The 57,671-nt window shown below is 41.4% G+C and carries 56 protein-coding genes, 1 rRNA gene and 1 pseudogene (1 of these 58 running past the window's edge); 27 read left to right on the top strand and 31 right to left on the bottom strand.

All coding sequences use genetic code 11. The features are described from left to right. Positions 1-1,037 carry the end of a hypothetical protein gene (locus CDG79_RS11630; RefSeq protein WP_094342277.1) on the top strand. The gene continues 2,707 nt to the left of window position 1, outside the view, so 1,037 of the gene's 3,744 nt are visible here — the last part of the coding sequence; its start codon lies off the left edge, out of view; the stop codon is at positions 1,035-1,037. A gap of 308 nt (positions 1,038-1,345) precedes the next feature. Here the strand turns inward: CDG79_RS11630 and miaB are convergent, their stop codons facing one another. Continuing rightward, entirely contained in the window at positions 1,346-2,710 is a 1,365-nt protein-coding gene (gene miaB, locus CDG79_RS11625; protein ID WP_094342276.1) for a tRNA (N6-isopentenyl adenosine(37)-C2)-methylthiotransferase MiaB, read from the bottom strand. Positions 2,711-3,102: 392 nt separating this feature from the next. Here miaB and CDG79_RS11620 point away from each other — a divergent pair, with 392 nt between their 5' ends. Then, a complete protein-coding gene (locus CDG79_RS11620) occupies positions 3,103-3,756 on the top strand; it encodes an RNA ligase family protein (protein WP_094342275.1) in 654 nt (217 codons plus the stop codon). A gap of 156 nt (positions 3,757-3,912) precedes the next feature. Here CDG79_RS11620 and CDG79_RS11615 read toward each other — a convergent pair whose 3' ends face one another. From CDG79_RS11615 to CDG79_RS11600, 4 genes are all read right to left on the bottom strand, one after another. Further along, on the bottom strand, positions 3,913-4,191 hold the full coding sequence (locus CDG79_RS11615; protein ID WP_094342274.1) for a hypothetical protein: 279 nt from the start codon (positions 4,189-4,191) through the stop codon (positions 3,913-3,915). A gap of 76 nt (positions 4,192-4,267) precedes the next feature. Beyond that, positions 4,268-4,555 (bottom strand): TRADD-N-associated membrane domain-containing protein, encoded by a 288-nt coding sequence (locus CDG79_RS11610; protein WP_094342273.1) that lies wholly within the window; start codon positions 4,553-4,555, stop codon positions 4,268-4,270. Positions 4,556-4,914: 359 nt separating this feature from the next. Next, positions 4,915-5,157 carry a hypothetical protein gene (locus tag CDG79_RS11605; RefSeq protein WP_094342272.1) on the bottom strand — a complete coding sequence of 81 codons (243 nt, stop codon included), beginning with the start codon at positions 5,155-5,157 and terminating at the stop codon, positions 4,915-4,917. Between the two features lie 216 nt (positions 5,158-5,373). Continuing rightward, entirely contained in the window at positions 5,374-5,664 is a 291-nt protein-coding gene (locus tag CDG79_RS11600; RefSeq protein ID WP_223278104.1) for a hypothetical protein, read from the bottom strand. Between the two features lie 483 nt (positions 5,665-6,147). Here CDG79_RS11600 and CDG79_RS11595 point away from each other — a divergent pair, with 483 nt between their 5' ends. Then, the gene (locus tag CDG79_RS11595; protein ID WP_094342288.1) at positions 6,148-9,666 is read left to right on the top strand and encodes an eIF2A-related protein; all 3,519 of its coding nucleotides are present in this window, start codon (positions 6,148-6,150) and stop codon (positions 9,664-9,666) included. After that, on the top strand, positions 9,659-10,402 hold the full coding sequence (locus CDG79_RS11590; RefSeq protein WP_094342271.1) for a gamma-glutamyl-gamma-aminobutyrate hydrolase family protein: 744 nt from the start codon (positions 9,659-9,661) through the stop codon (positions 10,400-10,402). The genes CDG79_RS11595 and CDG79_RS11590 overlap by 8 nt, the downstream gene beginning before the upstream one ends. A 230-nt stretch (positions 10,403-10,632) precedes the next feature. On the opposite strand, the gene CDG79_RS11585 is transcribed toward CDG79_RS11590, so the two are convergent. The 4 genes from CDG79_RS11585 to CDG79_RS11570 form a co-directional block, all read right to left on the bottom strand. Then, entirely contained in the window at positions 10,633-11,376 is a 744-nt protein-coding gene (locus CDG79_RS11585) for a hypothetical protein (RefSeq protein ID WP_094342270.1), read from the bottom strand. Between the two features lie 205 nt (positions 11,377-11,581). Next, on the bottom strand, positions 11,582-12,217 hold the full coding sequence (locus CDG79_RS11580; protein WP_094342269.1) for an acetoacetate decarboxylase family protein: 636 nt from the start codon (positions 12,215-12,217) through the stop codon (positions 11,582-11,584). 564 nt (positions 12,218-12,781) lie between these two features. Beyond that, positions 12,782-14,686: a molecular chaperone DnaK gene (gene dnaK, locus CDG79_RS11575; RefSeq protein WP_094342268.1), complete on the bottom strand. Its 1,905-nt coding sequence runs from the start codon at positions 14,684-14,686 to the stop codon at positions 12,782-12,784. Positions 14,687-15,109: 423 nt separating this feature from the next. Further along, entirely contained in the window at positions 15,110-15,931 is an 822-nt protein-coding gene (locus tag CDG79_RS11570) for an SDR family oxidoreductase (RefSeq protein WP_094342267.1), read from the bottom strand. 253 nt (positions 15,932-16,184) lie between these two features. Between CDG79_RS11570 and CDG79_RS11565 the strand changes: the two genes are divergently transcribed. Together CDG79_RS11565 and CDG79_RS11560 are read left to right on the top strand one after the other, a co-directional pair. Further along, positions 16,185-17,894 (top strand): sensor histidine kinase, encoded by a 1,710-nt coding sequence (locus CDG79_RS11565; protein WP_094342266.1) that lies wholly within the window; start codon positions 16,185-16,187, stop codon positions 17,892-17,894. A gap of 200 nt (positions 17,895-18,094) precedes the next feature. Continuing rightward, positions 18,095-19,576, top strand: a complete 1,482-nt coding sequence (locus tag CDG79_RS11560) for a sensor histidine kinase (RefSeq protein ID WP_094342265.1) — start codon at positions 18,095-18,097, stop codon at positions 19,574-19,576. Between the two features lie 432 nt (positions 19,577-20,008). On the opposite strand, the gene CDG79_RS11555 is transcribed toward CDG79_RS11560, so the two are convergent. The 3 genes from CDG79_RS11555 to CDG79_RS11545 all read right to left on the bottom strand — a co-directional run bounded on the left by CDG79_RS11555 (position 20,009) and on the right by CDG79_RS11545 (position 23,621). Continuing rightward, positions 20,009-21,472: a DICT sensory domain-containing protein gene (locus CDG79_RS11555; RefSeq protein ID WP_094342264.1), complete on the bottom strand. Its 1,464-nt coding sequence runs from the start codon at positions 21,470-21,472 to the stop codon at positions 20,009-20,011. Between the two features lie 257 nt (positions 21,473-21,729). Beyond that, positions 21,730-23,232 carry a UDP-N-acetylmuramoyl-L-alanyl-D-glutamate--2,6-diaminopimelate ligase gene (locus tag CDG79_RS11550; RefSeq protein WP_094342263.1) on the bottom strand — a complete coding sequence of 501 codons (1,503 nt, stop codon included), beginning with the start codon at positions 23,230-23,232 and terminating at the stop codon, positions 21,730-21,732. A 53-nt stretch (positions 23,233-23,285) separates the two neighbouring features. Then, positions 23,286-23,621 (bottom strand): glutaredoxin family protein, encoded by a 336-nt coding sequence (locus CDG79_RS11545; protein WP_094342262.1) that lies wholly within the window; start codon positions 23,619-23,621, stop codon positions 23,286-23,288. A 66-nt stretch (positions 23,622-23,687) separates the two neighbouring features. On the opposite strand from CDG79_RS11545, the gene CDG79_RS11540 reads away from it, so the two are divergent. The 5 genes from CDG79_RS11540 to CDG79_RS11520 all read left to right on the top strand — a co-directional run bounded on the left by CDG79_RS11540 (position 23,688) and on the right by CDG79_RS11520 (position 29,115). Continuing rightward, positions 23,688-23,873 (top strand): DUF4089 domain-containing protein, encoded by a 186-nt coding sequence (locus tag CDG79_RS11540; RefSeq protein WP_094342261.1) that lies wholly within the window; start codon positions 23,688-23,690, stop codon positions 23,871-23,873. 327 nt (positions 23,874-24,200) lie between these two features. After that, positions 24,201-24,959: an LmeA family phospholipid-binding protein gene (locus CDG79_RS11535; RefSeq protein ID WP_094342260.1), complete on the top strand. Its 759-nt coding sequence runs from the start codon at positions 24,201-24,203 to the stop codon at positions 24,957-24,959. A gap of 105 nt (positions 24,960-25,064) precedes the next feature. After that, the gene (crtO, locus tag CDG79_RS11530; protein ID WP_094342259.1) at positions 25,065-26,759 is read left to right on the top strand and encodes a beta-carotene ketolase CrtO; all 1,695 of its coding nucleotides are present in this window, start codon (positions 25,065-25,067) and stop codon (positions 26,757-26,759) included. Between the two features lie 661 nt (positions 26,760-27,420). Further along, positions 27,421-28,164, top strand: a complete 744-nt coding sequence (locus tag CDG79_RS11525) for a tetratricopeptide repeat protein (protein ID WP_094342258.1) — start codon at positions 27,421-27,423, stop codon at positions 28,162-28,164. Between the two features lie 78 nt (positions 28,165-28,242). Beyond that, complete coding sequence (locus tag CDG79_RS11520; protein ID WP_094342257.1) at positions 28,243-29,115, top strand: SDR family oxidoreductase; 873 nt, start codon at positions 28,243-28,245, stop codon at positions 29,113-29,115. A gap of 341 nt (positions 29,116-29,456) precedes the next feature. Here the strand turns inward: CDG79_RS11520 and CDG79_RS11515 are convergent, their stop codons facing one another. Continuing rightward, positions 29,457-30,206, bottom strand: coding sequence for an SDR family NAD(P)-dependent oxidoreductase (locus tag CDG79_RS11515; protein ID WP_094342256.1), 750 nt, complete (start codon positions 30,204-30,206; stop codon positions 29,457-29,459). A 57-nt stretch (positions 30,207-30,263) separates the two neighbouring features. Then, positions 30,264-30,878 carry an MFS transporter gene (locus tag CDG79_RS11510; RefSeq protein WP_223278103.1) on the bottom strand — a complete coding sequence of 205 codons (615 nt, stop codon included), beginning with the start codon at positions 30,876-30,878 and terminating at the stop codon, positions 30,264-30,266. A gap of 49 nt (positions 30,879-30,927) precedes the next feature. Here CDG79_RS11510 and CDG79_RS11505 point away from each other — a divergent pair, with 49 nt between their 5' ends. Continuing rightward, positions 30,928-31,293: a hypothetical protein gene (locus CDG79_RS11505; protein WP_094342255.1), complete on the top strand. Its 366-nt coding sequence runs from the start codon at positions 30,928-30,930 to the stop codon at positions 31,291-31,293. A gap of 68 nt (positions 31,294-31,361) precedes the next feature. Here the strand turns inward: CDG79_RS11505 and CDG79_RS11500 are convergent, their stop codons facing one another. The 5 genes from CDG79_RS11500 to CDG79_RS11480 all read right to left on the bottom strand — a co-directional run bounded on the left by CDG79_RS11500 (position 31,362) and on the right by CDG79_RS11480 (position 35,005). After that, positions 31,362-32,078: a glycoside hydrolase family 108 protein gene (locus CDG79_RS11500; RefSeq protein WP_189524964.1), complete on the bottom strand. Its 717-nt coding sequence runs from the start codon at positions 32,076-32,078 to the stop codon at positions 31,362-31,364. A gap of 83 nt (positions 32,079-32,161) precedes the next feature. Further along, entirely contained in the window at positions 32,162-32,647 is a 486-nt protein-coding gene (locus CDG79_RS11495) for a hypothetical protein (RefSeq protein WP_094342253.1), read from the bottom strand. A 75-nt stretch (positions 32,648-32,722) separates the two neighbouring features. Continuing rightward, the gene (locus CDG79_RS11490) at positions 32,723-33,130 is read right to left on the bottom strand and encodes a hypothetical protein (RefSeq protein ID WP_094342252.1); all 408 of its coding nucleotides are present in this window, start codon (positions 33,128-33,130) and stop codon (positions 32,723-32,725) included. A 61-nt stretch (positions 33,131-33,191) separates the two neighbouring features. Further along, positions 33,192-33,521: a hypothetical protein gene (locus CDG79_RS11485; RefSeq protein WP_094342251.1), complete on the bottom strand. Its 330-nt coding sequence runs from the start codon at positions 33,519-33,521 to the stop codon at positions 33,192-33,194. Positions 33,522-33,838: 317 nt separating this feature from the next. Next, the gene (locus CDG79_RS11480; RefSeq protein ID WP_094342250.1) at positions 33,839-35,005 is read right to left on the bottom strand and encodes a hypothetical protein; all 1,167 of its coding nucleotides are present in this window, start codon (positions 35,003-35,005) and stop codon (positions 33,839-33,841) included. Positions 35,006-35,229: 224 nt separating this feature from the next. Here CDG79_RS11480 and CDG79_RS11475 point away from each other — a divergent pair, with 224 nt between their 5' ends. The 3 genes from CDG79_RS11475 (at position 35,230) to CDG79_RS42270 (ending at position 36,362) form a co-directional block, all read left to right on the top strand. Then, positions 35,230-35,811, top strand: a complete 582-nt coding sequence (locus CDG79_RS11475; protein WP_094342249.1) for a tyrosine-type recombinase/integrase — start codon at positions 35,230-35,232, stop codon at positions 35,809-35,811. Beyond that, positions 35,808-36,107 carry a hypothetical protein gene (locus CDG79_RS11470; RefSeq protein WP_094342248.1) on the top strand — a complete coding sequence of 100 codons (300 nt, stop codon included), beginning with the start codon at positions 35,808-35,810 and terminating at the stop codon, positions 36,105-36,107. The genes CDG79_RS11475 and CDG79_RS11470 overlap by 4 nt, the downstream gene beginning before the upstream one ends. 84 nt (positions 36,108-36,191) lie before the next feature. After that, complete coding sequence (locus CDG79_RS42270; protein ID WP_189524963.1) at positions 36,192-36,362, top strand: hypothetical protein; 171 nt, start codon at positions 36,192-36,194, stop codon at positions 36,360-36,362. Between the two features lie 101 nt (positions 36,363-36,463). Here the strand turns inward: CDG79_RS42270 and CDG79_RS42265 are convergent, their stop codons facing one another. The 4 genes from CDG79_RS42265 to CDG79_RS11445 all read right to left on the bottom strand — a co-directional run bounded on the left by CDG79_RS42265 (position 36,464) and on the right by CDG79_RS11445 (position 38,615). Continuing rightward, positions 36,464-37,063, bottom strand: a complete 600-nt coding sequence (locus CDG79_RS42265) for a DUF4102 domain-containing protein (RefSeq protein WP_189524962.1) — start codon at positions 37,061-37,063, stop codon at positions 36,464-36,466. Between the two features lie 61 nt (positions 37,064-37,124). After that, complete coding sequence (locus CDG79_RS11455) at positions 37,125-37,820, bottom strand: hypothetical protein (protein ID WP_094342247.1); 696 nt, start codon at positions 37,818-37,820, stop codon at positions 37,125-37,127. A gap of 69 nt (positions 37,821-37,889) precedes the next feature. Then, positions 37,890-38,201, bottom strand: coding sequence for a hypothetical protein (locus tag CDG79_RS11450; protein ID WP_143855462.1), 312 nt, complete (start codon positions 38,199-38,201; stop codon positions 37,890-37,892). Between the two features lie 36 nt (positions 38,202-38,237). Continuing rightward, entirely contained in the window at positions 38,238-38,615 is a 378-nt protein-coding gene (locus CDG79_RS11445; protein WP_094342245.1) for a hypothetical protein, read from the bottom strand. A gap of 457 nt (positions 38,616-39,072) precedes the next feature. On the opposite strand from CDG79_RS11445, the gene CDG79_RS11440 reads away from it, so the two are divergent. From CDG79_RS11440 to CDG79_RS11415, 5 genes are all read left to right on the top strand, one after another. Beyond that, on the top strand, positions 39,073-39,363 hold the full coding sequence (locus tag CDG79_RS11440; protein ID WP_094342244.1) for a hypothetical protein: 291 nt from the start codon (positions 39,073-39,075) through the stop codon (positions 39,361-39,363). Positions 39,364-39,546: 183 nt separating this feature from the next. Continuing rightward, on the top strand, positions 39,547-39,858 hold the full coding sequence (locus tag CDG79_RS42260; RefSeq protein ID WP_094342243.1) for a hypothetical protein: 312 nt from the start codon (positions 39,547-39,549) through the stop codon (positions 39,856-39,858). Continuing rightward, positions 39,848-40,180 (top strand): hypothetical protein, encoded by a 333-nt coding sequence (locus CDG79_RS11430; protein WP_094342242.1) that lies wholly within the window; start codon positions 39,848-39,850, stop codon positions 40,178-40,180. Before CDG79_RS42260 ends, CDG79_RS11430 begins: the two co-directional genes overlap by 11 nt. A 34-nt stretch (positions 40,181-40,214) precedes the next feature. Continuing rightward, positions 40,215-40,496, top strand: coding sequence for a hypothetical protein (locus CDG79_RS11425; RefSeq protein ID WP_223278102.1), 282 nt, complete (start codon positions 40,215-40,217; stop codon positions 40,494-40,496). Positions 40,497-41,030: 534 nt separating this feature from the next. Beyond that, entirely contained in the window at positions 41,031-42,422 is a 1,392-nt protein-coding gene (locus CDG79_RS11415; protein ID WP_094342240.1) for an IS110 family transposase, read from the top strand. A gap of 38 nt (positions 42,423-42,460) precedes the next feature. On the opposite strand, the gene CDG79_RS11410 is transcribed toward CDG79_RS11415, so the two are convergent. Continuing rightward, a complete protein-coding gene (locus CDG79_RS11410) occupies positions 42,461-43,363 on the bottom strand; it encodes an MFS transporter (RefSeq protein WP_223278101.1) in 903 nt (300 codons plus the stop codon). A gap of 587 nt (positions 43,364-43,950) precedes the next feature. On the opposite strand from CDG79_RS11410, the gene CDG79_RS11405 reads away from it, so the two are divergent. Both CDG79_RS11405 and CDG79_RS11400 read left to right on the top strand, forming a co-directional pair. Continuing rightward, positions 43,951-44,964: an Npun_R2821/Npun_R2822 family protein gene (locus CDG79_RS11405; protein WP_094342239.1), complete on the top strand. Its 1,014-nt coding sequence runs from the start codon at positions 43,951-43,953 to the stop codon at positions 44,962-44,964. A gap of 76 nt (positions 44,965-45,040) precedes the next feature. Further along, positions 45,041-45,988: a glycosyltransferase family 2 protein gene (locus tag CDG79_RS11400; protein ID WP_094342238.1), complete on the top strand. Its 948-nt coding sequence runs from the start codon at positions 45,041-45,043 to the stop codon at positions 45,986-45,988. A 330-nt stretch (positions 45,989-46,318) separates the two neighbouring features. Here the strand turns inward: CDG79_RS11400 and CDG79_RS11395 are convergent, their stop codons facing one another. Then, positions 46,319-47,035 (bottom strand): ParB N-terminal domain-containing protein, encoded by a 717-nt coding sequence (locus CDG79_RS11395; RefSeq protein WP_094342237.1) that lies wholly within the window; start codon positions 47,033-47,035, stop codon positions 46,319-46,321. After that, positions 47,032-48,414 (bottom strand): AAA family ATPase, encoded by a 1,383-nt coding sequence (locus tag CDG79_RS11390; protein ID WP_094342236.1) that lies wholly within the window; start codon positions 48,412-48,414, stop codon positions 47,032-47,034. Before CDG79_RS11390 ends, CDG79_RS11395 begins: the two co-directional genes overlap by 4 nt. A 257-nt stretch (positions 48,415-48,671) precedes the next feature. Here CDG79_RS11390 and CDG79_RS11385 point away from each other — a divergent pair, with 257 nt between their 5' ends. Next, positions 48,672-49,043 (top strand): zinc ribbon domain-containing protein, encoded by a 372-nt coding sequence (locus CDG79_RS11385; RefSeq protein ID WP_094342235.1) that lies wholly within the window; start codon positions 48,672-48,674, stop codon positions 49,041-49,043. Between the two features lie 174 nt (positions 49,044-49,217). Here the strand turns inward: CDG79_RS11385 and nblS are convergent, their stop codons facing one another. The 4 genes from nblS to purD all read right to left on the bottom strand — a co-directional run bounded on the left by nblS (position 49,218) and on the right by purD (position 53,218). Further along, positions 49,218-51,164, bottom strand: coding sequence for a two-component system sensor histidine kinase NblS (gene nblS, locus CDG79_RS11380; RefSeq protein ID WP_094342234.1), 1,947 nt, complete (start codon positions 51,162-51,164; stop codon positions 49,218-49,220). 118 nt (positions 51,165-51,282) lie between these two features. Further along, positions 51,283-51,627 carry a XisI protein gene (locus tag CDG79_RS11375; protein WP_094342233.1) on the bottom strand — a complete coding sequence of 115 codons (345 nt, stop codon included), beginning with the start codon at positions 51,625-51,627 and terminating at the stop codon, positions 51,283-51,285. A 96-nt stretch (positions 51,628-51,723) separates the two neighbouring features. Next, positions 51,724-51,945 carry a XisH family protein gene (locus tag CDG79_RS43605; protein ID WP_223278100.1) on the bottom strand — a complete coding sequence of 74 codons (222 nt, stop codon included), beginning with the start codon at positions 51,943-51,945 and terminating at the stop codon, positions 51,724-51,726. Then, positions 51,917-53,218: a phosphoribosylamine--glycine ligase gene (purD, locus tag CDG79_RS11365; protein WP_094342232.1), complete on the bottom strand. Its 1,302-nt coding sequence runs from the start codon at positions 53,216-53,218 to the stop codon at positions 51,917-51,919. Before purD ends, CDG79_RS43605 begins: the two co-directional genes overlap by 29 nt. 415 nt (positions 53,219-53,633) lie before the next feature. Between purD and CDG79_RS11360 the strand changes: the two genes are divergently transcribed. Both CDG79_RS11360 and CDG79_RS11355 read left to right on the top strand, forming a co-directional pair. After that, on the top strand, positions 53,634-54,581 hold the full coding sequence (locus tag CDG79_RS11360; RefSeq protein WP_094342231.1) for an NAD-dependent epimerase/dehydratase family protein: 948 nt from the start codon (positions 53,634-53,636) through the stop codon (positions 54,579-54,581). A gap of 373 nt (positions 54,582-54,954) precedes the next feature. After that, a complete protein-coding gene (locus CDG79_RS11355) occupies positions 54,955-55,341 on the top strand; it encodes a hypothetical protein (RefSeq protein WP_094342230.1) in 387 nt (128 codons plus the stop codon). A gap of 44 nt (positions 55,342-55,385) precedes the next feature. Here the strand turns inward: CDG79_RS11355 and CDG79_RS11350 are convergent, their stop codons facing one another. Then, the gene (locus tag CDG79_RS11350) at positions 55,386-56,663 is read right to left on the bottom strand and encodes a lipid-A-disaccharide synthase (RefSeq protein WP_094342229.1); all 1,278 of its coding nucleotides are present in this window, start codon (positions 56,661-56,663) and stop codon (positions 55,386-55,388) included. Between the two features lie 170 nt (positions 56,664-56,833). Here CDG79_RS11350 and CDG79_RS11345 point away from each other — a divergent pair. After that, a pseudogene (locus CDG79_RS11345) lies at positions 56,834-57,217 on the top strand (transposase); the annotation flags it as partial. 328 nt (positions 57,218-57,545) lie between these two features. After that, positions 57,546-57,671: ribosomal RNA gene (locus CDG79_RS11340) — 16S ribosomal RNA — on the top strand; the annotation flags it as partial.

Here is a 57,671-nt window from a genome sequence, read left to right as displayed (position 1 = left end):
ACAAAATTGGAACCGATACTACCTTGACTGGTCGTTACTCAATTTTAGGTGGTGCTAATGAACTGACTACCCAAGGAGCAATAGGTTTAAATAACCGCTGGACTATTGCTTCGGGATTGCGGCTGAATTTAGCTTACGAACACATATTTGGCAACTTCTTCGGCCGAACTGCGGCGGGTCAACAATATGCCCAACCCTATGCCTTTGGTCAATCAGCATCTGCGATCGGATTTGAAGGTGGAGATAGTTATAGCGTTGGGCTAGAATACTCTGATAATCCCCAGTTTCAAGCCAGCGCTCGGTATGAACATCGCACTTCTTCTGGTGGTAGCAATACAGTAATTACCGCAGGTGCTACAGGTAAAATTTCTCCGGCTCTCACAGCTTTGGTACGCTATCAACAGGCAAACTCTTCCAATCAAAAGCTGTCAGGATTGGGAGATACCGCTAACCTGAAGTTGGGTTTAGCTTACCGCGACCCCAATAGCGATAAATTTAATGCTTTATTGCGTTATGAATATCGCCAAAATCCGGCGATTATCCCTGACACTATCCTGTTAGGCAGTGGTACAGGTTCCCAAGACCATACCTTTGCCTTAGAAGCTATTTACGCTCCTAACTGGCAATGGGAATTTTATGGTAAGTATGCTTTGCGTAACAGTACTTCTTATTTGGCTAACGATTTAGCTGGTACAAGTACGGTTAATCTGGGGCAATTACGAGCTACCTATCGTTTGGGATATAGCTGGGATTTAGTTGGTGAGGCTCGTTGGATTGGCCAATCTAACTACAGTGAGACAGGTTTTGTGGTAGAAACAGGCTATTACCTCACTCCTAATTTGCGCCTTTCTGCTGGATATGTTTTTGGGAAAGTTGATGACCGGGATTTTTCCGGGACACGTTCCGCAGGTGGGGCATATTTGGGTTTCACGGTTAAACTGGATGAATTGTTTGAGGGCTTTGGACAACAAAAGCCGGTGCCACGTCAGCAACCAGAATCCACGGTGCAAAGCCTGATAAAGAAATTACGACAGTGAAATTTTGCTTCTCTTGGCAAATTACAAGAAAGGCAGAGGGCAGGAGGCAGAAGGCAGAAGGAAAGGAGTATTAATAAAAACTTTAGTTCTGGGTCTAAAGCCCAGTTTAAAAAAAGAATTGTATCGATAGCGCAGCGTTAGCGAGTCATCGAGCGTCGACGCGTAGCGCGAGATACAAAGCGTCATTGCTTCAATCCCACGTTTTTAAACGTGGGTTCCCTTCAGCATAGCTGCCTTCGTACTTCTGCCTTCTGAATGTCTTTTGATTTTTCTTTTTCCAGAGTGATAAAAGAGCGGTAGTCTCAGGATTAAACTGGCATGACTTCTCGCACTTCAACTGGTTCACCTGTCAAGCTAAAAGGGCGAACTTCGGTAATTTTTACTTTTACTAACTGCCCTTTCAATTCTTTAATGTCACCACTGAAAAATGCCAACCGATTACCATCAGTGCGTCCCATAACCTGGGTTTGATCTTTGGGGTTTTGGTCTTCTACTAAAACGGATTCGATGCGTCCAAAGTAACGTTGCGATCGCTCTGCTACTTTCAAGTTTCCCAAATGATTGAGGCGTTGGAGGCGATCGCTTTTTATTTCTTCACTTAGTTGATTGTTCCACAAAGCGGCTGGTGTCCCTGGACGCGGCGAATATGCTGCTGTATTCAACATATCAAAACCAATATCTTCCACCAGTTTCAGGGTATTTTCAAACTGTGCTTCTGTCTCCCCAGGAAAACCAACAATCGCATCAGCACTAATTGAGGCATCTGGCATATACCGCCGAATGGTATCAATGATGCGGCGATATTTCTCATGGGTATAACCCCGCGACATCGCCTTTAAAAGTTCATTATCCCCAGATTGAAAGGGAATGTGGAAGTGTTTGCAAACTTTGGGCAACTCAGCACAAGCCTTAATCAATCTCTCTGTAAAATAACGGGGGTGGCTAGTAGCAAATCTTAATCTTTCAATCCCTGGCACATCATGGACGTAATAAAGTAAATCTGTGAAGTTGTGCAGATGCCGACCTTCTGACGTTGTTCCTGGCAAATCTCTGCCGTAAGCATCAATATTTTGACCGAGTAGAGTAATTTCCTTGTAACCTTGCCGTCCTAATTCTGACATTTCAGCGCGTATGGCTGACGGTATGCGAGATTGTTCGACACCTCGTACATTGGGAACCACGCAGTAGGTGCAGCGTTCGTTACAGCCATAAATTACATTTACCCAAGCTGTTACCTTACTATCCCGTCGCGGTTGGGTGATATCTTCAATAATGTGAACCGACTCGGTTGCTACCACTTGGTTGCCATTAAACACCGATTCCAGCAAATCTTTAAGGCGGTTAGCATGTTGTGGCCCCATTACCAAATCTAATTCTGGAACTCGTCGCAACAGCGCTTCGCCTTCTTGCTGGGCAACACAACCAGCAACAATCAGTGTTAAATCAGGTTGCTCATGCTTACGCTTCGCCTGTCTGCCAAGATAGGAATATACCTTTTGCTCGGCATTATCTCGAATTGTGCAGGTATTGTAGAGAATCACATCTGCATTATTTGGGTCTTCAGACCATTCAAAGCCCATATCTTCCAAAACGCCAGCCATGCGCTCTGAGTCAGCTTTATTCATCTGACAACCGAAAGTAGTGATGTGGTAGTGGCGTTTAGAAGTGGTCATGGTCAATTCTGCTTAATTAGCTAATGTATATAAGGTTTATTTCTATTCTATAACGCTCTTAGGAGGATGTTTTAAAAGTCCTTGTCGGTATCAAAACGTGGCAACCAGTGACTCAGACACGCGTTAAGAGAAGGCAAAATGGCGGCGATATTCTCACAAAAGACTTGCAGATGTCATTAGACATCTCCGAAAATAGTCAAAGCCTTTGTGTGGCTAGAATGTAGTCCTTAACCGCTTTGCCTCTTGAGGATTCTTCTCAATGTAATTCAGTATCTCACTCATACTTTAGTGTCAAAAAACTTCCCGTGATGTTCTTTTACCACAAAATATACTATTTTGGATATGTCTAATGGGTTCTATAATGCAAGCGTTACAGACCTCTTTTGATCGCAATGACACGAGTGCAACTTGTTTATCCAAAAATTCCAGATAGCAAAAATTGTCCTTGGGAACGCTGCATAGCTTTTGAGAAATATGATGGTACAAATCTTCACTGGGTTTGGGAATTGGAACTTGGGTGGTATGCCTTTGGTACGCGTCGGGATCGGTTTGATTTAGATGATATGGGAATTGCACAATTTAACAAAGCGCATCCAGGTTTAGAAGAAGCTCCTGAGATTTTTAACAGAGACTTTGCTAATCCTTTACAAAGAGTATTTCAAGAAAATTTAAATTATCACTATCCAGAAATTACCGTATTTACAGAGTTTTTTGGGACTAACTCCTTTGCAGGGATGCATCGAAAGGATGACCCAAAACAACTGATTCTCTTTGATGTACAAACTGAGAAATGTATTATTGCTTCCGAACGATTTATCCGAGATTTTAATTACCTAAACATCGCACAGGTTGTTTATCGCGGTAAGCTAACAGGTCAATTTATTGATGATATTCGAGAAGGAAAATATGGTGTATCAGAAGGTGTTATTTGTAAAGGAGGTGGCAGCGATAGTAATAACGGATGGATGGTGAAAATTAAAACACATGCTTATATGAAAAAATTACAGCAAGCTTTTAAGGATGATTGGAAGACATATTGGGAATAAAGCAAATTGCACTATCCATTTTCCCTATTCGTACAAAGGTGAATTTCTATTGCTTCCGTCCGTATGCATAAAATTTCTTCTTTCCCCCTGCTCCTCTGCACCCAAGAGGCTCAATAATTTTCCTTATCAAGCGTGCCATTCGGTTCAGAGTCAATTTCACAATCTTAATTTATGTAAAAAATTTTTACTGCGGAACCGAATGCCGTGTTTTAGCCTAGTCATCGCCCACAACTCACACAGCCAAATCGTGGGCTTGTAGCAATCGGCTCGATATGCGATCGCAATTGGTGTCGATTCGCTTCCCAAGATTATCGCCGCAGTTTCGAGTGCCTGGGTATTGTTCATCGCGCTGGCGAGATTCTTCAATGCCATGCCCATGAGTCGTAAGCATTCTTGGGCATTTTCTTTAGGAGGTTCCTGGGTTAGCGATCGCAAAAAGGGGATGCTCTCAGTTGAGCGATCGCTAAATGGTATAGTTGCAAATAGGAAGTCAATCCCATCATTTTAGCAGTTAATTTTTTTCGTTCTTTATTTCTGCTAAAATCTTGTCAAGTCTATCGTTTGCGTCCTTAGCAAGTTGAATACAACGTACACTTGAAACCAAACCTCCAGCAGCAGCAATAGTTCCTTCTGGAATTTTATTTGACAAAATTAGCCCAGCGCCTACAAAGCCAATAAAGAAAGATACTGTGGTGGCAATCAAGGACAGATTAAAACTGTAACGTGCTTGGCGCAAGCGTTCTTGGGTAATGAACAGTTCGATTGTGGAATGAGAACTAGGAGTTGGTTCGTTATTCATGGATTATGCAGAGGATTTAAATTTCATACTTCCGATCCGTTTGGTTTCATCAACCGCACCCTCAATATTCAGCATCTGGCAATACATAACTTGGCTACGACCTTAAAATCTTAAGATTCAATACTTCTGCTTCTAGTTCATAGTAATGCCAATCAAACTAAGATAGTTTCGGCATCCTAGTGTATTGCAATACATTTCAGTCAAAGTCAAGTATATTGTAGGTTGGATAGAGCGAAGTGCAAAACACTAAGCTTCGCATAGGTGGAATTTTATTGCTCAATTCAACCTACATGGATATTGATTTTTAGCCTTAACTGAACGGTATTGAATCATTAGCCATCTATGAGATGCCGATCAATTTATTTTTTTAGTAAAGACTCAATAATTATGGCGGTGGCAAACAAACATATTAGAATAATAGTCAATTTTGCCAACAAGTCTGCAATCACAGGTAACAGCATTTGAGTCACACCCCCTAATCCCAAAATACTAGAAATAACAAAGGTAATCGCCAAGCCAAATACAAACAGTAGCAGGTATTTTAAAAATCTTGAAGCTAACCGAAATAAGAAGTTATTTTTGTTTTCTTGTTGAGTTTTCATAGTTATGCTCTCCAAAAATTTGCTAACTTTTTCTATCAATCAATTACCCCTTAAAATATAAGGCAGGAAAAGTTAGATAAACTTTTCCTGCCTTGTAAAAATCACATTTATCATGGCTAGGGGTTGCACATTTTCGACTGTATTTTCTTCGTATTGCTATTGGTTAGTCGTCACAACTATACCTAAGCTTTACTTATTTTTGAGAAGAATATCTAATTATTCAGTTGTTTGCTGATACTTATTCAATTGTGTTAGAATTTGGAATTCACTTGTAGAGTAATTCGATTTCTTCTCGTCCATCAACCACTTCTGTAAATCCTCGTTATTGATGACATATCGATAGTGGGTAGAACCCATGATAGTCACCACAATTTGACCACGCTTAATTCGTTCGCTTTTTATTTCTATGTGACCGAATCCAGTCTCATGCCAACAAGTAAGAAGAATTACCAGCAGCCGAGTTACAATTCTGTCAACTTCATTCGCTTCGCTAGTTTCTCTGGGCATAGTTACGCAACCTTATGCTATACCAGTGCTAGACTCTCAGTTAAAAATTACAAATGTGTCAACCGTTCAATTGCTAAAAAGAAAGGTGTCACCTTTGCGAACAAGAATCTACCAGGGGATTTGCTTACATGATTGAGTGGGCAGTTTTTAATTGTGTTTTTTCAGGAACCAACTGTCGTAATCTGTGACAACTGCCTCATGTATAGAACTATCTCATACCGATCCGATTACTGTCAAGCAGTTAAGTGAGAAATTTTATTTGTATGGCTATAGTCAAATACGCGAGCAGAGTGTATATTGCTCAAAGCTTTTTGGTTAAAGGCTTTGAGCAATCAGCACGTTACTATATTCCACATTCCCCATCAATTGAGGATCTCAAAAAATCAAGATTTCCGTACAAGTGACAAGTGTCACAAAAGCTTTTAGATTGTAAGCTATTCTTAGTCACTAAATCGGATGTTAGGTGGAAAGCCGCCAAACGATATGAATCAACAACAGTTGAATGAAACCTTCGATAAACTAACGCCACGTCGCCAAGAGGTGTTGCGTTTAGTTTTGGCTGGGGAGTTAGACGAAGCGATCGCTCAAGTTCTGATTATTCAGCCAGCGACAGTCAGAAAGTACCTAGAAAGACTATATAGAGCATTTGATGTCACTAAAAAATCCGAATTAGTCACATTATTTGCTAAATACAAACCAGAACTCATCAACGGAACCTCTCATCAGATAGTTCCTGTGGCTGAGAAAAGCTCCTCTAACAGCAAACAAGATTTAGGAGAAGCGCCGGATACTGTCACTTTTTACGGACGTACCGAGGAATTAGCTACTCTCCGACAATGGATCGTCAACGAACAGTGTCGGATTGTGGGGTTGCTGGGAATGGGTGGACTGGGAAAAACCGCTTTATCCGTGAAATTAGCGGCACAATTAAAATCAGATTTTGATTATATTATCTGGCGTAGTCTCCGGGAGGCTCCCAAGTTAGAGACAATACTGAATGGGATCATTAAATTTTTGTCGAATCAAGAAGAAATTAATCCTACAGGTAATATTCATGAAAAAATCACACAGCTGCTGGAACACTTGAGGTCTTCCCGTTGTTTATTAATTTTAGATAATTTTGAATCAATCCTGGCGGATGGCTCCCATGCAGAACAATACCGTGATGAATATCAAGACTATAGTATTTTAATTCAGAGGATCGGGGAATTACACCACCAAAGTTGTTTAGTATTTACAAGTCGGATCAAACCGAAAAAAATTGCTATGCAAGAAGGTGAAAATTTGCTAATTTCTTATTTACCACTCCAAGGTTTAAAAGATTTAGAAGTAATGAAAATCTTGGAGGCTAAAAAACTTACTGGTACAGACCAGGAAATACAAAAACTAGTAAGATTATACAGTGGTAATCCTTTAGCCTTAAAAATAGTCTCTACTTTTATTCAAGATTTATTTAGCGGGAATGTTTCGGAATTTTTATCTCAAGAAATTACCTTGACACCATTTGTAGGGATAGAAAGTTTATTAGAGCAGCAATTTACCCATCTGACAGAACTAGAACAAGAAATTATGTACTGGTTGGCAATTAATCGAGAGCCAATATCTGCTATGGAGTTATTTGAGGATATTACCGAAAAACCGATATATTTTGATGTGATTAATGCCTTAGAGAACCTGAAACGATGCTCATTAATTGAAGCCGTTGATGGTAAATTTACCCTGCAAAATGTCGTATTGGAATATATGACAGGTATTCTGATTCGGCAGGTAAGTAAAGAGCTAAATTCTGGACAGACGCAATTTTTTAATAGATTTGCTTTATCCAAAGCTACTGCCCAAGACTATGTAAGAAATAGCCAGATGCAATTAATTATTAAACCAATTGCTAAAAATATTAATGACTTAGATACAAAACTAGTTAAATTCCTAGAGGAGCAAAAGCAAAAAATTAGGGATTTACCTAAAGGATATCTTGTGGGTAATATTTTAGATTTATTACGCTATCATAACTACAATTTATCTGGGCTTGATTTATCCAATTTCACGGTATGGCAGGCATATTTAAGAGGAGCAGATTTACGTGATGTAAAATTTGTTAATGCAGATTTAAACAAAACACGGTTTACAGAGTCCTTTGGGATTGTTTTAGCAGTGGCGTATAACTCGAAAAAATCGATGATTGCCTTGGGTGATACTAAAAGTGAAATTCGCCTCAGAGATGCTAAAGGTCATCAACTTTTAACTTTAGAAGGCCATACAAATTGGATTAGATCGGTGGCTTTTAGTCCTGATGGAGAAATCTTAGTAAGTGGTAGTGACGATAAAACCGTCAGATTATGGAATACCACAACTGGTCAATTTTTGAGATCGTTACAAGGACATAAAGAAAGAGTCTGGTCAGTAGCATTTAGCCCAGATGGAAAAACAGTAGCTAGTAGTAGCGAAGATAAAACAGTTAGATTATGGAATGTTCATACTGCTGAATGCTGGAAAATTCTCGAAAAACATACTCATTGGGTACGTGAAGTTGCTTTTAGTCCAGATGGCAAAATTTTAGCTAGTGGTAGTAGTGACAGGACAGTAATTTTGTGGGATGCACACACAGGAAATTACATAAGAACTCTGGAAGGACAACATACAGCGCGGGTACGTACAGTTGCCTTTAGTTCTGATGGTAAGATTTTAGCCAGTGGTAGTGATGACCATACCATTAGGCTCTGGGATATTCATAGCGGCAAGTATCTCCAAACTTTACCAGGACATACGCAAAGAGTGCGATCGCTAGCATTTAGCCCAGAACCAAATTCTCACATTTTGGCTAGTGCCAGTGAAGACCATAAGGTAATTTTGTGGGATATTGATGCTAACAAACGCTACCGGACTTTATCAGAACATACAGAAAAAGTTTGGTCTGTTACCTTTACCGATCCTGAAGGTAAAACTTTAATCAGTAGTAGCGATGACAAAACTGTGAAATTTTGGGATTCTCATACAGGTGAATGTCTCAAAACTCTTCAAGGTTACACAGATTGGGCTTGGTCTCTAGTTTTTCATCCTAGTGGTAACATCTTAATTAGTGGCAATGACGATAAAACTATTAAACTCTGGAACTTAGATACAGGTGAAAGTAAATCTTTGGCAGGGCATACCAATAGAATACGCGCAGTTGCCTTGAGTCCCGACGGTAGTACGATTGCCAGTGGTAGTGACGACCAAACTATCAGATTATGGGATACTCAAACTGGTCAACATCGCAAAACTTTAGTAGACCATTTCGATCGCATTTTGACTGTGGATTTTAGTCCAGATGGTCGTTATTTAGCCAGTGGTGGCGATGACAAAATATTAAGAATATGGAATATTCGTACAGGTGAATATCGCCAAACTCAAGAGAATCATAAAAACTGGCTCTGGTCTGTAACTTTTAGTCCAGATAGCAGCATCTTAGCTAGTGGTAGCGAAGACTGCACAATCAAATTGTGGGATGTAGATACAGGTAAATGCCTTAAAACTCTCTTTGGTCATGATGGATGGGTACGGTCTGTACGTTTTAGTCCAGATGGTAATACCCTTGTGAGTGGTAGCGAAGACCACACGATTAAGCTCTGGGATGTAACTACAGGTAAGTGTATCCAAACCTTGAAAGGAGAAACTGGTTGGGTGCGGACTGTGGCTTTTAGCCCTAAAGGTCGTTTTGTCGCAAGTGCAGGGGGAAACTCAATCATTGAAATTTGGGATATCAAAACCGCTAAACTCTACCAAACTTTGACCGGACATCAAGAAAGAATCTGGTCTATAGTCTTTAGTGCTGATGGTCAAACTCTTGCTAGTAGTAGTGAAGATGGCACTATTATACTTTGGCATACAGAAACAGGAGAGTTGAAAAAAACACTTAGGTCTCCCAGACTCTGTGAAGGGATGGATATCACAGGTGCAGTGAATCTCACAGAAGCTCAAATTAAAACTTTAAAAACCTTAGGAGCAAAGAAAAACGATGAGTAGAAGGTCTCGAAAGGCGTTGATTGGCATTACAACCTACGGTCGGCAAGAAGCATTACCGTTTTCTTTGCCAAGTGTTTATATAGATGCAGTCCGCGCCGCCGGTGGTACTCCCATATTATTACCACCAGGTGAAGCTGACCCGGCGATATTATTAGAGCCTTTGGATGGTTTAATCATGTCCGGTGGTGGAGACATTAACCCCGTGTGGTATGAAGGTTTAGATCATCCCAGCATTTATTCTATAGATAGCGATCGCGATGCTTTTGAATTGCAATTAGCCAAATATGCTATGCAACATCATTTACCTGTGTTAGGTATCTGTCGAGGTTTACAAATTCTCATCGTTGCTTCTGGCGGTACTCTCATTCCCCACGTCCCAGAGGTTTATGGTAATTCAGTATTACATCGGATAGATCCTGAACCTGGAAAGCGTTTACCCACAGAACATTTAGTCAAAATAAATGGAGAAAGCCGTCTAGCTAATATTGTTCAGAATACTCACATATCGGTAGTTTCTTGGCATCACCAAGCAGTACACAAAGTCCCAGATGGTTGGCGTGTTGTAGCCCATGCCCCAGAAGATGGGGTAATTGAAGCAGTGGAACACGAACATCACCCTTGGGCAATTGGTGTGCAATGGCATCCAGAGCTTTCAGTTAACGATCCCCATCATGAAAGAATTTTTCAAGCTTTTGTTGAAGCCACATATATTGAACAAAATTTATTAGCAGCGTAAGGGAACTCCAAAAAATAAATTATTCAATTTGTCTACTCAACTAGACTTCTTTCTTCCTTGTCTCCCTTGTCTCCCTTGTCTTCCTTGTCCCCCTTGTCCCTCTGCGACGGAATATTTTTTTACTTGGAAATCCCTAAAAGGAATTAAAGATTGGGGAAGGTGGGGGCCTCTCTGGGGATAAGGGAATTGGGTGAAAATTTCCCTCGTCTCCTTCATCCCCCAAGTGAGAATTACAGTAAGATGCGCGGATGAGGATGAATGTCTTGCAATAAATTATTTAATCCAGACCAAAATTGATCTAACGCCATAGCCATCATGTTTGCACCCTCAATTGTGGGAATAAATAATTGTGGTGATTTATTGAGAGTAATCTTGGTCAATTCTATTGCTTCTTGAGCGTGTCTTTCTTCAACACCTTGGTCAAAACATTCGGTAAAATATGGCTCTTGTTTAATAAATGGAAAACAATCAGCTAGCGCATTCATTAATGCTTGCATCCAATCATAAGCAAACATTTCAACTACACAGAAAGGGCCTAGAGACTGTGGATAAATATTATGCACTAAAGATACAAAATTGGCAGTAGTAGGATCTAAATATTTTTGTAATTCATCTAAACTGCCAAACTCTTCATCTGGGATAGTCAATTTTGCTCCCAAATTAGCAAAAGCTTGACTTAATTGATAATGGTGAATCCCACCATTTTGCCAACTATCATCGTCACTAATAATTCTGAGCTTCCGCTCTCTAAGCGCGGGACTATTTAAGTGCGGTATAAAGTAAACCATGACACGAGTTGCATGGCAGGCTGCTTGGTATCTGAGGTAAATTTCTCCTAATAAATCGGGAGAACGAAGTTGTTCTGGTGGTAACAGAGCTAGACGAGAGAAAAAAGGATGTTTGGATGGCAGATATGCTTGGTAAAGCTCATCTAAAACATCTTGAAATATTTGTTCAATATTTTGAGTTTGCATAAGTAGAAAGGCGTAAATAATTAAAGGTTTGTAGTGAGGACTAAGAATTTATTCATCTTTAAAGTAATTAAGGGAAAAATATACTCTCGTGTTAGAGTATAAATTACTATTAGGATTTGGGTCAGGGTGATTTTTGGGGTCAAATTGTTCGCTAAAACAAACCGATTGCGCCTTGCGATCGCAATTGTTTTTAGTCTAAAAATGCCTAGACGCGCATCAACCCCACGACTTTGGGCGCATCAACTCGCAAACTCATTTGCTCACAACGCACAGTTAACCAAGGCTGACCTAAACCTATGCCAGAAAAAGGACTTTCGGTGGGGATTTCAAGGTTAGAACCAATCAAACCGAATACAGACTCAAATTTAGTAGGGAATATCAGCAAATCAGCACCCTTGACGCTGAAACAAGAGGCACTTAATCCCTGTCTCCATGCCAAGCTTTGTTGATTATACTTAAAACTACACAGCTTCTGGTTTCCCTGATGTACAGTCACATGCTCTCCTTGCTCCCAGGTAAACTGAGCTATTTCCTTTGGTAGTCCCCAAATTTCTCGACCGCCAGCCACCGAATCAGCATTATCTACATAAATGTGAGAAATCCAACCGCCGATTTTTCTCTGGTAATTAACCAAAGCTGGGGCAATAATTAACTCACTATACTCCAGTGCCGAGCCTGACCCGTAATTAGATAAATACACGCTAGCGACAGTTTTACCAAGCCATACAGAAATAATTTCTAACTCTAAGGGAATCAAAGGGCGTACCAGGTCAATATTTACCAAATGCAGAGTTTGAATAGCGTAGCCTTTAAGTATCCAAGGTGCTTGTGGATATGGCATAAGGGAGTTAGGAGTTGAGAGTGAGAAGTTATATCATATCCGGCAAATTACTTGTGATATGTCATTGCGAGTGCAACGAAGTGGAAGGAAGCAATCGCAAGGCTTTTGGGATTGCTTCACTTCGTACCCTTCTCCTTTGGAGACGCTACGCAAACGGGAACGCCAAGGGCGAACGCAATGACAATTGTTTAACCGGACATGATATTAGGAATAAAGTTAAGAATTCGCAATATTGTTTGTCCTAATTCCCGTTTCCAACTAATCCGATTTAACCCAATCGGTAGGGTTTCACGCTTGGAAGGAACTCAAGCCTCTAGCGAAACAGTTATCGTTTCCAACTAATCCGATTTCACCCAATCGGTAGGGAGTTCGTCTAGGAACCTCTACCCAGTAGGAGTTTCTGTTACAAAACCTCTTCAACGATCCTAAAACCTAGATAACATAATACTTTAGCGGAGATGCTGGTTCTTAACTACCAATAACAAAAAAATTCCCACCCAGGCATTTACCAGGATGGGTAATATAATACGGGACAAAATAATCTTCCCGAAAGAAGTAGGGTAATTATTTACTCTCTGTAAAATCAGCGTCAATTACATCGTCGCCGCTACCAGAGGTAGAGCTAGAACCACTATCTTGAGGTTCAGCACCAGGTGCAGCACCCGCACCAGCTTGTTGATAGATGTTGCTACCAACGGCGAATAGAGCTTGTTGCAATTCTGGGGTGAGCTTTTTGATTTGCTCGTCGTCTTCTTTAGCAACTGCTTCCCGCAGTTCTTTCACCAAACCTTCGACTTTAGTCTTGTCAGCATCGGGAACTTTATCGCCCAATTCTTGTAACTGCTTTTCAGCTTGGTATGCTAAGGAGTCGGCTTGGTTCTTGCGTTCAATCTTCTCACGCTTGTCTTTGTCAGATGAAGCGTTTTGTTCAGCTTCTCTTACCATCCGGTCAACATCAGTTTTATCCAGGGTGGAAGCGCCAGTTATGCTGATGGACTGTTCTTTACCAGTACCTTTGTCCTTAGCGGTGACGTTAAGGATACCGTTAGCGTCAATATCGAACACCACTTCAATTTGAGGAACGCCACGTGGTGCAGGAGGAATACCATCTAGGCGGAAGGTTCCCAAACTCTTGTTGTCGTTAGAAAATTCGCGTTCACCTTGAAGGACGTGAATTTCTACGTTGGTTTGACCATCCACTGCGGTGGAGAAGACTTCCGATTTCTTGGTGGGAATTGTTGTGTTGCGGGGAATAATTTTGGTCATCACGCCGCCCAATGTTTCAACACCCAAAGAAAGCGGTGATACATCTAACAGCAAGATGCCAGTGACTTCATTATTCAGTACACCTGCTTGAATCGCTGCACCAATTGCTACGACTTCATCAGGGTTAACACTTTGGTTGGGTTCTTTACCCAATACCTGCTTCACAATCTGGTGGACTGCGGGAATTCGGGTAGAACCACCAACTAATACCACTTCATCAATATCGCCTTTGGTTAACTTGGCATCCCGGAGAGCGTTTTCTACAGGGATACGGCAACGGTCGATTAAGTCAGAACAAAGTTCTTCAAATGTGGCGCGAGTCAGGGTTGTATCCAGGTGCTTGGGGCCATCCTGGGTAGCGGTGATAAATGGTAGGTTAATTTCTGCTTGGGTAACGCTAGAAAGCTCAATTTTGGCTTTTTCTGCGGCTTCAGTCAGACGTTGTAAAGCTTGTTTGTCTTTGCGTAGTTCAATGCCTTCGGCTTTCTTGAACTTTTCAGCTAAGAAGTCAACTATTTTTTTATCAAAGTCGTCACCACCAAGGTGTGTATCCCCAGATGTGGCTAGTACTTCAAAAACTCCATCTCCTACTTCCAGCACGGATACGTCGAAGGTACCACCACCAAGGTCAAATACGAGAATGGTTTCGTTACTCTTCTTGTCAAACCCATAAGCCAGAGAAGCAGCAGTCGGCTCGTTGATAATCCGCAGAACTTCAATGCCGGCAATTTTCCCAGCGTCTTTTGTCGCTTGCCGTTGGGAGTCGTTGAAGTATGCAGGAACAGTGATTACAGCTTGGGTTACAGTTTCACCCAAGTATTTGCTGGCATCTTCAACTAGTTTGCGAAGAACCTTTGCAGAAATTTCTTCAGGAGCAAACGGTTTACCAGCTATCGGACAATCTAATTTGACATTGCCGTTGCTGCTGAGAACTTTGTAAGAAACTTCAGTTGCTTCGTTACTTACTTCATCGTAGCGGCGACCGATAAAGCGTTTGACTGAGTAAAACGTATTTTCGGGGTTCATCACCGCTTGGCGTTTGGCGATTTGGCCAACCAAGTTGTCGCCATTTTTCGCAAATGCCACTACTGATGGCGTTGTCCGAAAACCTTCAGCATTAGCAATTACTGTAGGTTTACCACCTTCCATCACTGCCACGCAGGAGTTCGTTGTTCCTAAGTCAATTCCAACTACTTTTGCCATTTTAGGTGCTGGCTCCGTATAACTACAAATGAATGAATGAGAATAAAAAGGACTAAATTTTGAACCAACAGGTCAATAAATCAGCCAATTCAGCATGAATACCTTTGATTTGGCTTTCCTGGGGTTAAAACTCCAGACTATGCTGATATATATACTGAAGCTTAGTGGTAGCCAGTCCATGAAGGGTGGTTTCCCGAACCTTGCTTGGGACGGTTAAACTAACTAAATTGTGTTTTTAGTTGGTTCATGGATCAATTTGCCTTCACTGTGTCTAATGTATGAGAATTAATACTTTCAGTAATTAGGGTGAACCGTAACGTCAGAGTGGTGTTTGCCGTCTTTAGAGGTAATAAACTACAGAAGTACTGAGAATTGGGGATTGGAAATTGGGGATTGGATAAAATAGGACTCAGCACTTAGCAGTTACTCAAGTCGAGAGAAAAGAGTTTCCCAATCAATTACAGGGGGTCTTTGTCCCTGGTTGACTAGTTCAAAAATTTTTCTGGAAGTACTTGACTGAAAAAGGCATTCCACGCAAGCGTTTGCTACATCAATCCGGCTGGTATCACCTGAAAGTGTATCCCCAGTGCCTACGACCACACCGTATTTACCCCCTGTTTTTGCCTTTAGCAGTGTGTTGAGGTCGTATGAGGTATAGGGCCCGTCAATCAAGCGTCCTGGACGGATGATGGTGTAGGGTAATCCTGAATTAATAATGGATTCCTCGCCCTTTTGTTTGGCATCCAAGACACCAAAAGCATTAAGAATACTAAAAGGAAACTGATTTTTACGGAGAATTCCACAGGAAGAGACGAAAACGAATCGCTTCAAATTTCTGGGTGCTGCTGTAACTAGGTTGCTGACACCTTGGGCATCGACCTTTGTTGGACTATTCTTTGCTTTTGCTTCGCTAGATTTAGGGTTAAGGAAAGTGATTCCCCATTCAAGCAAGTTTGGGGTTTGGTCAAACTCCCATCGCGTAGAGGGAAAGGCGGTGGTTCCAGCACAACTGATGATGTGGGTGACATTTTGCGTTGCGCCTGGGAGTGTAGCTGGCTGACGGATGTCACCAACGGCGATTTCCACTCTTTGGTTAAACATTTCTTTGGCTTTTGCGGCATTGCGTGTCAGGACGCGAACTTTCCAACCCTTGTCCAGGAGTTTGCCTACTACCAGTTGCCCTACTCCACCAGTAGCACCAGCAACCAGTACCAAATCTTCGACTGAAGTTTCAAAAGAAGTCATAAATTGCCTTTGAGATAGTCTATTTTTAATCTACTCAAAAAATGCGATCGCGTTGGCGCAGCCTCTCGTAGAAAAGCAAAGCTTGCCGTACTTCTACGGGGAAGCAAGCTACGCGAAGTGTGCCAAGATAGACCGAGCTTAAAGATTTGCCTAATAGCTGTTGACTTTGTAGCTTTCAGGCACACATGTGGGAATTTTAAAATCAGGGCAAACTCCCCAAAACTGGGTACGCACTTGAGGTTTCGAGCAAGGAATGAAAATTAGTCAAAAATTAATTGCGGGTATTTTAGGAATGGCTACTCTCTCAGTAATTGTTGGTGCGATTAGTGCTCATCAACAATTGAAGATAGCTAAGTATCTTGCTCAACAAGAGGCTGAAGAGGTTGCTGGACTACTGGGATATTTCGTAAGTAATGAGCTTGAATACCACGAAATGCGATCGCGTAAGGAAATGCTAGCCCACTTACAAGAGCATGTTCAATCGCTACACAAGCAACGTCAGCGCGATCTGGAGATTGTAGACCGTAATAAAATCATTTTGGCAGATGTAGTTGCAGAAGACATTGGTACGCGATTAGATCGCGATCGCAATAATGAAGTTGGTAAAACTATTCAAGATGATATACCCAGAATATATATTGAGGTCAGTCCTGAGTACCCACAGGGGATTCAATTGATTGCTGTTGCTTTTAAGACTAGCAAAGGTGAAACAATTGGTGCAGTCATTCTAGAATATACACCACTTTATAAAGCAGCACTAGCAACAGCCGAAAAAAATATTGTTGTGACATTGGTCATCAGTTTGGCTTGTGGCATCCTGGCATTATCAGCAGGCTATTTGATATCTATAAGTATCTCAAAACCGATTAAACAACTCCAGCAAGCTTTGCTATATCTGGCTGAAGGGAAGCTGGATACCAGAGTTAATATTCACTCTCAGGACGAAATTGGCGAGTTAGCTACCTCGTTGAACAAAATGGCGGACGATTTGCAACATTCCAGAGATAAGTTAGTCAATGCTAACGAACAATTACGAGATGAAATTACCGATCGCCAGCAGGCAGAAGTAGAACTTCAGCAAGCTCTGAAAGACCTGCAAAAAACCCAAATCCAATTAATTCAATCTGAAAAGATGTCCAGTCTGGGTCAACTAGTTGCGGGAGTTGCCCATGAAATCAACAATCCGGTTAATTTTATCTACGGCAACCTCGAATACGCTGATGATTACACTCAACAAATGTTGCTGTTAATTAAGCTTTATCAAAAATACTACCCCTATCCAGAGCCAGAAATTCAAAATGCTAACCAACTGACCGATATTGATTACCTAACAGAAGATTTGCCTAAGATATTAACCTCAATGAAAATAGGGGCTAAACGCATCCGAGAAATTGTTCTCAGTCTCCGAATCTTCTCTCGTTTGGATGAAGCTGAGTTCAAAACAGCCGATCTGCATGAAGGAATTGAAAGTACTCTGCTAATTTTGCAACACAGAATCAAAGGACAAAATAATCGCCTTCAAATTCAAGTGGTTAAAGAGTATGGCGAAATGCCTAAAATCCAGTGTTTTGCAGGGCAAATGAATCAGGTATTTATGAACCTCTTGACAAATGCAATCGATGCTTTAGAAGAGGCTTTCCAAAAAGAACTTTGTCCAAATCCCTTGATTCGCATTTCTTCTCAACAGGTAAATGAATTTGCCGTGATTCGGATTGTTGATAATGGATTAGGAATTCCAGAAGTCATCCAGTCGCGCTTATTTGACCCTTTTTTCACTACGAAAACAGTTGGTAAGGGGACTGGTATGGGATTATCGATCAGCTACCAGATAATTGCTGAAAAGCATGGTGGATCTTTAAAATGTATTTCATCACCAGGACAGGGTGCAGAGTTTGCGATCGCAATCCCGATTCGAGCCGGCAAATCAGCACAATATCAATCTGCGATCGCCATCATTGGGTAACAGGGTAAATATAAGGGTTTTTGAAAAATAAGTGCGTAGGCGTAGCCCGTCGTAGACATCGCCATATAGGGGAAATTGCGCCCGAATTGTTCGGTTCTACCACTTTCAATAGTACACAAATGGCTATAACCTCGTAGGTAGTAGTGAAATGTCTACCTTAAGACGCTGTTAGTCGCTCTTGAATTAGGGGGTGAAAACCTGTGTACGAATGGATATTGCCAAGTCTAAACGAAATCTTAACTGAAAATCAATCAAGTGTGGCTGAATGTTCGCCTGGTAAAGCAGAGCGGCAGTGGCGTGTCAGCCTGGCTGCGACAGAACATTTGCTATTAAATACTTTAGCAGGTACTTCAGTTGACACAACCCAAGGATTAGTTTTAGCTGCACCCGCACCCTTATTTAGTCAGCCAAAACTGACTCAAAGCTTACAAACAGTAACTTTTACGGCAAAACCATTTAATCCCTTGGCACTGATGCCATTTCAGATGCCAGATAAGATGCCTGGGTTGGACTACGCCAACGCATCTATAAATGAAGAGGTCGCTCCTCATGAATCAGTACTTCCTTTATTACCTGCCGATCCGCTAGGGACAGAGCAGTTTTGCTTAGTTTTTACAGATAAATTTAGATTAGCCCTGGTTTTAGCAACCCACAAAAACGGTAAAAAAACCTTTTCATTTTCTTTTGAGCCAGAAGTAGTACAGCAAGCTTGGCGATCGCTAGGAACCAGGGTAATGCTGGCTAATCCAGAATTTTTTGCCCATCTAGATGCATTAGTAGAACAGTATTCCCCGGTAGCACCAGACTACCGCATCATGAATCAGTTTAGTCAGTTGTTGCTTCAGGAATTAACAGAAGCAGAAGAGACTAGGGAGTGGGGAATAGGAACTAGGGACAAAGAAGACAAAGAGAATAACCCATGTTCAATGTCCAATGCCCAATCCAAAAATCCTGATGTAGAATTGCTTCAAGCTTTCGCTCACGAAGTCCGCACACCTTTAACAACGATTCGCACGATGACCCGTCTGTTGCTGAAGCGGCAAGACTTAGATCGCAGCGTGGTCGATCGCTTAAAAGTTATCGATCATGAGTGTACTGAGCAAATAGACCGCATGGAGTTGCTATTTAAGGCAGCAGAACTAGAAACTACAGCCTCTACAAAATCGTCAAAAACTCAACTCACACCGATGTCTTTAGATCAAGTGTTGCAGCAAAGCATTCCCCGATGGGAACAAGCAGCACATCGGCGGAACTTAACTTTAAATGTTGTTTTACCCCAGCAACTACCAACTGTGGTCAGCAATCCCATGATGTTAGATCAGGTACTCACTGGTTTGATAGAGAATTTCACTCGCAGCTTACCTTCTGGTAGCCATATTCAAGTACAAGTTATCCCGGCTGGAGATCAACTGAAGTTACAATTATCCCCCCAATTTGGGTGCAAAGATTCGAGTAAAGCCGCTACACCTGCAACGCCACCAATTCGCAAAGCCCTTGGTCAATTGCTGATGTTCCAGCCAGAAACGGGTACGATTAGTTTGAATATCGCCGCAACTAAGCATTTGTTTCAGGCGATCGGTGGAAAATTGATTGTCCGCCAGCGTCCACACTATGGGGAAGTATTGACGATTTTCCTTCCCTTAGAAGTTAGCAATCAACATAAATCAGGAGCAAAAATCTAAGAGTGAAGATTCATCAACTATTTTTTTAAATTATAAATATTCACCTAAACTAACGTGAGTTAAAAAGACTTCTCCTTGCTTTGAACTAAATTTTAAAGCAAGGAGAAGTCTTTTTATGCGGATAAAATATAATCCATCGAACTCACATGAAATTAAACAGTAATTAAAACCTCTAATATCATGTCCGCCAAATTACCGCCGTAATCCCAAAAACTTCTAGCTAATAATTATTGGTAAGCAGGGGAAAAGAAGGAATTAAAAACTAATTGTTCACAATAGAGATAATTAGCTAGTGATTAAATTTTAATTCCTTTTATTAACTTTATGAGCAAAATAGATTATGCCTACATTTGTGATGCTTTTTTTGGTTAACTTTAAAAAAGGCAAGGTTGTATAGCACCACAAAGTTACTTAGGGGATAATCAAAACTCATCACTCCTTTTGTATTGCGATCGCTCTTGGGGTATTGTTAACAGTCGCCAGTTGTACTGTAAATGTGGAACCTTCATATAATTTACTTTTCACAGAAATAGATCCGCCACAGCGCAGCAGCAATTGCTGTACTATTGTTAACCCCAAACCAGCGCCACCATAATCTTCAGTTGCTGCTGCACGCACCCGATAAAATCGGTCAAAGATTTTAGGAATCTCACTTTCGGCAATACCGGTACCCGTATCGCGGAATTCTAATTGGACATAATCGCCTTGAAGACGGGCACGCACCCATACTTCACCGCCATTAGGAGTAAACTTAATGCTGTTGTGCAGCAGATTAATTACAATCTGCCTCAGCCCACCACTCACACACCAAATAGATGGGAGTTCAGTGGGTACGGTGTAGGCTAGCATAATCCCTTTTTCTTGGGCTAGAGGTTGGTAGGTACTGACTACTCCCGGTACAATATCTGAGAGTCGCACTGACTCTAAAGCCATCCCCTCTAAATTACGTTCTAGTTGCAACAGTTCCAATAAACCAGTAATTAGGGAATTTTGCTGATCGCACTGGGTATTTAACATCTGTAAATAACGTTGTCGCTGCGGGGGCTTGAGATTAGGAGAATTCAATAACGAAAGTGCTGTCTTCATGTGCGTCAGAGGTGTACGCAGTTCTTGACATAGATTCTTCAGATATTCATCTTGGAGTTGCTCCTTATCGTGCAGTTCTTGATTTAGCTGCTGCAACTTGGTAGTGCGGGCTGTGATGATTTGACGATTAATTTCATCCTGTCTTAGGAGTTGTTTGGCAAATAGTTGAGTCATTAGTGCGGCTTGGGGCACAGTTGGACAAATAAAATCAGCAGGTACAATTGGGGATGATTCTGGTGCAATTGCTTTTTGGATACCATCTAATACTTGCTGAATTACTCTCCCCTCAACAGTTGTGATAATCAGTAATGGCTGATTTTTATTAGTATTTACCTTTGTCGATATCTGATTTTTGCGTTTTTTAAGTGGTCGATGAGCCAAAATTAAACTGCAAAACTGGGGCGATAAAACCATAAGAAAGTTTTCCCGTCGCAGTTGGCTATCTGGTGGCAGGTGAACGGTGACATGATGAGGAGATGAAGAAGACGAGGGAGATGAGGGAGTATTTTCTTCCCCTCCTCCCTCATCTTCCCCTACTCTCCCTTTTCCGCTCTCCTCAATCTGGCAAGTATAGATGAGACTAGACGCACCCACTGAGGATTGATAACGTGCTAATTCTGATTGCCAAATTTTTTCTGGTGGTAGCTTCACCCATAAAGTGGCTGCAATTTGCTGCTCAATTAGTAAGTCAATTTGCGCTCTCACCAGTGATAGCAGAGTAGCAGGACTGAGGGACAATGGTTTTGGAGGCACTTGCACTCCCATAACCAGTTGATAAACAGACAGATCCTTAGCCAAAGAAACATTCATGAGTCAAGCATAAAAAGGATGAAGCAATAAATAATTCTGTCTTCGATTTTCACCTTTATGTGTGCATTTTTTCCAAAATCCCCACGGAAAGAAACATTAACTATGAAAAATGGGAATGGGGAGGATGAGGGAGACAAGGGAGACAAGGGAGACAAGGAGGAATTCTTTAACAAGTTTCTTCCCCAATGCCCAATGCCCAATGCCCAATGCCCAATGCCCAATGCCCAATTCCCAATGCCCAATTCCCAATTCCCAAATTAACTTTGGATGTTAAGTCTTTGGTGTAAAGCCTCGCGTGCGTGTTCTCGGTCATCAAAATGGATTTTTTCAGTACCAAGAATTTGGTAGTCTTCGTGACCCTTGCCAGCAAGCAAGACTCCATCACCTGGTTGTGCTTGTAAAATAGCAGTACGAATTGCAGTAGCCCGATCGCAAATTACCATTGGTTTTATTGTGGGGGGAATTCCTGCCAAAACGTCTTCTAAAATTCGTTCTGGATCTTCAGTCCGGGGATTATCTGATGTCACTACTGCCACATCAGCTAACTCAGCAGCAATTTTACCCATTTTTGGGCGCTTAGTGCGATCGCGATCGCCTCCGCAACCAAATACGCAAATCACCTTCCCTGGTATAAATGGACGTGCAGCTTTCAACAGATTTTCCAAGCTATCGGGTGTGTGGGCATAATCTACAATCACGCTAATATCCTGCTCAGGTTTAATCTGTACCCGTTCCATCCGTCCTGGAACTCCAGGAAAATCAGGGATCGCAGATGCCACTAACTGCAAATCTAGCCCTAAGTGTAAAACTGCTCCTACGGCTGCTAAAAGATTTTCTAAATTATATTGTCCGACTAGAGGCGATCGAAAAGCTACGTCACCTTTTGGTGTATGTAATGTACCACTGACACCATTCGGCTCATAACTTAAATCGCTCATCCATAAATCAGCGCTGTTGTCGTTGACACTGTAGCTCCAAACCTGTGAGGAATCTAACGAGGCAATTAACCGTTTGCCATAAGAATCATCAGCATTAATTATTGCTCGTCCCTTGAGATAATCAGGGCTAAACAATAACGCTTTGGCGGCAAAGTAATCTTCCATGTCGCTGTGATAGTCGAGATGGTCTTGAGTCAGATTGCTAAATACTGCCACCTCAAATTCACAACCCAACACTCTCCCTTGGGCCAAAGCGTGGGAACTTACTTCCATCACCCCGAACTCACTACCAGCATTTACAGCCTCTGCTAGCTGCTGTTGCAGTTCCACGGCGAAGGGCGTAGTGTGGGCAGCAGTTTGCTCAAAACCTGCCCAACGGGTGTAGAGAGTTCCCATCAAAGCTGTAGCTAGATTAGCTTCGATCAGCAAAAATTCAATTAGATGGGTAGTTGTAGTTTTGCCATTTGTACCAGTCACGCCTACCAGCTTGAGTTTTCGCCCCGGATAACCGTAAAAAGCACTAGCTATCTGGGCACAAGCTTGAGTGATGTTACTTGCACTGATGACTACAGCCTGATTTGTGGGAGGATTTTTTTGTGCAGCTTCAGGAGAGACGATCGCAGCTACAGCCCCCAATGCGATCGCACTTTGCCAAAATTCCCCACCATCAACTCGCGTTCCTGGCATCCCAATAAACAAATCTCCCACACCACAAGCATGAGAATTCGTCTTCAAACCCCTAACTTCCACATCCTCTAAAGTCGGATGGCTAGGCAATTGCTCAACACTGTCTACCGCCGTTAGTAATTCCCGCAATTTCATGTTGTGAACCTCGTCACATTCTTGATCTTGCGCTTATTCTGCATTATTTTTTTCTAATTGGCTAAATACTTACGCAACATTTGCTCCAACTGCTGCACGCTAGCACGAGGAGAAGGACGCGGCAATGGTGCTTCTATAATTTCTTTCTCTGCGCCACGGACACTTTGCTCAACGGGGGGGAACCCCCGCACGCAAGTGTCCTCCTCTGCGTCTCTGTGGTTCGATAAATAAAGTACCGGCACCTCATACTCATAGGCAGCAAACCAATCTTCACGAGTCGTAATATCCCTAATTTCCAACTCGAAACTAAGATTTTGGATTTTTTCTAGCTTTTCTTGCAAGCCTTCGCATAAATGACAGCCTGGTTTACTGTATAAAATTAATCGCATTGTTTATTTAAGGTGTGGCAAGAGGTTATAAGTTTAGAATAACTAACGAACCGCAGAGGAGGAGAGATGAGAAAAGGGTTTGATGTGGGTGAGTATGTTGAGCAAATGGCATTTTTGTTGGATTTGCAGCTAAGAGATGAGTATCGTGATGGGGTGGTGGCAAATTTTGAGAGAATTATGGCGATCGCTAATCTTGTTAATGAGTTTCCTCTAACAGAAGAAATCGAAGCTGCACCTATATTTGAACCATAATAGCTATAGGAATCAGCTTTGATTTTTGCAAATATACTGAGACTAAAAAGCTTCTTTTTTCATGGTTTTCTCGAAAATACTGAAGATACCTTTTTCTGGGAGTCATGCTTGTTTTCAGCAAATCTTTACCTCCATCTATATATTTAGATACATTTTCAAGTTTATTTATAATTAATTAACAAGTTTTTTGACTAATTAAAGCAGTTTTACTCATAAATGAAAAATTACCTTAATTCTCCAAATTACATATACCAAAATATAGATTCGCTCCCTAGTATCTAGCCTCTACAGTAAACAGTATGAGGACATTTATGAGATTAGTAATTCATGCCTGATGAGCATCGTTTAGAAGAAGAATTTATATCCCAAGAAGCTGAAAGGAGAATATCCGAAAAGCTAGATGGAGCAGAAAAAATAGAAATAGATGTACAAACCGATCTGTTGAAAATAGTTCAGGGACAGGCAGATGGGGTTTCGGTTGTAGGTAAAGGATTAGCGATCAAAGAAGACATTCGCGTACAGGAAATAAAACTGCAAACAGATAGTATTAATATTAATCCCTTAAGCGCTCTTTTTGGTCAAATAGAACTCAATGAGCCAGTAAATGCTACAGCCCGCATTATACTTACAGAAGTAGATATTAATCGCGCCTTGGCATCAGACTTGATTCGCACCCAGATGCAAAACTTGGAGTTGGATGTAGATGGTGAAATTGTGAGTTTTGAACCACAAGAAATTAAAGTATTTTTACCTAGTGACGGTAAAATAGAATGTAGGGGAAGAGTGTTGTTAAAGGAAAAGGGAAATACTCGCCCTTTAGCTTACACTGCGGTGCTTCGTCCACGCACTCATGCAAAACCCGCGATGCTGGAAAGTTTTAACTGCACTGAGGGAGAGGGTGTTTCAATAGAATTAGTTACAGCATTAATGCAGAAAGTAAAAGAATTGATGAATCTGCCATACTTAAAATGGGAAGAAATGGCGTTCAGTATTAAAGATATAAAATTAGAAAAGGGTAGTTTAATACTTCTGGTAGAAACTCAAGTGAAGCAAATACCATCATCAATAACTGAACTATCTCTTTAGTAATATTGACACTCGTTAAGAATAATTTTTGTAACTAGGGAATGATGTAAATTTATTAAAAGTTTTATAAGCTTTTAAAAACTACTTAATTTCAAAATGACAACTATGCAAGAGTATGATGTTGTGCTGATCGGTGCTGGGCACAATGGGCTAGTTTGTGCAGCTTATTTGCTGAAAGCTGGTTATAGCGTCCTGTTACTAGAAAAGCGTTCTGTTATCGGTGGTGCAGCAACAACTGAAGAATGTTTACCCCAAGAAGCTCCGGGGTTTAAATTTAACTTATGTGCTATTGACCATGAATTTATTCACTTGGGGCCAGTTGTTGAAGAATTAGAACTAGAAAAATACGGCTTGCATTATTTGGAGTGCGACCCGGTTGTTTTCTGTCCTCATCCTGATGGTAAGTATTTCTTAGGACATAAGTCCGTGGAAAAGACTTGTGCAGAAATTGCCCGTTACAGCGAACGTGATGCCAAAAAATACGCTGAATTTGTAGACTTTTGGCAGCGATCGCTAGGTGCAATGATTCCCATGTTTAATGCACCACCAAAGTCAATTATAGATATTGTTGGTAACTACGACATCACCAAACTGAAAGATTTATTTTCGGTTATTGGTTCTCCCAATAAAACGCTGGACTTTATTCGCACCATGTTAACCAGCGCTGAAGATTTACTTAATGAGTGGTTTGATGAGGAATTTCTGAAAGCGCCACTAGCCAGATTAGCATCAGAACTTGGTGCGCCACCATCGCAAAAAACCCTTGCCATTGGTGCAATTATGATGGCAATGCGTCATAATCCTGGAATGGCTAGACCTCGCGGCGGTACTGGCGCACTTGTCCAAGCTTTGGTGAATTTAGTCACAAGTAAAGGTGGCGTTATTCTCACAGATCAGCATGTTGAAAAAGTTTTAATTGATGATGGAAAAGCTGTCGGTGTGCGGGTTGCTGGTGGTACAGAATATCGCGCCAAATACGGGGTTATTTCTAATATTGATGCCAAGCGGTTGTTCTTACAAATGACTGATAAAAGCGATGTTGATGGAGCCGATCCAGATTTATGGGAAAGGTTAGAACGCCGCATTGTTAACAATAACGAAACCATCCTCAAGATAGACTTAGCTTTAGACGAACCACTGCACTTTCCACACCACGCCCACAAAGACGAATATCTCGTTGGTTCTATCTTAATTGCTGATTCTGTGGCTCATGTAGAACAGGCTCATAGTAAATGCACCTTGGGAGAAATTCCTGATGCTGACCCATCAATGTATGTGGTGATGCCTAGTTATTTAGATCCCACTTTAGCACCAGCAGGTAAGCACACCCTATGGATTGAATTTTTTGCCCCTTATCAAATTGCTGGTGCAGAAGGCACTGGTTTAAAAGGTACTGGCTGGACAGATGAATTGAAAAACAAAGTTGCAGATAGGGTGATTGATAAGTTGGCAGACTATGCACCGAATGTCAAGAATGCAACTATCGCCCGTCGTGTAGAAAGCCCAGCAGAACTAGGAGAAAGATTAGGTGCGTACAAAGGAAATTATTATCATATTGATATGACTTTAGATCAGATGATATTTTTCCGTCCCTTACCAGAAATAGCGAACTACAAAACGCCTATTGAGAATCTATTCTTGACTGGTGCAGGGACTCATCCAGGTGGTTCGATTTCGGGAATGCCGGGACGCAATTGTGCGCGTGTATTTTTGCAAGCAAAGCATCCCATTAGCCAAACTTTAAAGGATGCAAGAGATTCGATTAAGTCAACTGTCGAGTCAGTGTTTGGCATTAGTTAGGTGTTACAAAGCTAGAGCATATTGTTATCTATTTTTTGCCTTCATGTCTTTTAAATGAAAACATAATTTTGGATGAAAAAGACATGGAGGCATTATCTAAAATGTCCTCTTTATAGATATTAAATTGCTTTATTTCATCTGCTATTATCAATGATTAAATAAATATACAAATCACCATCGCCACAAAACAAGACATTGTTAGAAGCGGGAGATTTAACCCCCCAGAATTTGTTAGTATAATGCGTGATGCATTCTTAAGTTGCATAGTTAAAATTGCTAGAAAGATGCAAAGACGTAATTTGAATGATGATTAACTTAGATAGTTGCTTGATAAAATAAAGCAAATAACATCATTGTTTGGTGAAAAACTAGTGCGATCGCAACTTTGTTAACTAAAATAAATATTCCAAAATGCTTGCGATTGCAACATATACAGCAACAAAAATAATGTTTTTTTAGTGAAATAAGTTCTAAGTAATTGCTTTATGTATATTTAATATGATAATGTATTATCCGCTTGATTTAAATAAGCATATATGCATTATCAACCAAGCTCCTTCTGAAAATATAAGTGAATTAATGGGTATAAACTAGTGTATTTTGATAATACTCAAAAAACGAACGAATTTTAACATCGTCTCATAAGTTTTGTAGGTACAGCATGGTTTTTCAGCGCTGCTTAGTTGCATCTGGCTTGATAGCTTTCTTCGCTTTTGGTTGTAGTGGTGGGGCAAACTCATCAATAGAAAAGACTACACAAGTTGTCCAAGAAAGTAATGTAACCCAGCTTTTCATAGAAGCGAAGACTACCCAAAAAGCAGAAGATTTTTTTCATCAAGGTAATAATTTATTAGATGGACAACGTTATGAAGATGCAATAAAAGCTTACGATAAAGCGATCGCCATCAAAACTGAGAGTCCTGAAGCTTGGATTAACCGTGGCATAGGCTTGACATCGTTGCAACGTTACAAAGACGCTCTCGTATCTTACGACAAAGCGATCGCTATCAAACCAGACAAATATGAAGCTTGGTATAATCGTGGTATAGTTTTGACATCTTTGCAACGCTACAAAGATGCTGTTGCATCTTATGACAAAGCGATCGCTATCAAACCCGACAAATATGAAGCTTTAATTAACCGAGGCATTGCTCTGACAAAGCTGCACCGCTACCAAGACGCTATTGCATCTTATAATAGAGCGATCGCCATCAAGCCAGATTTACACCAAGCATATTACAACAAAGCTTGCTCTTATGCTTTACAAAGCAATCTGGAATTAGCAATTGAGAATCTAGACAAAGCCATCAAGCTGGTTCCTGATAAATACAAGAAATTAGCCAAAACCGATCCAGACTTTAGCAAAGTGCGTAGTGAAAAGCAGTTTCAGGAATTACTGCAATAGTATTTTGTCACCACCACTCAGTGTAAAATATGAGCTTACTGTAGCAAGGATTTTTTCTTGAGCGGTTTACGATTAGACATGAAAAAATTGTTAATCACCGGAGCCAGTGGTTTTTTAGGATGGCATCTTTGCCAACTTGCAAAACAAGAATGGGAGATTTATGGCACTTATTTATCCCATCCTTTAGAGATTCCTGATATCAAAATGCTAAAAGTGAACTTAACAGATTTTCGGGAATTGCAGCGCATATTTAGTGATGTCAAGCCAACAGCAGTGATTCATACAGCCGCACATTCGCAACCAAATTTTTGTCAAACCCACCCTGAAGAATCTCACACAATTAACGTCACAGCATCCTGCAATATTGCCGGACTTTGCGCGGATAACTCTATTCCTTGTGCTTTTACCTCAACCGACTTGGTTTTTGATGGCTTAAATGCTCCCTATCGAGAAACAGATTCTGTGAGTCCTGTCAACCTTTACGGCGAGCAAAAAGCGATCGCAGAAGCAGGTATGCTAGAAAGATATCCCATGACAGCAGTCTGTCGAATGCCCTTGATGTTTGGTGCAGCCACACCTACAGCCAAAAGCTTTATTCAGCCATTCATTCAAACTTTACAAGCAGAAAAAGAACTCAATTTATTTGTAGATGAATTTCGTACCCCAGTAAGTGGAAAAACTGCCGCTAAAGGACTTCTATTAGCATTAGAAAAAGTTAACGGCATCATTCACTTAGGTGGCAAAGAGCGGATTTCGCGTTATGATTTTGGAAAGATATTAGTTGAAGTATTTCAACTCCCTGCTACCAAACTCAAATCCTGCCGACAACAAGATGTAAAAATGGCAGCAGCTAGACCAGCAGATGTTTCTTTAGATAGTTCTAAAGCTTTTGCATTGGGTTATGAGCCTTTGTCTTTACGAAAAGAATTGCAGGAATTAATCATCGAATGAGCTTTTTTTAATTGCAGCGTTCGCGCAGCGTCTCGTAGAGAAGCGACTTGACCTAAATGCTCTATTTTACAAGCATGACAGCTTTACTACTAATAAATATTAGGGTACTTTTACCAGATATAGCCTTCCGATTTGATTTCTGAAAATATCCGTAGGATGTGTTAGCACGGAGAGTACGGCATCAAACCCTTGATAATAGTGCGTTACGAACTCCGTTCTAGCACACTCTACAATACTTAATTTCGTTCAAAAATCAAATAGTAATCCTATATTAGGGAAAAGAATAAAGGGTAAATTCTATCCCTTTGCCTTTTAAACTTTTCCCCACTTCTGCAAGAAGTCTAATGTTCTTGTCCAGTTGGCCGGATGAGGATTTCGTTGACATTAACGCGCGATGGCTGCGTGACGGCATAAACGATCGCAGCAGCAATGTCTTCGCTATGCAGAGGTGTAATTGCCTTGCGCCGTTCTTCAATGCGTTGTTTGGCAATGGGATCGGTAATTTGGTTGTCAATTTCCGTATCCACCAAACCTGGTTCGATAATGGTGACGCGTATATTATCTTTGTGAACTTCTTGGCGCAATGCTTCGGAGAGGGCATTGACACCCCATTTGGTAGCATTATAAACACCAACCCCCGCCCGCGCTGTCCGGCCAGCCACCGAGGAAATATTGACTATATGCCCCGATTTTTGCGCCTTCAACAAAGGCAAAACAGCATGAGTAGCATATAACAGTCCTAGTACATTGAGGTCAAACGATCGCCGCCAGTCTGAGCTATTTCCAGCTTCAATGGTTCCAAGTAAGGCAATCCCTGCATTATTCACAAGGATATCAACCCTTCCCAATTCTGCATTTGCTTTGGCCACCAAGTTATTTACCTGGTTTTCATCAGTCACATCGGTGACAATGGGCAACGCCTTGCCACCACTAGCTTCAATGCGTTCTGTCAAAGCCTGGAGGCGATCGCCACGCCTAGCAGCCAATACTACTGTTGCTCCAACTGAAGCCAAAGCGATCGCAGTTGCTTCTCCAATTCCCGATGATGCCCCAGTGATAATTACTACTTTTCCTGCTAATTTCTCTGTCATTTATTTAACTCCTTAATAATTGTTAATTGGTAATTGGGCATTGGGAATTGAGTATAGTTATTCTCCTTGTCCCCTTGTCCACTTGTACCCCTGCTCCCTGCCTCCTGCCCCCTTCCTCCCACCGATCCTCAAAACGGATGCAACTGCTGCCCCACAGAGGATTAGGGCTGCGAAACGAAAAGTTCCCTGGAACCCTGCAACGATCGCATCAGGAGGGGCAACAGAGACATCTGCACCCGCAGACATGCTAGCGATTAATGCTCCAAATACTGCCCCGATTAAAGAAACTCCTACTGTGTTCCCTGATGTCCGTGACAAAGACAGTAGTCCAGAAGCAATCCCTAGCCGCTCCCTTGGTACTGCTCCCATGACAGTGCTGTTGTTGGGCGATTGGAATAAACCTAGTCCAATGCCATAAATAAAATAGCGCGACACATAGCCAAGCTCAGTAATTTGAGCATCAAAGGTGCTAATCCCTATACAGCCACCTATCATTAACCCCAGCCCAATTGGGCTGATTAGTCGAGCGCCAAAGCGGTCTGAAAGTGTTCCAGCTAGTGGGGCAATTAACCCGCTAAGTACAGGTGACACAGCTAGTAGCAGCCCCACTTTTACCGTCGGATAATGCTTAACGCCCTCTAGAAAGAATCCCCAGAGAGTTAGACTAGGCAATTAGAAATCGCGGGTATAAAATTGATTCGTCTTCTATGGTACAGCCAGGATGTCATCTTTAACCCTTCAACAAATCTTCGGCGATAACGCCGTACAGGATGCTGATAGCATCACCATTGCAAAAAGCGATCTTGCTCAAAACACTGGATTCAGCGCCGCCGACGAAAACGACGGCGAATCTGTACTTACCGCCGTAGTTCTTCAAGCCCAAGCACTAGGACTTGACACGGATCATAGAGACGGTAACGAAGATTACGATCCAAACATTAGTCAGCAAGTAGCTGTATCTAGTTCATCGCCGAACTTGATTACCCGTCCTGACGTTGATGGAAACATCTTATATTTCAAGCGCGATTCCTACACAATCGACCTTGATTTACCCCTCCCCACAACCGTCAACCCCGGCGATTACTAAATAAACCAAAAACTCATAAATTCACTTAAAAAAAGCGAATGCTAATAGGTAGTAGCATTCGCTTTTTGTTATGGAACTTGAAGATAAGTTTTAAGCGCTCTGCTGCGATTTAACCACCCAGTAAGAAATACTGATTGACTGCCCACTCCCCAGCGTCGATAATCAGCCTCTCTAATTCCAAAATAATTGTGAAGGATCACGGTTTCATTTTTTGGTTTTGAAAGCCAGGAATTGAGTTCATTGTAGGTTTGGTGTCCGGGAATGCCATCAACATCAACCCCTAAAACTTGTTGGAGTGTAGAGAACCCACGGTTACTATTCACCTGCCAGTCAAAGCAGCTGATTGCAATTCGCCGGGGTGTGACTCCACAACCTGAATTAGTCCAATAAATGTGTTTATAAATGTCTCGTGCTTCCAACAAAGAAATTTCTCTAACTGAACGAGATGGTAATCCGTGACTTGCGCGATATTGGGCATATTCGCTGTGAGTAATTCCCAGATTTGTCAGCCCACCACTATCGGCTGCATCATCAGACACCCCGCCTTCGGAAGCTAAAACAAATTTCAATCCTTCCTTGAAGTTTTGTTCTTGGGATAACTCTTTATTCAAATCCTGGTAATTCTTTTTCAACTTATTAATCTCAGTAGACATATCTTTCATCTGCTGAGATTCGACTTCAACCGCCTGTTGAATACTTTTCATCAACTTGGAATCAGGTGAAGCGCAGTTAAAAGCCAGAAAGCACAATGCAGATATAATATCTGGAATCAATATACAGGTCATCAATGTTAAGAATAATCTCCGCCTTTTAGTATTAAGGCGTGGGAAATAAATTTTCATATTTTTCATATTTAAAATTCTTGAGTTTATCCGCCAAGTAATGCTCTAATTGCGTTTACTATAGTTATCAAGTTGGCAACTTGTTCAGCGATTGTCGCCACATTATTAACTATAGTTGCCACCTCAGACACCACGGTTGCAAGTTCACCTGTAGATGATTGGCTGTCGGTTCCGGTATACTCCCAAACGCTTAAAAACACACTAGGGAAGTAAGCAGGGAAGCTAAATTGTAAATTGTAAGTAGACAAGGATTGGGGAAAGATTAAAACATTCTTCCCTAGCAAGATTCTCTCAGAATTAATATTCCAAGAGTTAGAACTATCTATCAATCCAGTCGGAATCAATTGGTTTACCCATGCACCAGTAAACCAAGTGGGCTTAGGATTGGGTGTGAGAATATAAACAGCCACAATATTACTGCTTAAGGATGTCGGCATTGTAAAAAGCCGTAGTCCCGAAGTCAGGGTCTGTTCATAAACCAAACTCCAGTTAGATGCATTCGATAAATCCATCTTTTTGATTGATTTAAGTTTAATAAAAATAGCGTTTTTAGCTTTGTAAAAACGCTATTTGTAACGCCTTGATTTTTATCGACGGCTAACTACACGAAGCGGGTTCATTACGGTAAAGACCCTAGCACCAGCGCCTTTACCAACTGGCCAAACATCGTCAACAATTAGAGTATCAAAATCAGCTTGCTGGTCAACACCAACAAGTAGTGTTTTTCGATATTTCTTCCCAGCTTCATCCTTGAGAGTAATTACTTCTCTGCCAAGAACACCTTGTCTAAGCAATGCTTTTACCGGGACAATGACCTGATCCGAAAAATCGGTATCTGCATCTTCAGCCGTTACACCTGTAGCAGTTGCGATTGTCCCGGCGTACACTCCATAAGTACTAAGAAAGTAATAATTTTCCTCTGGAGATGCTGGGGTATCTCCAGTAGCTGCCACAGCTCCGACAGTGACTTTGCATCTAGCTAAAATTTGAGTCATGTTAGTTTTAATTAGTAATTGAAATTATTGAAATCGTCCGATTAATGAGCGTTTTTGCTGTTTAACCGAGAGTCACGCGCTCACTGAAGTAAGCGGTTTTAATTGTCAGTCCAGTTTGGTATTCCAGAGTTTCTAACGCCCCAACCTTGGGACAGTTAGCCGCAGTCATATAAACAGTACGGATTTTTCCATTCGCTAACTTGACGGTGGCGCGGCGAATTGTTCCATTGGAAACCAAGGAGCGAATTGATGCAGTTTCAGCGCCTTCTGGGGGTGCATCAGTAAGTTTCGAGATCCCACAAATATCTCCGATATTGTCATATATATCTTCAAGGCGGACTATCTTATTAGTGCCTACCAAATGAGGAACTCTTGGGATTTGTGTTGCCATTTAGGTATTGTTTTTCGTGAAATTGATGTTTCAAAGCTAGCTTCAGGAATCGCTCAAGCGCAATACTAGCAATCGTTTTTGTATGTTGCGCCTTAAGGGGTAATTGAGTCTATGTTGACGGGAGTTTATTATGCTTTTTCAAAGTAGTTGGGATGATATACCACCGTTTACCAACTTTAAAGCCTTGAATATAGCCCTTTTTTATCTGCCTAATTAGCGCATTTCTAGAATAGAAATAAGTCTGACAAGCTTCTTTTAACGAGATTGCATTGGTTAAATTAGTAGGGATTTGCCAGTATTTTTGAGGGATTAAGAAATTACCATTTGACAATCCAATCCGGTAACTCATTCTTTGCACCAGTTGAGAAATATTTAGCCATGCGATTTTTGACGTTTATTTGAGCAATTTCATTGTCAGTTACTACCAGACTTGACTTACTCAAATATGAACCAACCAAATAATCTGGATCTATTCGCAATTTAATTGCGTTTAACATTGTTGTCCCGTTCGCCTCATTACGGGAATGAATCGTAACTCTGGAATTATCTTTTAATACAAAAATTGTTTCCCAGTTACCTCGCTGATAGTTAGGTAATGGTGTCGTTGGTTTATCTGCAATGTGGTGCGGGACTGTGATTTTGTACATTGGAGCGCCAACAATATTGCCACTCTGGTCAATTTTGGCGAATTGATAAATTACTTGAGAGCGGTGATATTCAGGACGAATTAGCCACCCATCAGGAATTGCAGCAACATCAACTTTGCATACTGCTGCTCCTTGAATTTGTGCTAAGTCTTGAAACTTTAAAAACTCGCTTGTTTCTGTACCTTGAATTACCCTAACCTCGCGCGTTCCTATTACTGGATTCCCAGAGGTATTACAGGTTCCGAGAAAAATAGGAGCGGCAATATTTACAAAGTTCACGTCTTCTCCTGTTGGTAATTGGCAGGTTTGGCCATCTGGACAGCTTGATGCTTTTGGACATGGGCCGCATGGAGGGCAAATTCCCACAGAGTCGGGACAGTCTGGACAATCTGGACAGGCTGGGCAGTCTGGACAGGCTGGGCAGGTTGGGCAAGGAAGATTATTTGGGTCAAAACAAGTTTGTCCAGCCGGACAAGTTGCACCACCACAAACTGCATTACAAGCAGCAAGAGTTGAATAAATTCCTGGAGTAGCATGAGTACTACTTAAAATACAAGCTCCATTCAAGCAATCGTATGTTGGCGCTATACAAGAATTTGTCGAATGAAGAATTGTAATTGTTGCACAAGTCGATACAGCATAAAAAGAGATTTCACCTTGATCGCCGGGACAACGCAGTTCGTAACCTGGATTTTCTGGGCAAGCACCAAGAGTTAAATCTGGTCTGGGCAGAATATACGGAGCAACGTAACTCCCATCTGGTACGTCAAAACCTAAAGTAACAAGTGGTACTGCATCGTTTGTTCTGTGGAAATCAATAGTCAGCGTACAAGACATTAATTTCTGAATTCTTTGTCAATTATTTCTTAATTAAATTAAAATCAATTAAATAGATAGTGTAAAGTTCCGGTTCTTTGTAAAACAGGAAGTTCACGGAAGTCATACAACCCTTGCTATCACTACAATTAGTAAAGCTTTAACTAATAGCTCAAAATAAAATATTCCGCTTTTACCTATTGAAATGGTTAAACCGGAATAGCGAAAGTCAGAAAATAGTTGAAATGAAAAATAATCGAAATGGTCAGGCTGCTACTCTCACTAATGAGGATTACTCGAAAATCCGCAAGCAGATTCGCAGCCGCAAATATAAATTACTTTTAGATATTGCTTGGCACACTGGTGAGCGCTGGGGGGCAATTGTACAGCTACGTATTGAAGATGTGTACTACAGCGATGGTACACCACGGAAATATATTACTTTTCGCGCGAGAACCCGCAAGGCTAGCCCTAACGGTCAGCGAAAAACCCGCCAAGTGCCGGTTCATCCAGTTTTATATGAGTCGTTGAAATCTTATAGCCCAGAATCGGACTCTGATTGGTTGTTCCCGTGCCGAGAAGAAGATGTACCCATTGGTCTGAGGTGGGCGGACATGATTTTACGTGCTGCCGTGGAAAAAGCTGGACTTGATGCCAAGGGAATATCAACTCACAGCACCCGCCGTACCTTCATCACTAGTTTGTCAAAGAAAGGTATTGGTCTTGCGACCATCAAAAAAATTACCGGGCATACCGATTTAAAGGTGCTTGGAGCTTACATCGAAGTCTCGGATGAAGACGTTATAAACGCGATCGCTACTTTATGATCAGCAAACCCCTGCCACAGAAAGTTAAAACTCAGTTGGCCCAGCTAGCTGTATTTCCAGACCAACTCTCAAAGGCTCAGTTAGCTTGCGAACTCAGATGTCTTGCGAGTGAGATTGAGTTTGATTCCCCTGTCCCTCAATCCAAGTTATTCAGCAAAATTCAGAAATTTTATGCAGACTTTTATGAAGGGAAATTTGACAGCGCCTTTGCCACCGCCGCAGCCCTGGAGGAAATAGCTAGTAGTGCATGGAAGGAATTTGATGAAAGTTACCAATCAGCGATCAAAATTCCGTGACGAAATATATTGAGTGCGTATAAAGTAAAACTTGTAGATTTACGAGCGATGGCTTAAAAGCAATCGCTTTTTCATCAGAAACTTATGGAAATCGCAATCGAGCAGACGACAATTCAGGAATTGATTCAAGAGTTATATGGTTTTCTGAATGATGTACCGATTTCGATTAGAGATGCCGACGGGCAGGTATTTTCAATTGCTGGCTTTGAAGCTGGCTCTGATGGTGTGGTTATCGTCGTTAACCATCATGTTTGACCCAGAAGCTTGATTATTGGGTATTGGGCATTGGGCATTGGGTATTGGGCATTGGGCATTGGGCATTAGGGATTGGGGAGTTAGGAGTTAGGAGTTAGGAGTTAGGAGTACGAGTCATGGATTAACTTTTGAATCTCCATCGGTGAGTACCCATCTGCGATCCAAACTTCTACATCTGCCTTTTTTTGCAAGGCCTTCCTAGAATGCACCGAGCCAAGATAACAACGGTAAATCTTGCGGCCATTCATCCAGCAATAACGGTAGTACCAATACTTGTTACCAGACCGCTCGACCCAATAGCGCTCTACCCAGTGGGTATCGTGTTGGGGGGCAGTTTTTTGGGTATCAGTTGCAACTTGCTCCCCAACAAGTGATTCTGCTGTGTCTCCGAAAGTAGCCTTTGAAACTTGCCCCCCAACACGTAGTTCCCACTGTCCCCAGGCTTGCTGGTATTCATCCAAGTTTTTATAGTCGTCTGGGTCTGGCGGCTCTGGCGAATCGTAGAAAATTGTCAGCTGACCGTCTGAGTCTACTTGATGCGCTACTTCCCCAAAGTGGGCAGGATTCCACCTAGCACTCTCTAGTTGTTGGGGGGCAACTTCTAATTCATCCCAGTAAGGATCGTGGATCGCAATTTTCGCTTCACTCGGTGCGATCGCAAACAGTGCTAATTGCCCAGGCACATCAGAATTATGTTTCATAATGTTTTTGAAAGTAAGAATATGACGGCCGTTAAGCGCGGCCTTTTTTTATGCAAATGAATCAACCAGAGGGGAATAATTCATCCCATTCTGTAGAGTTCCCAAACATTTGAAGTAAAAGATTGTAATTACGCGGAAACTCCCACCATCTGCGTCTTAAGCACTGACGAATAAAACCTTCTGGGTTGTATGATTTTTCAAAACTACCACGGAGGTTAAACATTAAAATTGCCAACTTAATCTCATTAGTTGGTCGTTCAAGCACTTCTTTTTCGTCAGAGTCAAAATGTATACCGTTGTCGGCGAGAAGCTCTAAGTTGATATCAGAATTAGAATGCTGCTGCTGTATATCACCCGTCACGGCAGATATATCATTTGAGGGGTCAGAATCGTAACTTAAATTATGGTTTTGTAAGTTTTTTTCTCGCTTCTTTCTCGGTGGCTTCAACCATTCCACAGGTCTTACAAGTAACTTAAATATCTTCCAACTGTACTGTTTAATGACGTTGATAACTCTGCATTCTACTAGCTGATTAAAAATCTGTTTGAGATAATTATGCGAGTATCCGCTACCTCTTGCTTTTGCGACTGTGGCATTAAATTCTGATAAGTCTGGCTCTACTTCTTCACCGATGTAGCCTTGCATCATTAGCCACTGCCAGAGTGATTTTGCCGCAGGGCTGATATGATGTTTGTAACAGAATGCTGTATGTTCTTCAGTCCAAGGAAGTGATTTTTTTGGTGCGTTTTGTGTCATAATTACTATTAGTTTGATTTTCCGAAAGCCACCTTGATCGCTAAATCTATAGGTGGCTTTTTGGTTTTTTTAGGTCATCTGCGATCGCGGTTTCGTTTGGTCGATGGAGACATACATAACACCTTCACCGTCGCAATCGCTACACTCTTCTGTGTAAGGAATTCCGTCTGCGTCCTCGTCGTTGATTTCGCCGCTACCGTCACAGAGAGGACATTCGATTTCTTCAAAGGTCAGCCCGATTTCGTGGGTTTCTATTTGTCCTGCTTTGAACACCTGGGTCTTTTTCTTGGGAAAGTCATTCATATAGATAAGTTTTTGGTAGTTACCGCGATCGCAATTTATTACCCAGCGCTGTTGGCCCCCCAACCCCTGCGATCGCAAAATCAAAACCGCCCAACCTTTGCAGGCAGGACGGTTTTATTCGGGTTCTTCTGGTATGTCTTTTAAGGTTTCAGCTAACAGTTTCTGTAAATCATATATCTCTGTTGTTAGTTCCTTGCTGTTCTGTAGGCTGGTTTCAAGTTGCTTTTGCTGAGATTCAATCAGACTTAAGCAAGCTTGGTGTAATTCTTTCAGCCTACGATGGATTCCCCCAATAGTTGCTTGTCCTCCAGGAGCAACCCGTGGTCTAGCTTGATTTCTCCCCTCGCTATCTGGGTAAAAAACTGTGTTCGAGTCATTCCTAATTGGGCTGCTTTGTCCTTCAGCGCTTCCCAGTCTTGAGATGACATCCTTAGAGTCGCGTTGACTGTCTTTTTGTCTGCCGTGGCTTCTTCTGTCATTTGTTATAGGCATAGTAACCCCTAAATTATTGCACGTGCTAAATAGATGCTTCTGCACGTGCTTTGTAAAAAATATTCTTGACTTATATTATTGCACGTGCAATAACTATTTAAGGATACTATCACGTGCAAATGATTTTGCAACATAAATTGCTCCCCCACGCCTAACCCTTTGCGTGTTCACCGGAGCAAGCACCCGCGCCACCTTGCGCGGAAACACCCTGCCAATCACCAAGAACTGAGCGCTGTAACGAGTTTGCAGCGCGGTGATTTCTTCTGTCCTATATCTGCACACTTATAAACGCAATTACCGAAATGACTGTCAAAGAACTAATCAAACAGCTGCAAGCGTTCCCCCAGGAGGCTGAAATAGCTGTAGACGAGGAAATGGACTCTAGATCGACTATCAAATCTGTGCGCTTCACGGGCAAGTTCGTGATCATCGAGGTGGAGGGAGCCAGCTTTATCTAATGGCAAAACCCATCGGTCACTTTACCAGTTGCACCATTAACGATGGTTCCCTCTTAGATTCCCTCCAACAGGAATACGGTAGTGGATTTGAACTGATGACTCGCCGCGAGAAGCTGTATTTAATTCAGGCGATCGCCATTCAACTTTGCGATCAGTCCCCTGGACAATGCCGCGAAGAAATCTATGTAGTTGGTCATCAAATCAACAGTTCGCTACCCCTACATGACAGGGAAGGTTTACTGGAAGCCCTGATTAATCAAATTCGGTGGAGTAATTCACCGAGCGCATAATCATTAAAATCCAAAAAAATCCCAAAAAAATCGGGAGGGACTGATTTTTGGGTATCCCAACTGATCAGCCCTGGTTCCCCGTTTTACCTATTCAGAATTGCGATTAGGAGATATTTTTGATGAATTCTTACCAGGATAATATACGTCCGTGGGCTGTTTTTCAGCGCCTACCAAGTGGTTCCAATGATTGCGTTGCCCGTTTCAGAAAGCGCTCTGATGCAGATGCTTATAAGAGCCTTCTTTGTCGGACGGATGGAATATTTGAAGTGGCTTTTGATCGGGAAAGCACGGCATCGACAACAGGTAAGCAAGGTGACGCAATTCAAGCAAGAAATTGAGCAATTGCGTGAAATTCAACAAGGAATTGTATCCGCTCTTTCATCAGATACAAGCATGGATCTGGAGCAAAAGGCTAAGGTATTTGCTTGCTCTTATGTCGCTGTGAAAACACTAAAAAAAATACTTGAGGATTTAGATAAACGAAATGGAAGTTAAAATCATCACTTGCAGGCGCATCTTTAATCTAGGAAATTATGAATCCAGGCATTTAGAGATAACAGCCAACATTAATGTACTTGACAATCCAGAGCAAAAAGCAACGGAGTTAATCGAACTTGTTGAGAGAAAAGTCAGTGAGCGAGTAGACCTAGAAATTGAAGCCGACGATCTAAAAGACCGGATTATACAGCTCAGAGATGAACTGAAACAGATCGAAAAACAAAAGGCTGCTTTAACTGCGGTAGAACCAGACCCAGGCGATGTGCCTTTTGAGTCTGGGGATGCAACCAACAGTAGTGGCATCCCCGATGGTTTTTAGATAATTAATAGCTTTCGCACTCTCGGTCGGAAGAGTGCGATCGCTTCTTGAATTGGGCTTACCCCATCCACAAATCATGCACATTATATCAGTTCCCACTGTGTTTACTTGTAAGTTGCCCACTGCTGGGTGGATAAATTTAGCCCAAATTCGTCAGCTTCAGTTTGAAAAATCACCCAGTCCAATCGCTGTTGTAACTTGGCACAACGGCGACAAACAGGAATTTTTCGGTGATAATGCCACAACAATTATGGAGAGTTGGCTGGAAGCTTCTAGTAGCAATTACCGCTCAAAAAATCGGAGAAATATTTTATGAATAATCAAAAGGACTGCGATTTTGAACTTAATGGATCACCAGATCCAACGTGGGATTATTACTTGATTTGGCATCAGCTTCAATATTGCAAATCCCGGATTGACAAGGCTTTGCAAACCATTAGCAAAAATGAATATTCGAGTATTGGAACGGATAGAGAGATGAGAAAATTACTGATCGATCCGTGCCAAGAACTAAACAACATCGTAGACGCATTTCCTTGTTGTGAGGAGGAAATCGCCTGATGATGGCTACTTGACCCAGTAGCCGAAACTAGGGCAATGCCCTAGTCGCGGGTTGGGTCGCGCAACTCACTCGCCTCTAGTGCAAGCTAGAGGGAAATAACAGCAGCAGTACGGATTTTTAGACAGAAATGACCTAATTAAGTTTCTCCCTTTCACGAATCCACTGCTGTTAATTATTTCCGCCCGTGTTGGGTTTAAAAGTGAATTGTTAATCTAATTTGGGAGATTCGTGACCCATTTTAGCACGGTTTTTGCTGCAAATAAAACTCCCATTACTGAACCTTGAAAAATGAAAATTGTTGGATTAGATGTTTGCAAAAACAGCGTTGTTGCTTGGGTTTTAGAGAGTATTCCCAAGAACTTTAGGACTCACTTTCGAGAAAATAAACGCTCTAAAGACGACGACTCCCTAACATTTACAGCTAACGCTGAGGGAGTGAAAGCACTTCTTGAACTTGCACCAGACGCTGTGATCATGGAACCTACCGGAGTTCATTACTCCTGGATTTGGGCCCACATCTGTGCTTGTGAAGGGATAAAGGTATTGTGGGTTGGACACCAGGAAGCTGTACATTATCGCAAACAAAATAAATTGCCTGATAAAAATGACCAAGCTGATGCCTTAGCTTTAGCTGCCTATGCCATTGCCCACTGGGGAGATGATGAATTTTTTCTTCAGTTTGAGCCTGGGGTGATTGCCCAAATGCGTCAATCTTGGCTGCAATTGCAGTCGGTCAACCGCATTAAGTCCCCAATTATCAACCGGGCACGGCAACAGTTAGCCAGAGAATTCCCAGAAGCTGCGCTATCAAAGTCAGACCCTAGCAAGAGCGATGGGATGCTACCAATGTGGGCATGGTTAGCTGGAAGAGAGCGCAATTTAACCAGAAACACCAATTACTATGAGCGACTTTACAACCGCTCAATTGCTAAAACCTACGGGGTTGAAATTTCTGCTTTTACCCGTCGCTTGTCTAACCTATTGTGTGATTTGCAAGACTGGGAGAATGAAATTAACACTGAAATTCTCTCTTGTTTGGAGCAACCCCAGTTTGCAGCGTACACCCAAGTTTTTCAAGAATTTGGTATTGGTGCGCGTCCCCAAGCATTGCTCATTAGCCAAATTTACCCCATTACCAAGTTTGAATCTCTCGGTCGATTTAAGCGGCGGCTGGGAATGGCGAAAGAGGAGTTCAGTTCCGGGGACAAGGAAACCATGAACACCGGAGCCGGTTCTAAGTTGTGTAGAACACAATTATATCTGTGGGTTCTAGACATGATTGCCCCAGCCCATGCCCGACCCAAAAATGAAATTGGCGAGAAATTGGGTAACTTTTATGATGGTAGAAAAGCCCAATTCCAGGACAATCCAGAACTTTGGAAAAAGAAAGCAGTCGCTCGACTTCAGCAAAAAGCACTTCAAGAATTTCAGCGATCGCTAATCCAAAATCTGATTCCAATGGTGTCAAAGGATCTACAGCCCCAACTGGAAGCAACCCTTAACCTCACATTGCAGACAATGCAGTTGAGTTTAGCGTCCTCGATGGCCCCCAAGGATATCGCCCCTGGGGTGAAACAAAACCAAGTTAAGAAGGGATTTGGTAATTTGGTTATCTCCCAAACAGCCGCCTACGGTTGTAGATTGCTGTTCAAAGAACTGAAGCGCTCGTGTAACACCTAATTCCTCATTCCTAACCATTGCTAGCTATTTGACATCACTTAGCTAGCTAAAGTGAAAGGGACGATGAGTAGCGAACCGCCAATAACAATGAATGCTAGCCAGCCACTTAGCAAACCCATACTCAACTGAAGATTACGAAACAGGTGTAGCTCTAGTAGCGGCTGTTCTACGATCGCTTCAACTACCAAAAAAATTGTGAAACTTACGGCAGCGATCGCTAATAATATCAGTGCATTAGTACTGCCAAAGCCCTGGCTTTGCCCTAATGTCATACCCAGACCAAAACTACCCAGAGTCAATAAAGCTAATATGGCTCCAAAAAAGTCAAATTTTTGTTTACCCTCAATCCGTGCAGAAGGTGGCACTACCCTAACTACCAAAAAACTAGCTACGATCCCTAACGGTACATTGATCGAGAATATACTACGCCAGCCTGACCAGCTTAAGAGTAGTCCGCCTGCCGAAGGGCCAAAAGCAATTCCCAGTGACACAACACTACCGATAATGCCAACAGCCCGACCGCGTTCGGAAGATGGAAAAACTTCTGTGATAATTGCCAAACCAAGCCCAGAAATGAACACCGCCCCCAGTCCTTGAAGGGCGCGAAAGGCAATCAACCACTCAATACTAGGTGCAAAAGCACACAACAGCGAACTTAAGGTAAACAGAACAAGTCCCCCCTGATATAAGGACTTTTTGCCCCACATATCTCCCAAGCGCGTTGCCCCCAAAACTAAACCAGAACTGACCAACTGGTAACTCAATACCGCCCATTGGGTTGTAGGAAAACTGGTATCAAAGGCTTGTACCAATGTGGGTAAAGCAACATTGATGATGCCCACATCGAGGGTAGACATGAACACCCCAAGTCCAACACCGAGTAAAACCCAATTTTTTTGAGAGTCTGACAAAACCAGAGGTTGTGCTTGCAATTGTCCCAATGTTTAGCCTCCGCCTTTGACAGTACGATTATGAATAGTTTGTATACGTATATTAATTGTAGGATGCTATCCTGACTACCAAGTTCAGGAAACGAAATTAGTCGCTTCCATCCCAGACTATGTATTTCATCCCTACCATTGATGATTTTGTTCAGAGCGATCGCAGCAGGCGCTTCGTTGAAAAATTCAGGTATATGTCAGGCATCGACTTCTCAATCAACAAGAATGGCTTTTCTACTTGTTATATATTTGGTAGATTATCTCAGCGATCTTAACTCCAAACTCCTTCGGCTATTTGATAGCATTGTAAAATACGGTAAATCGATAGAGTCATTGTACTTATGCTATTTAGCAAAATATCATAGACAACTCTAAGAAGCAAGCTTCAGAAGTTCCAGTATAAGCAATGACTCAAAAGTGGCGGAATCTAGTATCATCCAAACTAACCAAAATCGCTTTCTCCTCGATCTCTCAGCACAAAGCGTAAAGATGTGTATATTATTCGTTATTTGGGAATAATAGCTCAGGAAATAACGATAATATTGTCTGCGTTGCTCAGTAACTAGAGATAAAAAGGGTTTATCAAAATGGATTCTTTCGGTATTTACACCCTTGCTAATGATGTGGTGTTTGACCAATTAGTAGCTTTACTAAACAGCATTGAGGTGAATATTAGCGCAGATATCCCTATTTGTATTATTCCATACAATGAACAACTAGACCTAGTTAGGCAAGAAGTTAATGCTCGAAAGAATGTAATCCTGTTTGATAATTGGGACGTAATTCAACGCTGGGAAGAATTTGCTCATCAGGTCTGGGCTGCTCAGTCTAGTAAAAAAGAGACAAAGTTATCACGTTCTAGTTGGTACAAAAGTCATTTACAAAGAAAGTTTGTTGGCTTTGAGGGGATTTTTGATAAATTCGTATTTTATGATAGTGATAGTTTGGCAATGAAGCCACTCAATAATGTAATTGACAAGCTAGAAACATCCGATTTTATTTTTGATGATTGGGAACATGTTAAGGATGAAGCTGTTGCAGCGTTAAATATTCCACTTATAGAACAAACTGGACTATATACAGAAGCAGATATCCGTTCTAAGCTACATTGCTCTAGCTTTTTTGGCTCTAAACGAGGGCTATTTACTGTTAAAGAAATTCAAATAATGAAAGAGCGATTAATTACCCATAGGGAAGTTGAATGGATCAATGGATGGTGGGATGATGCTTTTTTGTTTAACTATATGACTTTGCGCTGCGATCGCCCACTTTTTAACTTTACACTTAGTCCCAATGGTGAAGATAGAACAGGTAACTGTGCCAATGCAGATCCTTTCGTCAATATTAATAATGTTCTTTACAATCAAGATGGCTTAAAACCCATTCATCGTATCCATTATATGAGCTATTCCTCTCATGATTTTGCTCAGTTATGTCAAGGACAAGATGTTAATATCTGTTATGCAAATGAGTTTTTACATTATCGTTTTCTCAAACAGCCAGAACAAAGACCAAAAAAGTTAAAACCACCTAGTATAATTGCAAAGACTAATAAACTTTTCAACAAAACAATCAATAAAATTCAAAGAGCTATCCGCTAAATATAGCTTGATTGACGATGCCTTAAATTAGCAACTGATATAAGCTGTCTATTTTTTATATTTAGTATAGAATCTTATGCCTAAAATTACTGTTTGCGTTCCTACTTTTAATCGTGTTCATCTTCTTCCTTACGCCATTGACAGTGTACTAAATCAGTCTGAGCAAGACTTTGAGCTAATTGTTTGTGATGATGGTTCTAGCGATCGCACACCTGAGTTGATGTCACAGTACACAGACGAACGGATTAAATATATCCGTCATCTGCAAAATATTGGTAAAAGTAATAATATGCGCTCTGGTTTTGATGCTGCCAGTGGTGAATATTTTATTAAATTTGATGACGACGATCGGCTAACACCCGATTTTCTTGCAAGTACGGCAGCTATTCTTGCTCAAGACTCTAGCATTGATTTTGTTGGTACAGACCATTGGATAATTGATATTAACAATGTCCGGGATGAGGAAAAAACTCAAGAAAATTCTCATCGCTGGGGTAGGAAGAATTTACCAGCAGGTATTGTAGATAATTTGTTGGAAGTTGTATTTATTCAACAAAGCTTTCAAGTTGGGGCGACATTATTTCGCTGTAAAACATTGCAAGAATTAGGATATATGCAGCCAAATATGCAAAATTGTGAGGACAATGATTTATTTGTACGTCTAGCCTTGGCTGGAAAAAAGGGTTATTATTTACCAAAATTATTGATGGAATATCGCACTCATGCAGAGCAGCAAGGTATCAATCGAGCTATTCCTTATTTATTTGATAAAATCCAGTATTTAGAAAATTATAAGTTTGAGTCTGAAAAATTAGAGAAAGTCAGGAAAAATCGTCTAACTGAAACGCAGTTATTATTAGGTTTGCGTTTAATTGAAAAGGGTGAAACGCAAAAAGGCAGGGAGCTAGTTTTGGCAGGAAAGTCTTTTTCAACTCCTAAAGCTTGGACTGGTTTAGGATTATCGTTGTTACCAGTTGGGTTGCGAGGTAAGGCGTTTGATGCACTGCGACAGGCGCGGGGTTAGGCTATATAAACGCTTTGGCACAGCCTACCGCAAGGCATCGCTTGTATCAAGTACTTGGTCGCTCATGCAGAAACGTAGAGAAAGTATGCAGAGTTTTTGGGTGCATCCCAGTTTTTATTTTCCCATGAAAGAATAACTGTCATTGCGAACGCAAGTGCGTCTCGTAGAGAGGAGGAACGACGTTCGCAAGAGCGTGTCGCAGACAAGCAATCGCATGGAGTCGCACTTAGTTGGAGATTTTGCGATTGCTTCGTAACGCTTCGCAATGACATGCAAAAAAGTGGGATGCTCCCGAGTTTTTACACCGCAAAAAATTTATTTTAATAACTACTAACTTCTTGACCACTCATCAATAATAGTCAAAATTGTTTTATCACCCAAGTTTTTAACAGACTTTACTACATCTCGGTAATCTTCAAACTTCTGCTTCGGTTTCTTACATCGAGCATCAAATATGCCTTTTGCAAGTTTTTCCGCACCAGAAATTCTAGAGCGTTGTAACTTTATAGATAACTCGTCTTTATCCAAAGAGTTCAACAAACTAAGTGGATTACTCTGTTCACCCTTTTGGGGAATAAGGTTTTCAAGTTGCTTGAACTGATTTTCTATTCTCTGTCTTTCTTGTATAAATTCTGACTTAAATTCATTTAATTGTTTCTCAAGACGTAATTCTAAATTTGCTAAACGTGGTTCTAATTTTGTTGTTTCAGGTTGTGGTCTTACTTGTTCAGCAGAAAAATCAATTCCTTTGAGAGATACAACTTGCTTTAGTACTAAATCCTCTAATTTTGGAGCGATAACAAAGGCATTAACCATTTCAGCTTGCCGAGGATTTTTTTCTCGCGCCCTGACAGCAGCATAATATTCAAAATGTCCATCAACTACCGTATAACTCTCTACTCCTGTCATTTTTACAACTAATGGTCTGATAATTCCTCCAGTTTCTATAATTATGTCTGCGAGGTTTTCCAAATCAGCCTCTGAAAAATTTGAACGAGGTTCATTAGAAATAATACTTTTTACATCTACTAAAGAGAAATTCATCATTTATTTAAACCTATTCCTATCAACACTTCATCTGCTAAAATTTCAAACTCCATAGCAGATTTTTGAGCATCTGATTTTACTTCTTCTGCATATTTAACAACAGATTTGGGATCAGGATATTCTAAATCTCCAACTGTTATAGTCTGATTCATACATTCTGATAGCACGGTTCTATCATAAATTACTGCTTCCATCAAAGGTAGATTGTAACGTTCTGAAATCACGCTCCTTTGTTTAGGAAAAGTATATTGTAAAAATTTAGAATTAGTAGAAATTTTTGAAGCCAGGATACCCATTAATATAATGTGTGGTTTTCCTATCATTTCTCTAAATTCATTAACTTCTATAATAAAGTTTTTGACACTTAACAATCCTTGATTTGCAAATGGCTTTAAATCTGAAGGAATTATTAGGTAATCAGCAGCAACAAGTGCTACTTTAGCATATAAATCTCTGGATGGAGGTGTATCAATAATAACAACATCATATTCTGGCTCTACTTTTTTTAATTTTGTAACTAACCTAGTCTTACTAGCATCAATTTGATTAAGTTTATACTGTCCTTCTATTAAATTAATATGTGCAGGAATAACATCTAATTCAGGATTATTAAAGTAATGTGATTTTCGAATAACATCGGGTATTAAGTAAAAATCACCTGATTCTAACAAATGATAGATATTAGAATCCCGTAAATCGTCATCTTCATCAAATTGAAATTTAATTAATCCTGTAGCAAAAGTAGTATTAGCCTGGGAATCTATATCAATTAAAAGTACCCTTTTACCTTTTTTACGTAATGCTGCTGCAAGGTTGACTGCAACGGTAGTTTTACCAACGCCGCCTTTATTGTGGTAAATTGCAATTGTTTTCATTGAATGTTGCCTCTTTGTTTCAAAATTGGAATTATTTTCTATTTGAAGTTCTGATTTATCTACTAACTTTTCTTCTTTTAAACTCTCTCTACCAATTAAACCTTTAATATTCTCTAATTTTGTCTCAACGTCCTTCCCAGAACATTGAAATATTAATTGAATATCAGTCTGCAATTTTTGATAAATTCTAATCTCTTTGCCGTTAGTCAGCAATCCATACCTGACATTCAAGCTGGTTAAATAATGCCTGAGTCTGGGGACATGATGATTTAAGTTTTGTTTGGGATGCTTTGCCTCCATGACGACACTCAAAGGTGAGTTGGCATCTAAGACAAAGGGAATCACCTGTGCGGCAAATGCTAAGAAATCTAAGCGGATGCTACCAACGGCAACCTCTTGATGCCAGGTGTCAGGAGTATAACCTAGCTGCGGTAGCAAATATTGCACTATGAGTTTGCTTTCAACTTCGCTTTCATTGCGGCATAGCTCAGGATTAAAAGGCAATATTTTTCTACCTCTAAATAATTATTGGACTTGGGACAAAACCTCATATTTGCTAGATTATGCCATAGCCTTAATCATTTTGAGTGATAGAAATCACTTAACAATCTAAATTATCGACAAAAACTTAGTACTTTTACTGCTTAAATAAACAATTTTGAGAGATAGCTATACTCAAAATTAACAAGATACGTATGTATTTCCCCATTATCCTTGTAAATGGCTAGAATCAAGGTGTTTACCTATTTGCACTAAAGGTTTTGGCTACTGTATCTTGTCCCCACTGCCATCAACTCGTTGATAGTCAAGCTATTAATTGTCCTTATTGCCGGACAACACTCAAAGCTTATGGTCATCCCGGTATTCCATTGCACCGCGCCACTGGGGACGGGTATCTGTGCGATACTTGCACCTATCACGCTGATGATACTTGCAATTTTCCTCAGCGTCCTTACGCCAAAGACTGTACCCTCTACCAAAATATTGAAGAGACAAAGTTAGATTTGCAACAGCAGCATTACACTAACAGTTTTGCTGTAACTGTGAAAAGTTGGGTAAAACGCAATCAGGCTTTGCTGTTGCTATTAGGTTTATTATTAGTCTGTTTTTTGTTCGTGATATTAAGACCTTGATTTGTTTTTTGTAGGAGTGGGGAGATGGGGGAGAAAGAATAACTAATGCCCCATACCGTATCCGCTCAATAAATCGGGGCGGACTACCATATTGGGAACGATTTTACGCCATTTGAGGCTTGTCACTGAGGGATTTACCCCGGATTATTGAGCGGTTACGCCATACCCCATTCTTCAACCTGTGGTGATTTTGGATGCTTCTGCAATAGCTTCAACTTGTATCGGTGGGGCTTTTTCTTCAAAGGCGGTTAAATCAAACCAAAAAGTTGTCCCAATACCGACTTCACTCACGAGATGGACTTTACTACGATGTCTGTCGATGATATTTCTGACAATCGATAATCCTAAACCCGTGCCTTCTAGGGTGTGGACTCGGTTTTCTACGCGAAAGAAGCGTTCAAAAATTGAGTGCTGATCTTCTGTGGCGATGCCAATTCCAGTATCGGAAATTTCAATCCGCACTGGAGAAGATTGGGTGTGATTGGGCTTAAAATCTAGTTGGTAGGCGCGGATTGCCACTTTACCACCGGCTTTGGTGAACTTGAGAGCATTACCAATTAGGTTGCCAAACACTTGTACTAACAGATCGTAATTACCCATTACTAGCGGCAAATTAGGAGCAAGTTCTTGAACAAGTTCAACACCTTTATCTTTAGCATTGAGTTGGTAAGTACGCAATGTTTGCTCGATCGCTTGGGCTAAATCTACGCCATCAAAATTATACTGGCGACCAGATTCAAGTTTTGACAAATCTAAAACATCGTTAACTAAGCGGGTTAAACGATCGGTTTCATGATTGACTGTTTGCAGAAACTCTTGCCGTTCTTGTAAAGCTAAGTCTTCGCCGTAGTCATGCAGGGTTTCAATATAGGTTTTGATGTTAAACAATGGCGTTCTCAGTTCGTGAGAAACATTACTGATAAATTGGCTTTTTGCATCGTTTAATTCCACCTCACGGGTTATATCTTGGACAGTAATCGCAATGCCTTTGATGCTTTCCCTTTGCACATTCAGTACTGTAGTTAAGAGAATACGGATCGTCCGTGGGGTGGGTTGGTTAATAAAAATTCGGAATTCGGCACTTTCGCATTCCCCTGCTGCCATTTCGTACAAAGGGCCAGAGATTTCCATTTGTACATCTGTCGGTAAGTGATGCAACACATTGCAGCCTACCACATCAGTAGTTTCCCAGCCAAAAATTCGCCGCGCTGTGGGGTTGACTAATATCACCTGCATGTTGTTGTCAATTAAGACAGCACCATCTGCGATCGTGGAAACTAGGGTTTCTAGCTTGGCTTTTTCTGCGGTCAGTTCCTCAATATTCTGTTCTTCATAGCGCTCTAATCGCTCTGCCATCTCATTAAAGCTTAAAATTAACTCCCCCAGTTCGCCCCCTAAAGGTAAATCAATGCGCTGCTTGAAATTCCCGGTAGCAATTTCCTTCACCCCCACTAGCAGTTCTTTTATTGGCTTAGTAATGGTCAAGGCGTTAATCACTCCTGCCAAAATTACCATTACCCAAATGGTGATAAAAACGGCAATGGTGACATCGCGGGTAAAATTGGTGGAAATGATCGCAGTCTGATTGGGGTTAATGCCGATCGCTAATACACCTAAGTATTTTTTGTTCACGATCAGGGGAATAAACACATCGGTAACAACGCCGTCTGGGGTCATGTGTTGCCGCACCATCGGCTTTTCCCCATCTCCTGGGTAATCTTCTGGCAGTTGGATTCGCCGTTTAATGGTGAGGGAGTTTTCTACCTCGGCATCCCAAAAAGGTATGCCAAAAAAGATTTCCCCATTTTCATCAGCGTAGAGCATATAACGCACGCTAGAGGTGCTGCTGTAGAAGCGTTGAGAAAATTGGGCAACCTCACTGAGATTATTGTCAGCAACTAGGGGAGCAACGTTGGCAGCAAGTAGCAGCCCCAAGTCACGCCCGAAGCGGGTGTCATTCATCCGCGCATCCTGCTGAATTGTATTCACAGCCCAGAAGGTCAGACCACTCATTACCAATGAAACCACCAATGTGGCTACAGCCAGCAGTTTGGTCTGGAGTGTGAATTCAGACCACCAACTTGCGATCGCATCTCGAATTGTTTTTAACAGACTTAGCATCTTAAATAAAGTTGTTAGTAGTCTTTGTTATAAAGCCCAACAACTTAAAAATTAACAGTTAATTCGACAAATATGTTAGAGGGGAGAGAGAGATGGAAAAGTGCAGGAGCAACAACCGCTATGATGCTACTGCAAAATCTGTGTACTGCCGCATCTTAGGTTCATGGAATGCCAACACTATATCTTCCTTGGCAACACCTGCACGAACTAGGTCAGTTGCGATCCCATCTTCAGTCCAATCTTCTTCGATCCAGAATTTGCGATCGCGAATCCGCACGTAAACAGTCATACCAGTAATGCGTTCGCCATTTTGCCAACCAAGGTTCATCCAAATATAGTGACCCTTTGGCTCATCCATAATCAAAAATGTTTCCATGTCTTGGTTAGGATGACGGTTACATAGTTCTATATACTCCGTCAAGATCCGCTTAATTATCTGGGGATACTCAATTAATTTATCCATTGTGCGATCTCCTCTGTCTCTGTATCGACGACAATGAGTGGAAGTTGATGTTTGTGAAGGATGAGTTGAATTACATCCTGTTTAAAAAAGCAATTATCAAGCGATCGCACCAACAGCAAGGTAAAGTTTACGCTCTGGCGCTATTTCCTCTAAAAGATAACGGTAGATGTCATACTGACCAAGAGCCTCTTTCAAATCTTGTATCTTTGATGCGCCAACAAAGCTTTTCACTTCAATAACAAGTTTTTGCCCCGCACAACTTCTTGAATAAGCAAGGTCAGGCGATCGCTTATGAGGTTTGCTCCCCCTGCTTCCCACTGACCACTCTATGACCGATATCTCTCCGGTAATATATTCCCTCAAACTGAATATATTTGATTGCAGCGTAGGCTTGGGCGATCGCTTGCTCAAAATTTTCTCCGATTCCAGTTACATTTAATACTCGACCCCCGTCTGTGACTATTTCTTGTTGGTGGTTCAATTTCGTACCTGCATGAAATACAGTTGCTCCTGTTGCCTCTGCCTTGTCAATGCCAGTAATTACCTGGCCTTTCTCATAAACTCCTGGATAACCACCTGAAGCTGCAACGACAGAGGCAGATGCTCCACCTTTCCAAGCAATGGGCGGCAATTCACTTAATCGTTGCTGCACACAGGCTAGAATCAATTCTTCTAAGGGTGTTTCTAACAGTGGCAAAATCACCTGGGTTTCTGGATCGCCAAAGCGACAGTTAAATTCCAAAACCTTTAAGTCGCCATTGGGTGCAATCATTAACCCAGCATACAGTACACCTCGGTAGTCAATGCCTTTTGCTCGTAAGGTGGCGATCGCTCTTTCTAAGACTTCTGTTTGAATGCGTGCCATCAATTCTGGCGTAGCGATGGGTGCTGGACTGTATGCTCCCATCCCACCAGTATTTTCGCCCGTATCGCCATCACCAATCCGCTTATGGTCTTGAGCGGGCAGCAAGGGTCGAATTGTTAAGCCATCAGTTAACGCTAAAACTGATACCTCTTGCCCAATTAAACATTCTTCAATAACAACAAATTCACCAGCACTGCCAAATTGCCCCTGAAAAATTGCATCCACGGCACTTTCTGCCTGTGCAACTGTTTCGGCCACTGTTACACCCTTACCAGCCGCCAAGCCATCAGCTTTAATGACAATTGGCGCTCCCTTAGCTCTTACATAAGATTTTGCTGCTGCTGCCTCCGTAAATACCGCAGCCTGCGCCGTCGGAATTCCTGCTTCTTGCATCAGGGCTTTTGCCCAAGCTTTACTCGCTTCAATTTGCGCTCCGGCTCTGACTGGCCCAAATACCATCAATCCTTTATCTTGGAGGTAATCTGTGATTCCCTTTGCCAAAGGTACTTCTGGACCAACTATTACTAGACTGATACCATTTTCCAGAGCATATCGGCTTATGCCCTCAAAATCATCTACTGCTAGGGGCAAGTTCTGGCAACGTTCCATACTTGCTGTCCCTCCATTCCCTGGTACACAGACAACTTGCTCGATTTGCTTAGATTGCAACAGTTTCCATGCCAGAGCGTGTTCGCGCCCTCCATTACCTACGACTAAAACTTTCACTGATTTCCTCGTGCGTCCCTTGCGAAACGAGAATTCCCTATTCGGCTCTCGCGGATCAATTTTTTCACCAATTATCACACTTGTGCAAGCCCCCTTATGACTAAAAGAGGCAGGATGGGGGGAGAAAGAATTATCTATATCGGTTTTAAGTCGATTCTGTTGTTGGAATTTCAACTGCGGCTATTCTTAAGATTCAATTTTGTCAATTAGTATATTTATTACTCTTTTTAACAGCAATACCTCAATAAATATACTAGCATGAAATGAATTGTTAGGTATATTTATTTAAGTAATGTTTGTGTTTAAAACAGTACAATAATTGATTAAAAAATCAAGCTTAAGTAATGACGATCGTTGATTACAAGTACTAACCTGTGAATATAGAAATTTATGAAAATATCAAAAAATAGGTAACATGGCTAAAATTATCGTTACTGGAGCTGCCGGCTTTGTTGGTTCTCAACTCGTAGAGATATTGCTACAACAAGGGGAAGAAGTGATCGGGATTGATGAATTCAATGATTACTACGATCCGATGTTAAAGCGTAAGAATGTTGCACATTTACATTCATCACCTGGCTTTACATTAATCGAAGCAGATATTCAGTTTTTAGATTGGCAGGAACTCTTAAAAGATGTTGATGTAGTTTACCATCAAGCAGCACAAGCAGGTGTCAGAGCGAGTTGGGGTAAAGCTTTTCGGGGTTACACAGAAAGAAATATTAACGCTACACAAGTCTTGCTAGAAGCAGCTAAAGATGCTAAACACCTGAAAAGATTAGTATTTGCTTCTTCGTCAAGCGTATATGGTGATGCAGAAACATTACCCACTCATGAGGGAATTTGCCCTCAACCTGTTTCTCCTTACGGTATTACTAAGCTAGCGGCTGAAACTTTGTGCAGACTATATCATAAAAACTTTGGTGTGCCATCTGTATCATTGCGATATTTCACAGTTTATGGCCCTAAACAGCGCCCAGATATGGCATTCCATAAATTCTTTAAATCGATTTTGCAGGATGAGGCGATTCCTATTTACGGCGATGGACAGCAAACGCGGGAGTTTACGTTTGTTGGTGATGTCATCGCTGCCAATTTAGCCGCCGCCACCGCACCCGAAGCAGTGGGAGAAATCTTGAATATCGGTGGTGGTAGCAGGGTGGTTTTAGCAGAAGTCTTAGATACGATTGAAGAAATCGTTGGGAAACCAATCAAAAGAAACCACATAGAAAAAGCGATGGGAGATGCCCGTCACACTGCTGCTGATGTGTCTAAAGCGCAAAAGATTCTCGGATATCAGCCAAAAGTTTCTCTAAGAGAAGGTTTGACACAAGAATGGCAGTGGATTAAGTCGTTGTATTAAAGGGCATTGCTTATTTTCTTTTGGGACTTACAGCAGTTTTCCCTTGCATGAAGTCAGAAGCTACAGGTTTTGAGGCAGGAGGTGGGAGGTAGAAACTCTTTATAGATGCATGAGTCCTGCATTTTGTAACTTACTTGCAATCTGCTGTATACAGAAGAGATCCGCCAACTTCCGTTTTAATCATCATCACCCCTCCCTATCTCCACCCTAGTAAGAGTTGTTCGAGGGTGGCGACTTTTGCGATCTGTTAAAAAACTAGGAGAGTTAGCAACTAGTTGAAATCTTGTTAACCTTTATGCTTAAAATTGCACAAGAGGTTTGTTTAGCATCTACTGACAGCTAAAGTTAACCCTTTGCAGGACTCTCATAAGCCATGCTGACTGAAATTTTACCTTTCCGCTTTGAGTTAAACACGATCGCGATCGCCGGAGCGAGTTTGTGGTCATTGGCGCTATATCTAGGTTTTTCCTCAGTTAATGAATGGGTAATCGAACAACTCAACCGTTGGTTTAACTTTGCCGAGCGATCGCTTTACACCAGCCAGACAGAGTTTGAAAAGACTCGTAAAACCAGAGAATCCCAAAACGCTTTCTATGCATCATTATTTAGCATCACGCCTTTTTTGGTAGTTGGCGCTTTATGTAACTGGGGTCTGGAAATTAGTTTAGGTGAAAGTTGGGGAATTAGTACAGGAATATTAGCTTGTATGGGCGCTGGCATTTATGAACTTGGGCGCAGGGATGGAGAATCTTCAGATTAAGTAGAAAGGCGAAGACGAAAGACCTACTGCTCTCCCATCTCTCGCTATTTCTCAACTTCTTCGCTAACAATCTCTGCTATCTTCTGGGCTGCGCCGCTTTCGCCACGAATATTACGGAGTTTAGTGCGGATATCATCCAATTTTTCTGGATGGGCTAATAAGTCTAAAACCATTTCCCCAACTTCTGGTGGTTGGAGTTTACCCATAAGTTCTGGCACTATCTCTTCTTGTGCCCAGATGTTTGGCCATGCTAATAAACCTTTGCGTCTCAATAATCTCAGGAATAACCAATTAATCACCTTAGCAAAAGGCGTACCTATTCCTGGCAGATTTGCCAACAACCCAGGTAAACCATCCCAAGAACGCATAGCATCAAGTTGCTGCGTTGGTAGTAAAACAATCATTGGCACTCCTAAAGCACCGAGTTCGGCTGTGTTTGCCCCCACTGTAGTCAAGCAGATGCAGCACTGGGATAATAATTGATATGCAGGGTTTTCTTGCCACAGTTCCACAATTAAGCCCGTTGCTGTTTTGAGCAATGGTTTGCCTCTAGCGTCCTCCGGGGCAATTAAGGAAGCACCACCAAAGCCAAAAATTTTAGCAATAGAGTTCCTTTGAGGATCGGCAAAACTAGCTAAAGTTTGCAAATCCAAAGTTGGGGCTACAGGAATCACAAATTTAGTTTGCGGTCTTTTTGCGCGAATATATTCGGCAATGCTTAAAGTTAATGGTACTCCTTGGGCTAATTTTGCCGCTTTTGATCCAGGAAGTAGACCAATAAATTCAGTTTTGAGTGATGGAGTGATAGCTGAAGGGGAATTTGAATCTAGGCTTTCCCCTGCTTCTAGCATCAAATCACCCACAACGGTAAATTTGTGAGCATATTTCTGGGGGACAACAGCAGCAACTTTGGGTTTCATCACGCCAAAGCGATCGATCCACTTATGCCACCGCGCTTCCCATTCGGCGTAAACTACTGTCCGATATCCGAGCTTTTTGCCTATGACTACGGGGAAAATTTGATCGCCACCGAGGAAAACTACTACACCGCTACTTCTCCAATCCCAATTATCAAAAGTTTTACCCCAAAGCAAAAATTGCCAAAAATACTCTGCTCCTTGTACTCTATCTACTTCTGGGTAGGAAAGTGCGATCGCAGCTTCTTTACCACTAGCATTTGAGCAAGGCGATAAGACTACACTGATCCTAACTTGATTTCGGTCATCGCCGAATTTTTGTCGCAACGCCCTTACTACTGGGCGTACCCAGGTTGTAACCTCACCTGGGCCATTTGATAAAATGAGAATATCTACTTGAGTCATTAGTTAATGGTCAAGAGTTAGGGATCATTAGTCAAGAGACAAATACAGCGCTTCCGGCTATTATGCAATACAGTTTTCCTCTTACCCCTCTCCTATCATAGCTTTCAGCTTTGAGGATGTACCTCATAGCCGCCGGAAGTGCTGTATTGCTTAATTCGTTCCAAGGATATGCCTCAGAAAGAGTACTTGTATCCTATGCTTTGATGGAACTATTTAGAGGAATATCCAGAATTATTGGAAAAAGTTGAAGTCATCTGGGTTAACTCAGCCTATAACAGCTATCGGTTTGCCCTAACTATCTGGCTCATGATTCAAGCTTATGTTGAAGTAATACGCCGTACAGAAAAAGAATTTGAGGTTTTACCAAGCCTCGGGTAGTAGAAAGAACTTTTGGTTGGTTTAATCAGTAGCGTCGTCTCAGTAAAGATTACGAACGTCTTCCAGAAATGAGTGAAGCTACAATAGCTGTTATGACTCGTATCATGCTGCGCCGTCTGTGGTCTAAAGATTTACTCTATAAATGGTCTCTTAATTCACACCCAGGCAAGTTTTAGCCACTTCGCTTTTACCTCACCCCTCCTCACTCCTGTTGCTTAACCCATTCAGTTGAAAGTAATACCAGTCAAGCGATTTGCCCTTTTAGAAAAAATATAAATTTCCCCCTTGACAAACTAGGGATGACTAGTTACTCTAGTTAAGTGGGCAAGCGAGAGACGCTAACCACGACTGAACCTGAAAAACATAATACTTTGAAAGCTTAAAGAAAAAACCAATCCTCGTCAACAAGATTTTACTTTTGGGGTTTCCCGAAAAGATAATCAAAATTTAGTAACTAGGATTCCGGGAAATATTTTTTTCGGAGCCACAAACTCGAAACACAACAAAACGGAGAGTTTGATCCTGGCTCAGGATGAACGCTGGCGGTATGCTTAACACATGCAAGTCGAACGGTGCTTTCGGGCACAGTGGCGGACGGGTGAGTAACGCGTGAGAATCTGGCTTCAGGTC

The organism is Nostoc sp. 'Peltigera membranacea cyanobiont' 232 (assembly GCF_002245985.1).
GTDB lineage: Bacteria > Cyanobacteriota > Cyanobacteriia > Cyanobacteriales > Nostocaceae > Nostoc.
The sequence above is the reverse complement of the archived record's forward strand: the minus strand, read 5'-3'. Positions and strand labels throughout refer to the sequence as shown.

Bases quoted from the DNA above. Each gene is read 5' to 3' on its own strand.
- miaB (WP_094342276.1), bottom strand. From the start codon at position 2,710: ATGACCACTTCTAAACGCCACTACCACATCACTACTTTCGGTTGTCAG.
- CDG79_RS11620 (WP_094342275.1), top strand. From the start codon at position 3,103: ATGACACGAGTGCAACTTGTTTATCCAAAAATTCCAGATAGCAAAAAT.
- CDG79_RS11610 (WP_094342273.1), bottom strand. From the start codon at position 4,555: ATGAATAACGAACCAACTCCTAGTTCTCATTCCACAATCGAACTGTTC.
- CDG79_RS11605 (WP_094342272.1), bottom strand. From the start codon at position 5,157: ATGAAAACTCAACAAGAAAACAAAAATAACTTCTTATTTCGGTTAGCT.
- CDG79_RS11600 (WP_223278104.1), bottom strand. From the start codon at position 5,664: ATGCCCAGAGAAACTAGCGAAGCGAATGAAGTTGACAGAATTGTAACT.
- CDG79_RS11595 (WP_094342288.1), top strand. From the start codon at position 6,148: ATGAATCAACAACAGTTGAATGAAACCTTCGATAAACTAACGCCACGT.
- CDG79_RS11590 (WP_094342271.1), top strand. From the start codon at position 9,659: ATGAGTAGAAGGTCTCGAAAGGCGTTGATTGGCATTACAACCTACGGT.
- CDG79_RS11585 (WP_094342270.1), bottom strand. From the start codon at position 11,376: ATGCAAACTCAAAATATTGAACAAATATTTCAAGATGTTTTAGATGAG.
- CDG79_RS11580 (WP_094342269.1), bottom strand. From the start codon at position 12,217: ATGCCATATCCACAAGCACCTTGGATACTTAAAGGCTACGCTATTCAA.
- dnaK (WP_094342268.1), bottom strand. From the start codon at position 14,686: ATGGCAAAAGTAGTTGGAATTGACTTAGGAACAACGAACTCCTGCGTG.
- CDG79_RS11570 (WP_094342267.1), bottom strand. From the start codon at position 15,931: ATGACTTCTTTTGAAACTTCAGTCGAAGATTTGGTACTGGTTGCTGGT.
- CDG79_RS11565 (WP_094342266.1), top strand. From the start codon at position 16,185: ATGAAAATTAGTCAAAAATTAATTGCGGGTATTTTAGGAATGGCTACT.
- CDG79_RS11555 (WP_094342264.1), bottom strand. From the start codon at position 21,472: ATGAATGTTTCTTTGGCTAAGGATCTGTCTGTTTATCAACTGGTTATG.
- CDG79_RS11550 (WP_094342263.1), bottom strand. From the start codon at position 23,232: ATGAAATTGCGGGAATTACTAACGGCGGTAGACAGTGTTGAGCAATTG.
- CDG79_RS11545 (WP_094342262.1), bottom strand. From the start codon at position 23,621: ATGCGATTAATTTTATACAGTAAACCAGGCTGTCATTTATGCGAAGGC.
- CDG79_RS11540 (WP_094342261.1), top strand. From the start codon at position 23,688: ATGAGAAAAGGGTTTGATGTGGGTGAGTATGTTGAGCAAATGGCATTT.
- CDG79_RS11535 (WP_094342260.1), top strand. From the start codon at position 24,201: ATGCCTGATGAGCATCGTTTAGAAGAAGAATTTATATCCCAAGAAGCT.
- crtO (WP_094342259.1), top strand. From the start codon at position 25,065: ATGCAAGAGTATGATGTTGTGCTGATCGGTGCTGGGCACAATGGGCTA.
- CDG79_RS11525 (WP_094342258.1), top strand. From the start codon at position 27,421: ATGGTTTTTCAGCGCTGCTTAGTTGCATCTGGCTTGATAGCTTTCTTC.
- CDG79_RS11520 (WP_094342257.1), top strand. From the start codon at position 28,243: ATGAAAAAATTGTTAATCACCGGAGCCAGTGGTTTTTTAGGATGGCAT.
- CDG79_RS11515 (WP_094342256.1), bottom strand. From the start codon at position 30,206: ATGACAGAGAAATTAGCAGGAAAAGTAGTAATTATCACTGGGGCATCA.
- CDG79_RS11505 (WP_094342255.1), top strand. From the start codon at position 30,928: ATGTCATCTTTAACCCTTCAACAAATCTTCGGCGATAACGCCGTACAG.
- CDG79_RS11500 (WP_189524964.1), bottom strand. From the start codon at position 32,078: ATGACCTGTATATTGATTCCAGATATTATATCTGCATTGTGCTTTCTG.
- CDG79_RS11495 (WP_094342253.1), bottom strand. From the start codon at position 32,647: ATGGATTTATCGAATGCATCTAACTGGAGTTTGGTTTATGAACAGACC.
- CDG79_RS11490 (WP_094342252.1), bottom strand. From the start codon at position 33,130: ATGACTCAAATTTTAGCTAGATGCAAAGTCACTGTCGGAGCTGTGGCA.
- CDG79_RS11485 (WP_094342251.1), bottom strand. From the start codon at position 33,521: ATGGCAACACAAATCCCAAGAGTTCCTCATTTGGTAGGCACTAATAAG.
- CDG79_RS11480 (WP_094342250.1), bottom strand. From the start codon at position 35,005: ATGTCTTGTACGCTGACTATTGATTTCCACAGAACAAACGATGCAGTA.
- CDG79_RS11475 (WP_094342249.1), top strand. From the start codon at position 35,230: ATGAAAAATAATCGAAATGGTCAGGCTGCTACTCTCACTAATGAGGAT.
- CDG79_RS11470 (WP_094342248.1), top strand. From the start codon at position 35,808: ATGATCAGCAAACCCCTGCCACAGAAAGTTAAAACTCAGTTGGCCCAG.
- CDG79_RS42270 (WP_189524963.1), top strand. From the start codon at position 36,192: ATGGAAATCGCAATCGAGCAGACGACAATTCAGGAATTGATTCAAGAG.
- CDG79_RS42265 (WP_189524962.1), bottom strand. From the start codon at position 37,063: ATGAAACATAATTCTGATGTGCCTGGGCAATTAGCACTGTTTGCGATC.
- CDG79_RS11455 (WP_094342247.1), bottom strand. From the start codon at position 37,820: ATGACACAAAACGCACCAAAAAAATCACTTCCTTGGACTGAAGAACAT.
- CDG79_RS11445 (WP_094342245.1), bottom strand. From the start codon at position 38,615: ATGCCTATAACAAATGACAGAAGAAGCCACGGCAGACAAAAAGACAGT.
- CDG79_RS11440 (WP_094342244.1), top strand. From the start codon at position 39,073: ATGGCAAAACCCATCGGTCACTTTACCAGTTGCACCATTAACGATGGT.
- CDG79_RS42260 (WP_094342243.1), top strand. From the start codon at position 39,547: ATGATTGCGTTGCCCGTTTCAGAAAGCGCTCTGATGCAGATGCTTATA.
- CDG79_RS11430 (WP_094342242.1), top strand. From the start codon at position 39,848: ATGGAAGTTAAAATCATCACTTGCAGGCGCATCTTTAATCTAGGAAAT.
- CDG79_RS11415 (WP_094342240.1), top strand. From the start codon at position 41,031: ATGAAAATTGTTGGATTAGATGTTTGCAAAAACAGCGTTGTTGCTTGG.
- CDG79_RS11405 (WP_094342239.1), top strand. From the start codon at position 43,951: ATGGATTCTTTCGGTATTTACACCCTTGCTAATGATGTGGTGTTTGAC.
- CDG79_RS11400 (WP_094342238.1), top strand. From the start codon at position 45,041: ATGCCTAAAATTACTGTTTGCGTTCCTACTTTTAATCGTGTTCATCTT.
- CDG79_RS11395 (WP_094342237.1), bottom strand. From the start codon at position 47,035: ATGATGAATTTCTCTTTAGTAGATGTAAAAAGTATTATTTCTAATGAA.
- nblS (WP_094342234.1), bottom strand. From the start codon at position 51,164: ATGCTAAGTCTGTTAAAAACAATTCGAGATGCGATCGCAAGTTGGTGG.
- CDG79_RS11375 (WP_094342233.1), bottom strand. From the start codon at position 51,627: ATGGATAAATTAATTGAGTATCCCCAGATAATTAAGCGGATCTTGACG.
- CDG79_RS11360 (WP_094342231.1), top strand. From the start codon at position 53,634: ATGGCTAAAATTATCGTTACTGGAGCTGCCGGCTTTGTTGGTTCTCAA.
- CDG79_RS11355 (WP_094342230.1), top strand. From the start codon at position 54,955: ATGCTGACTGAAATTTTACCTTTCCGCTTTGAGTTAAACACGATCGCG.
- CDG79_RS11350 (WP_094342229.1), bottom strand. From the start codon at position 56,663: ATGACTCAAGTAGATATTCTCATTTTATCAAATGGCCCAGGTGAGGTT.